The 44318-nt window shown below is 71.9% G+C and carries 32 protein-coding genes and 1 pseudogene; 12 read left to right on the forward strand and 21 right to left on the reverse strand.

Annotation, left to right across the window (positions count from 1 at the left end):
- Positions 1–95: 95 nt before the first annotated feature.
- The 4 genes from ABZ070_RS11545 to ABZ070_RS11560 are packed head-to-tail and all read right to left on the reverse strand — an operon-like array spanning position 96 to position 4456.
- The gene (locus ABZ070_RS11545) at positions 96–932 is read right to left on the reverse strand and encodes a carbohydrate ABC transporter permease (RefSeq protein ID WP_356632441.1); all 837 of its coding nucleotides are present in this window, start codon (positions 930–932) and stop codon (positions 96–98) included.
- Positions 929–1915: a sugar ABC transporter permease gene (locus tag ABZ070_RS11550; protein WP_356632443.1), complete on the reverse strand. Its 987-nt coding sequence runs from the start codon at positions 1913–1915 to the stop codon at positions 929–931. The genes ABZ070_RS11545 and ABZ070_RS11550 overlap by 4 nt, the downstream gene beginning before the upstream one ends.
- Before the next feature lies 1 nt (position 1916).
- Complete coding sequence (locus tag ABZ070_RS11555) at positions 1917–3221, reverse strand: sugar ABC transporter substrate-binding protein (protein WP_356632445.1); 1305 nt, start codon at positions 3219–3221, stop codon at positions 1917–1919.
- On the reverse strand, positions 3218–4456 hold the full coding sequence (locus ABZ070_RS11560; RefSeq protein WP_356632447.1) for an aminotransferase class V-fold PLP-dependent enzyme: 1239 nt from the start codon (positions 4454–4456) through the stop codon (positions 3218–3220). The genes ABZ070_RS11555 and ABZ070_RS11560 overlap by 4 nt, the downstream gene beginning before the upstream one ends.
- A gap of 203 nt (positions 4457–4659) precedes the next feature.
- On the opposite strand from ABZ070_RS11560, the gene ABZ070_RS11565 reads away from it, so the two are divergent.
- The 8 genes from ABZ070_RS11565 (at position 4660) to ABZ070_RS11600 (ending at position 12471) form a co-directional block, all read left to right on the forward strand.
- Entirely contained in the window at positions 4660–5379 is a 720-nt protein-coding gene (locus ABZ070_RS11565; RefSeq protein WP_356632449.1) for an FCD domain-containing protein, read from the forward strand.
- Positions 5380–5476: 97 nt separating this feature from the next.
- The gene (locus ABZ070_RS11570) at positions 5477–6085 is read left to right on the forward strand and encodes an XRE family transcriptional regulator (RefSeq protein ID WP_356632451.1); all 609 of its coding nucleotides are present in this window, start codon (positions 5477–5479) and stop codon (positions 6083–6085) included.
- Between the two features lie 110 nt (positions 6086–6195).
- A complete protein-coding gene (locus ABZ070_RS11575; protein WP_356632453.1) occupies positions 6196–7404 on the forward strand; it encodes an FAD-dependent oxidoreductase in 1209 nt (402 codons plus the stop codon).
- 108 nt (positions 7405–7512) lie between these two features.
- Complete coding sequence (locus ABZ070_RS11580; protein WP_356632502.1) at positions 7513–7992, forward strand: (2Fe-2S)-binding protein; 480 nt, start codon at positions 7513–7515, stop codon at positions 7990–7992.
- A complete protein-coding gene (locus ABZ070_RS11585; RefSeq protein WP_356632455.1) occupies positions 7989–9584 on the forward strand; it encodes an FAD/NAD(P)-binding oxidoreductase in 1596 nt (531 codons plus the stop codon). The genes ABZ070_RS11580 and ABZ070_RS11585 overlap by 4 nt, the downstream gene beginning before the upstream one ends.
- Positions 9581–10513: a dihydrodipicolinate synthase family protein gene (locus ABZ070_RS11590; protein ID WP_356632457.1), complete on the forward strand. Its 933-nt coding sequence runs from the start codon at positions 9581–9583 to the stop codon at positions 10511–10513. The genes ABZ070_RS11585 and ABZ070_RS11590 overlap by 4 nt, the downstream gene beginning before the upstream one ends.
- Entirely contained in the window at positions 10513–11514 is a 1002-nt protein-coding gene (locus ABZ070_RS11595; RefSeq protein ID WP_356632459.1) for a proline racemase family protein, read from the forward strand. The genes ABZ070_RS11590 and ABZ070_RS11595 overlap by 1 nt, the downstream gene beginning before the upstream one ends.
- A 495-nt stretch (positions 11515–12009) precedes the next feature.
- Positions 12010–12471, forward strand: a complete 462-nt coding sequence (locus ABZ070_RS11600) for an SPW repeat protein (protein ID WP_356632461.1) — start codon at positions 12010–12012, stop codon at positions 12469–12471.
- Between the two features lie 93 nt (positions 12472–12564).
- Here ABZ070_RS11600 and ABZ070_RS11605 read toward each other — a convergent pair whose 3' ends face one another.
- Together ABZ070_RS11605 and ABZ070_RS11610 are read right to left on the reverse strand one after the other, a co-directional pair.
- The gene (locus ABZ070_RS11605; protein WP_356632463.1) at positions 12565–12963 is read right to left on the reverse strand and encodes a RidA family protein; all 399 of its coding nucleotides are present in this window, start codon (positions 12961–12963) and stop codon (positions 12565–12567) included.
- Complete coding sequence (locus tag ABZ070_RS11610) at positions 12960–14084, reverse strand: acyl-CoA dehydrogenase family protein (RefSeq protein WP_356632465.1); 1125 nt, start codon at positions 14082–14084, stop codon at positions 12960–12962. Before ABZ070_RS11610 ends, ABZ070_RS11605 begins: the two co-directional genes overlap by 4 nt.
- A gap of 99 nt (positions 14085–14183) precedes the next feature.
- On the opposite strand from ABZ070_RS11610, the gene ABZ070_RS11615 reads away from it, so the two are divergent.
- The 3 genes and pseudogenes from ABZ070_RS11615 (at position 14184) to ABZ070_RS11625 (ending at position 17051) form a co-directional block, all read left to right on the forward strand.
- Positions 14184–15800: an AMP-binding protein gene (locus ABZ070_RS11615; RefSeq protein WP_356632467.1), complete on the forward strand. Its 1617-nt coding sequence runs from the start codon at positions 14184–14186 to the stop codon at positions 15798–15800.
- A 4-nt stretch (positions 15801–15804) separates the two neighbouring features.
- A complete protein-coding gene (locus tag ABZ070_RS11620) occupies positions 15805–16623 on the forward strand; it encodes a PaaX family transcriptional regulator C-terminal domain-containing protein (RefSeq protein ID WP_356632469.1) in 819 nt (272 codons plus the stop codon).
- Positions 16620–17051, forward strand: a pseudogene (locus ABZ070_RS11625) (hypothetical protein). Before ABZ070_RS11620 ends, ABZ070_RS11625 begins: the two are co-directional and overlap by 4 nt.
- On the opposite strand, the gene ABZ070_RS11630 reads toward ABZ070_RS11625, so the two are convergent.
- On the reverse strand, positions 17043–19472 hold the full coding sequence (locus ABZ070_RS11630; protein ID WP_356632471.1) for a bifunctional salicylyl-CoA 5-hydroxylase/oxidoreductase: 2430 nt from the start codon (positions 19470–19472) through the stop codon (positions 17043–17045). The pseudogene ABZ070_RS11625 and the gene ABZ070_RS11630 sit on opposite strands and share 9 nt — an antisense overlap.
- Position 19473: 1 nt before the next feature.
- Positions 19474–20301, reverse strand: a complete 828-nt coding sequence (locus tag ABZ070_RS11635; protein WP_356632473.1) for an enoyl-CoA hydratase family protein — start codon at positions 20299–20301, stop codon at positions 19474–19476.
- A gap of 264 nt (positions 20302–20565) precedes the next feature.
- On the opposite strand from ABZ070_RS11635, the gene ABZ070_RS11640 reads away from it, so the two are divergent.
- The gene (locus ABZ070_RS11640) at positions 20566–20991 is read left to right on the forward strand and encodes an ATP-binding protein (RefSeq protein WP_356632475.1); all 426 of its coding nucleotides are present in this window, start codon (positions 20566–20568) and stop codon (positions 20989–20991) included.
- Between the two features lie 76 nt (positions 20992–21067).
- Here ABZ070_RS11640 and ABZ070_RS11645 read toward each other — a convergent pair whose 3' ends face one another.
- The 13 genes from ABZ070_RS11645 to ABZ070_RS11705 all read right to left on the reverse strand — a co-directional run bounded on the left by ABZ070_RS11645 (position 21068) and on the right by ABZ070_RS11705 (position 43917).
- A complete protein-coding gene (locus tag ABZ070_RS11645) occupies positions 21068–22498 on the reverse strand; it encodes an amino acid permease (protein ID WP_356632477.1) in 1431 nt (476 codons plus the stop codon).
- Positions 22499–22619: 121 nt separating this feature from the next.
- Positions 22620–23651, reverse strand: coding sequence for an ornithine carbamoyltransferase (gene argF, locus ABZ070_RS11650; protein ID WP_356632479.1), 1032 nt, complete (start codon positions 23649–23651; stop codon positions 22620–22622).
- Between the two features lie 61 nt (positions 23652–23712).
- Positions 23713–24945: an arginine deiminase gene (locus ABZ070_RS11655; protein WP_356632481.1), complete on the reverse strand. Its 1233-nt coding sequence runs from the start codon at positions 24943–24945 to the stop codon at positions 23713–23715.
- Positions 24946–25012: 67 nt separating this feature from the next.
- Positions 25013–27259: a hypothetical protein gene (locus ABZ070_RS11660; RefSeq protein ID WP_356632483.1), complete on the reverse strand. Its 2247-nt coding sequence runs from the start codon at positions 27257–27259 to the stop codon at positions 25013–25015.
- A complete protein-coding gene (locus tag ABZ070_RS11665) occupies positions 27256–29370 on the reverse strand; it encodes a hypothetical protein (protein WP_356632485.1) in 2115 nt (704 codons plus the stop codon). Before ABZ070_RS11665 ends, ABZ070_RS11660 begins: the two co-directional genes overlap by 4 nt.
- Positions 29367–31928 (reverse strand): hypothetical protein, encoded by a 2562-nt coding sequence (locus tag ABZ070_RS11670; RefSeq protein WP_356632487.1) that lies wholly within the window; start codon positions 31926–31928, stop codon positions 29367–29369. The genes ABZ070_RS11665 and ABZ070_RS11670 overlap by 4 nt, the downstream gene beginning before the upstream one ends.
- Positions 31922–35716: a tubulin-like doman-containing protein gene (locus ABZ070_RS11675; RefSeq protein ID WP_356632488.1), complete on the reverse strand. Its 3795-nt coding sequence runs from the start codon at positions 35714–35716 to the stop codon at positions 31922–31924. Before ABZ070_RS11675 ends, ABZ070_RS11670 begins: the two co-directional genes overlap by 7 nt.
- 52 nt (positions 35717–35768) lie before the next feature.
- Positions 35769–38183 carry a vWA domain-containing protein gene (locus ABZ070_RS11680; protein WP_356632490.1) on the reverse strand — a complete coding sequence of 805 codons (2415 nt, stop codon included), beginning with the start codon at positions 38181–38183 and terminating at the stop codon, positions 35769–35771.
- Between the two features lie 6 nt (positions 38184–38189).
- On the reverse strand, positions 38190–38711 hold the full coding sequence (locus ABZ070_RS11685; RefSeq protein WP_356632492.1) for a Pycsar system effector family protein: 522 nt from the start codon (positions 38709–38711) through the stop codon (positions 38190–38192).
- Positions 38708–39958 carry a hypothetical protein gene (locus ABZ070_RS11690; RefSeq protein WP_356632494.1) on the reverse strand — a complete coding sequence of 417 codons (1251 nt, stop codon included), beginning with the start codon at positions 39956–39958 and terminating at the stop codon, positions 38708–38710. The genes ABZ070_RS11685 and ABZ070_RS11690 overlap by 4 nt, the downstream gene beginning before the upstream one ends.
- A complete protein-coding gene (locus tag ABZ070_RS11695; protein ID WP_356632496.1) occupies positions 39958–42270 on the reverse strand; it encodes a hypothetical protein in 2313 nt (770 codons plus the stop codon). Before ABZ070_RS11695 ends, ABZ070_RS11690 begins: the two co-directional genes overlap by 1 nt.
- Positions 42267–43118, reverse strand: coding sequence for a hypothetical protein (locus tag ABZ070_RS11700; protein WP_356632498.1), 852 nt, complete (start codon positions 43116–43118; stop codon positions 42267–42269). Before ABZ070_RS11700 ends, ABZ070_RS11695 begins: the two co-directional genes overlap by 4 nt.
- A 70-nt stretch (positions 43119–43188) precedes the next feature.
- Complete coding sequence (locus ABZ070_RS11705) at positions 43189–43917, reverse strand: Crp/Fnr family transcriptional regulator (RefSeq protein ID WP_356632500.1); 729 nt, start codon at positions 43915–43917, stop codon at positions 43189–43191.
- Positions 43918–44318: the final 401 nt, after the last annotated feature.

A 44318-nucleotide genomic window follows, 5' to 3' on the forward strand; every position in this document is an offset into this window, starting at 1 on the left:
GGTCGACCCGGACGCGTCGGGTGAGACCGCAGAGGCCCAGCCCGTGCCGGCCGGCAGACCGCCGGTCCGGGCCCTCGCGCGTGTGTGGCTCCCACTCACCCCTTGACCGCTCCGGCGGTGAGCCCTTGGACGATGTGCCTGCTGGCGAAGGCGAAGAGCACCATGGTGGGCAGGATCGTCAGGACGGCCGCGGCGGACATGGAACCCCAGTCGATGTTGAAGCTGGAGATGAAGCCGTTCAGCGCCGTGGGGACGGTCTTGTTGTCGTCGCTGTTCATCAGCGTGACGGAGAGGAAGAGCTCGTTCCAGCAGTTCACGAAGTTGAAGATGAACGCCGCGATGATGCCCGGCTTCATCACCGGCAGCAGCACCCGGAACAGAGCCCCGAACCGTGAGCAGCCGTCGATCATCGCGGCCTCTTCGAGAGTGTCGGGGATATTCTCGAAAAAGCCCCGGAGCATCACCGTGCAGAACGGGATGCAGACCGCGATGTAGACGAGGATCAGCCCGAAGCGGTTGTCGACCAGCTGCAGGTCGGTCATCAGCAGATAGAGCGGTCCGAGCGCGATGAAGGCGGGGATCATCTGGGTGACCAGGGCGGCCATGAGCAGGGCGGTCCTGCTGCGGAACTCGAACCGGGCCAGCACATAGGCCGACAGCATCGAAATGACGGTGGCAACCGTGCCGGCGACTGTGGCGACGATCAAACTGTTGGTGAGATAGGCGCCGAACTGGGACTTGTCGAACAACCCGGCGTAGTTCTCCAGGGAGAGGTCCTCGGGCCAGTACGCCAAGGGGAAGGTGAAGATGGCGCCGGCGGGTTTGAACGAGGTGATGGCGATCCAGTACAGCGGAAAGACGGTGAAGATCAGCCAGAGTGTGAGGAAGCCGATCCTGACGGCCTTCCCGGCCGAGGACTCCGTGCTGTTCACGACTTCGCTCCCTTCTCGCGGGTGGCCGTGAGGTAGAAGACCGAGAACAGCAGGAGCCCCGCGACCACCAGCAGGCCGAGGGCGGATGCCTTTCCGTAGTCGCCCTGCTGGGTGATGTTGATCATCCAGGTCGTCACGATGTGCGTCTCGTTGTTCGGGCCGCCGCCCGTCGTCCCGAAGATGATGTCCGGGAAGTTGAAGATCCAGATGACGCGCAGCAGCACCGTCAGGGCCAGCGTCGCCCGGATGTACGGGATCGTGATCTGGAACAGAGTGCGCGCCATGCCCGCCCCGTCCAGCGCTGCGGCCTCGTAGATCTCGTCCGGGATCGACTGCAGGGCGGCGAGGATCATGATGGCGAAGAAGGTCACGCCGTACCAGATGTTGGCGACGACGATGGCGACCATGGCCGTCTTCGGATCGGCCAGCCATGCCACCGGCTCGTCTATCAGACGCGCCTTCATCAGCAGGTCGTTGACCACCCCGAACTCGCTGTTGAACATCCAGCGGAACAGAATGCCGATCAGGAAGCCGGAGATTGCCCACGGGAAGAAGACCAGCGCCTGGTAGAGCCCGCGGAAGCGAAAACGACGTCGTAGCCACAGGGCCAGCGCAAACCCGATGACGAGTTGGGGCACGATCGAGGCGACCACCCACAGGGCGGTGTTGCTCAGCACGGTGCCCCAGAGCGGGTCGCCGAAGATCTCACGGAAGTTGCCGAGCCCGACGAACGACGTGTCCGTGAGGTCCGTCAGGTTCCAGTTCCGGAAGGCCATTTGGCTGCCGGCCACCATGGGGTAGTACGTGAACACTGCCACGAAGATCGCGGCCGGTGCCATGAAGGCGGCGATCATCAGACCGCGGCGGGTCGTGAACTCGCGCTTGCGCCGGCGGCCGCCTGCCGTCTTGACGGGACGGGCGCCCTCTTTCCGGGAGGGGAGCCGCGTCTGCTCGTGTACCGAAGAAGCCGTGCCCGCCTGCATGTCAGCTCTTCTCGTTCTTCCACTTGGCGGTCCAGTACGCGTCCCAGTCGGTGAGCAGCTGCTCCTGCGTCATCTTGCCCAGCAGGACCTTTTGGACGTCCGCGTCGGCCTTCTGCGTCCACTCGGTGAACCAGGGGGCATCACGGGGCTGGGTGACGGTGAGGTAGGTGTCCGGGTTCTGGTTCATCGTCACGTAGCTGGCCCACGGCCCCGTCTTGTAGAACGTGTCCTCGCCGGCCTGCTTCAGGATCGGGACGAGACTGTTCTTCTTGGCGAACGTCGTCGACGCCTCGCCCTCCGACAGGAATTCGACGAGCTTGACGGCCTCGGCCTTGTGCTTGCTGCCCTTGGCCACGCCCCAGCCGGCGGTGGCCAGCGGCTGGACGGCCTTTCCTCCGGGGCCGGCGAGCAGGGGCGCGGTGGTCCACTGGTCCTCCTTGATCGCCTGCGATTCCCGCAGGGTCGCGATCACCTCCGGGTCCTGGAGCAGGAAGGCGGTGGAGCCGTTGGAGAACCCTTCGACCATCTCCGGGTAGCCCCAGGCGATGGAGGACGGCGGCGAGCCCTGCTTGAACAGCTCGAAGTACGTCTTCAGGGCATCGCGCGCCTCCGGTGCGGAGAAGATGGTGCTGCCGTCGGCCAGCTTGTAGCCGTTGGCCGGGTCGATCCTCGCGGCGACGTACGCCTCGATGATCGCCGTGACGTTGCTGCTGGCGTTCGGCCCGCCGCGGAAGGCGTAGCCGTAGCGGCGTTTGCTCTCGTCCTGGATCGTGCTCGCCTGCTCGAGCAGGTCTGCCCAGGTGCCCGGCGGCTTGTCGTACCCGGCCTCCGCGGTGAGGTCGGTCCGGTAGAAGAGGCTCAGCCCGTAGAAGCCGTAGGGAACGAAATACGTCCTGCCCTCCGGGTCCTTGGCGGCCTCGGTGGCGTTGTCGGTCAGCTGCTGCCAGCCGGCCCAGCCCTCGAGATCTGTGCTCATGTCGTGGAGCCAGCCGTTGTTCGACCACGGGCCGACGGTGATGTCCCGGACCTCAAGCGTGTCGACGCCGCTGCCCGACTGCAGCATCTGCTGGAGCTTCTGGTCCGCCTGGCCGGTCGGCGGCGAGACCAGATTGACCTTGATCTTCGGGTTCTGCTTCTCGAAGTCCGCGATGAGCTGCTTCAGCACCTCCGTGCGGGCGGGGTTGGTCAGGCTCTCGACCATCTGCAGTGTGACGGTCCCGTCACTCGAGCCGCCCATGGCGGAGCAACCGGTCACGGTCAAGGTGAGGGCGAGGCCGAGAGCGGCGACTGCGTTCCTGCGTTTCATCGCTGTCCTCCATGGGACTGGTTGCGGGACCATGCGCCGAGCACGGGGACGCAGCGCTCGGCGAAGTACTCGAAATCGGCTGCCGTGTTGTACACATGCGTCGACAGGCGCAGATAGCCGACGCCGCCGAAACTGGTGAACGCCGTCGCAACCCCCAGTTCCCGCGCCACCCGGTCGCGCAGCGCGTCGGCCTCGGCGTGGGTGGCGGCCAGCGGGGCGGGGACCCGCACCAGCCGCAGGGCATTGACCGGCATGCCCACGTCCACGCGGCAGTCCTCGCCGGTCAGTTCGGAGAAGGCCGACGCGACGATCCGTTCCGCGTAGTCGGCCAGCTCGCGCATATAGGTGCGGGCGGTCGTCCACCCCCAGGTGTCCTCGATGAAGCCGAGGGCGGTGGGTGTGGCGAGATGGCTCGTGGCGTCCACGGTCCCCTGGGTGTCGAAGCGGTCGGGGAAGGGCTCGGGAGCGCCCCAGGAGTCGATCAGCGGGTAGAGGCTGTCACGCAGATCCGTGCGCGCCACCAGCGCTGCTGTGCCCCGCGGGGCACAGCCGAACTTGTGAAGGTTGCCGACCCAGACGTCGCAGTCGAGCCCGGAGAGGGGGTCTTCGGCCAGCCCGGGCACATGGGCGCCGTCCACGAGGATCGGGATGCCGCGTCTGCGGGCTTCGGCGGCGATCCGCTCCACCGGCATCCACCGTGCGGTCGCCGAGGTGATGTGGTCGAGGACGACAAGGCCGGTCGCTGCGCTCAGCTCCGCCACCACGGACGCGTAGGCGGTGTCGGCATCGGCGGCGAGCGGCACATGGACGGTGCGGAGCGTGCCGCCCCAGCGGCGGGCGAGGCGTTCGGCGCCCATGGTCACGGCGCCGTACCCGTGATCGGTCACCAGAATCTCGCCGCCGGGTCGTGCCGGCACGTTCGCGTAGACCACGCTCGCGCCGCCGCTGGCATTGGGAACGAGGGCCAGATCGTCGACCGCCACCCGGAGGAAGCCGGCGATGGCCGCCCGTACGGCCGCGATCTTCCCCGGCAGCGCGGGGAACCACTCCACGGGCGAGGCGTCCATCTGCCGGCGCAGCCGGTTCTGCTCCTCCTGGGCCGGGAGCGGAACCGCCCCGAACGACCCGTGGTTCAGGTGTTTCACCGCGGGATCGAGCGACCAGGCAGCGGCGGCGGGGCGACCGTCGGCGAGCACGAGGGGGCGGGGGGCAGTGGTGAGGTCTGTCGTGCTCACAAGGCTCCAAGCGGGCTGGACATCAGACATGCACCGAAAGAGGTGTGATGACTGGGCGAAATACTGCCTACATGGAGGGGCGGAAGCAAGGGTTCAGGACATAGTTATCTGATGACTTCGCCTCAGGCCCTGATGACGTATGACAACTGACGTAGACTGGCCCTTGCCCGGCGCCGCCGCGCGGGCCGATACGGGAGGAAGCGATGTCCGCAGTCGACAAGGCGTTCCACGGCCTGCGCCGCATGATTTCCAGCGGTCGCCTCGGCGCCGGTCAGCGGTTTCCGCCGGAGGGTGACCTGTGCGAGGAACTCGGGGTCTCCCGGGGGTCTCTTCGAGAGGCGGTGCGCATGCTCGCCGCCCTGGGCGCGGTCGAGGCGCGGCACGGCTCCGGCACCTTCGTCTCACAGCTGCGGCCGGAGGATCTTCTCGGCAGGCTGTCCCTGACGGTCGAACTGCTGCCGCTCGACGGTCTGCTGGAGCTCTTCGAGATCCGGCGCGTACTGGAAGCGCATGTGATGGCACAGGCCGCCGCCCGGATCACCTCCGCGTCGCTGGAGGTCCTCTACGGCTACCTCGAGACGATCGAGGCCAGTGACGACCCGGCGGAGTTCGCCGACTACGACCACCGCTTCCACGCCGAGATCGCCAGGATCGGCGGCAGCCCTTCCATGGAGGCCCTCCTCACCGTCTTCCGGTCCCGCTCCCGCCACTACCGGGTGTTCGCGTTGCCCGAAGGTCCGGAGTTCAAGCGCGCCGGCGACGAGGACCACCGTGCGATCGTCACGGCACTGGCGAACCGCGACCCTGCCGCCGCCGCGAGCGCCGCGGCCGCACACATCGCCCGCAGTGAACGTTGGCTCAACGCCTGCCGCCCGCCCGTGACCGAGGAGGCGGTGGACGAGCAGCCGAACGAGCTCGACTGACGGCGGCGGTTGCCGTCCCCTCCGACGAGCCGCGATGATCGGCGGACCGAACAGCAGATCGTTCGCTATACAGAACGATCGCGACGGAGGGGCGGACGTGAGCGACCACGGTGGTTCGATCCAGGAGATGCTGGCAACCAATCTCAGACGGGCGAGAACGCAGCGCGGACTCTCGATCTCCGAGCTGTCCCGGCGCTCCAGGATCGGCAAGGCGACGCTGTCGCAGCTGGAATCCGGAAACGGCAACCCGACCATCGAGACGGTGTTCAGCCTGTCCCGCGCCTTGGAGCTGCCGGTGTCGGACCTGCTGGACAGCCGGCCTCCGGGCGGGCCGACGGTGGTGCGCGCCGCCGACGTGGAGGTGCTCAGCGGCGAAGGTGTCGACCTGCGCACGCTTCGGCGGATCGAGACGGGCGACACCATATTCGAGGTCTACGACCAGCAGTTCCGCGCGGATCGCAGACAGGAGTCGCTCGGCCATGCCGGAACCGAACACACCGTCGTACAGTCCGGCAGGCTGAGCCTGGACGTCGGCGGGCAGGAGGTGGAACTGGGACCGGGCGACTACGTGTACTTCGACGCGTCCCTGCCGCACCGGTACCTGGCGATCGAGGGCACCGTCCGCTCCGTGCTGCTGCTGCAGTACCGGTCGGACCAGCGGCCGCACCCCCAGGCGCCGCACTCCACGCCCCGGCCCCCGTCCTGAGCCGCACGGCGCCCGTGGCCCCAGCCGCCGTGCTCCGCTTGGCCGTTGACACGGCCACAGGCCCGACCTAGCCTCGATTTCGTTCGGTAGAGCGAACGGTTGGGGGCTCGGTGAACGGGACGCGTGTGGCAGTGCTGGGCGCCGGGATCGTCGGTGCCGCCTGCGCCCGCGAACTCGCTCTGGCCGGCTTCGCCGTCACCGTCGTCGACCGCGGCGGGCCCGCCGCGGCGACCACCTCGCACGGCGAGGGCAATGTGCTGGTCTCCGACAAGGGTCCCGGTCCCGAACTGCGGCTCGCCCAACTGTCCCGCGCCCTGTGGCCCGAGGTGCTCGGGGCCGTCGCCGAACGGTCGGCGCGCGGCGCCGAGGCGGTCGCGGCCGTCGAGTGGGAGCCCAAGGGCGGCATCGTCGTCGCCACCACCGCCACCGGCGCCAGTGAGCTGTCCCGCTTCGCCGCCAGGCAGCGCGAGGCCGGTGTCCGGGCGGAAGTCCTCGACGCCCAGACGCTCGCAGAGGCCGAACCCCATGTCACTCGCGACCACACCGCGGCGCTGCACTATCCCGACGATGCGCAGGTCCAGCCGGCGGGAGCGGCCGTCGCCCTGCTGACGGACGCGCTCACGGCCGGCGCGGCGCTGCGGACCGGCTGCGAGGTGCTGGGTGCGGTCACCCGCGGAGGCCGCCTGACCGGGATCCGCACATCGGCGGGGCTCCTCGAAGCGGATCTGTTCGTCAACGCCGCGGGCCCGTGGTCCGGTGAGCTGGCCGCCCGCCTCGGAGCGCCGGTCGACGTCCGGCCCCGGCGCGGCGACATCCTCGTGACCACGCCGCTGCCGCCCATGGTCTTCCACAAGGTCTACGACGCCGACTACGTGGGCGCCGTGGGCAGCAGCGCGGAAGACCTGCAGACATCGGCGGTGGTGGAGTCGACTCGGGCGGGCAGCGTGCTGCTGGGTTCCTCGCGCCGCCGGGCCGGCTTCGACGACCGGCTGCGGCCCGAGGTGCTCTCCGCGATCGCGGTCAAGGCGCTGCGGCTGTTCCCGGGCCTGGCGGAAGTCCCGGTGATGCGTGCCTACGGAGGGTTCCGCCCCTACGTGCCTGACCACCTGCCGGTCATCGGCCCCGACCCCCGTCTCCCGGGACTGTGGCACGGAACGGGCCACGAGGGCGCCGGCATCGGGCTGTCGCTCGGCACCGCACTGCTCCTGCGGAACCTGATGCTGGGCCGCCCCACGGACATCGACGCCAGGGCCTTCCGGGTGGACCGGCCGGCGGTACTGGGTGCGGAGGCGTCCACCGCGAACGACGAGACGGCGTGAGGGAGAAGACATGAGGGAGACGGGATGAGCCCCCGGATCGTCCCCGCGGGATCCGATGCCGTCGGCCGGCGTGACCGGCCGCTGCGGATCACCGTCGACGGCGAGCCCATGGACGGTGTCGAGGGTCAGACCCTGGCGGGGGTGATGCTCGCTGCCGGCCGCCTGGCCTGGCGGCGCGGCCCCTCCGGCGCACCCCGCGGCGTGTTCTGCGGAATCGGCGTCTGCTTCGACTGCCTGGTGACGGTGGGGCAGGAGCGCGACGTGCGCGCCTGCCGCCGCCGTGCCCGGGAGGGTGATGTGGTCAGCACCCAGTCCCGCTTGCCGGACCCGCCTGTGGTGGCCGAGTCGGAGGCGTCGTCCGAGGCCCGGGGACGGACGCCGAAGGAAGGGTCGGGGGCGATGGACGCGTCCACGGCACCGACCACGGCGACCGGGACATCCGGCGGGCCCGGGCCGACCGGGAACCCAGCGACAGGGGCATCCGGCGCGACGGCGCCGACGGGGGTCTCCGGGCCGACCGGGGCTTCCGGGCCGACCGGGGCATCCGGGCCGACCAGGGCTTCCGGGCCGACGGGGGCGCAGAGTTGACGGGCCGCCATGTCGTTGTCGTCGGCGCGGGCCCCGCCGGCCTCGCCGCCGCCGAGGCGGCGCTCCGCGCGGGCGCCGAAGTGACGCTGATCGACTCGGCCGAGCAGCCCGGCGGCCAGTACCACCGCATGCTGCCCGACGCCTACGAGGCCGCCCACCCCGGTCGGCTCCAGCACGGGCGGCGCGCCTTCGACCGCCGACGCCGGCACGTGCTGACGCACCCTCACTGCACCTGGCTGCCGGAGACGTCGGTGTGGGCGCTGGAGCGGCCCGCTCCCGGCGAACCAGGGCCGCCGCAGGTACACGTTTTACGCGGACCGTGCGACGGCGCCGGGCGGCCCCGCCATGTGCTCGCCCCGGACGCGCTGGTGCTGGCCACCGGAGCACACGACCGAGTGCTCCCGTTCCCCGGCTGGGATCTTCCCGGTGTGTTCACGGCCGGCGCGGCGCAGGCACTGGCCAAGGGGGAAAGGGTCGTCGTCGGGGACCGTGTGGTCGTCGCCGGCACGGGACCGTTCCTGCTGCCGGTGGCCGCGTCGCTGTTGGAGGCCGGCTCCCGGGTGCTCGAGGTGCTCGAGGCCAACGTGCCCGGCACCGTGGCGCGCGGTTGGTCGCACCGGCCCTGGAACCTGCCCGCTCAGGCGGGGAAGGCCGGGCAACTCCTCCGTTACGCGGGAGTCCTGATCCGCCACCGGGTGCCCTGGAGACCGGGCCGGGCCGTCGTCGAGGCACGCGGTGACGGCCGGGTGGAGGAGGTCGTCACCGCACGGCTTCGCCCGGACTGGTCGGTGGTGCCGGGCACCTGCCGGACCACGGCGGTGGACGCGCTGTGCGTCACCCACGGCTTCACCCCGCAACTCGAACTGGCCCTTGCCGCCGGCTGCACGCTGCGCGCCGTCGCCGGGGCCGAGTTCGTCACGGTCGACGACGACCAGCGCACCAGCAGCACCGCCGTGTACGCCGCCGGCGAGATCACCGGTATCGCGGGCGCCCCGGCGGCGCGGGCCGAGGGGCTGCTCGCCGGGTGGATCGCCGGCGACGGCCGGGAAACCCCCGCCCTGCACCTGCTCCGCCGGCAGAGAGACCAGGGGCGGGCGTTCGCCGACCGGCTGGCCCGGGCGCATCCCGTCGGCGGCGCCTGGCCCGGATGGCTGCGGCCGGAGACGGTCGTCTGCCGCTGCGAGGAGACGGACTACGCCGCCCTGAGCCGGGCCGCCGCCGATGAGGCCGGCGGGGCGGCCCGGGTCGCCAAACTGACGACCCGGGCCGGCCTCGGCCCCTGTCAGGCCCGTATCTGCGGCCCCACCGTGGCCGAACTCGCCGGGCGGCTGCGCGCCGCGCCGCCCCCGCACGACCCCGTGGAAGGCCGGCCCCCGTTCGGCCCCGTCGACGGGCTGCCGCCCGCCTCCCCGCACCGCCGGCCGATCGCGCAACCCATCCGGCTCGGCGACCTGGCCCGATCACCCGGTCCGATCCCCGACGACCCGTTCCGCACGGCCCGGACAGCCCCCGCGGCCCCCACCCGTCCCGCCCGTCCCGCCCGTCCCGCCCGTCCCGCCCGTCCCGACTGTACGAAGGAGAACGATTCGTGAGCGTCAGCACGCAGCAGGTCGCAGGGGTCGGCGGTGTCATCGTGGCCACCGCCCTCCCCTATTACGAGCACGCGTCGGCGCCCGCCGGCCTGGCGGTGGATCTCGACCGGTACGCGGAGCACTGCAAGTGGCTGGTCGACAACGGCTGTCACGGCGTCGGACCGAACGGCTCCCTGGGCGAGTACTCGTCGCTGACCGACGAGGAACGGCGGGCCGTGGCCCGTACCGCGATCGAGGCGGTGGACGGCGCGGGCAAGGTCGTCGTGGGAGTGCACGGCGCCGGATCGCACCAGGCGAGACACTGGGCCGAACTCGCGGCCGAGGACGGCGCCGACGGGCTGCTGTGCCTGCCGCCGACGCTGTACCGGGCCAACCGGGCAGAGATTGTGGCCCACTTCGAGGCCGTGGCGTCCATCGGCCTGCCGGTGATGGTCTACAACAACCCCATCGACACCAAGGTCGACCTCACTCCTGGCCTGCTCGCCGAGATCGCCGGCATCGACAACGTCGTGGCGGTCAAGGAGTTCTCCGGCGACGTTCGACGGGTGCTGGAGATCAGGGAGCGCGCGCCGGGCCTGCAGGTGATCAGCGGCGCCGACGACGTGGTGCTGGAAAGTCTGCTGATGGGTGCCACCGGCTGGTTCGCCGGGTTTCCGAACGTCTTCCCGGCCGAGTCGGTGTGGCTGTTCGAGCTCGCCACGGCCGGTCGGCTGGAGCAGGCCCGCGCGCTGTACGAACCGCTGGTGGCGGCCTTCCGCTGGGACTCGCGCACCGAGTTCGTGCAGGCCATCAAACTCGGCATGGACCATGTGGGGCGGTTCGGCGGCGTCTGCCGCCCGCCCCGCGGTCCGCTGACGCCGGCTCAGCGCGAGCAGGTGGAGGCCGACATGGCCCGGGCGGTCGCGGCGCTCGGAAAGGGGTCGCTCTGATGCGCTCAGTCCGCATGATCAGTGCCGTCGACTCCCACACCGAGGGCATGCCCACACGGGTCGTCACCGGTGGTGTCGGTCCCGTCACCGGCGCCACCATGGCAGAGCGCCGCCGGCACGCCGTGGAGCACCTCGACCCGCTGCGCCGCTATCTCGTCGACGAGCCGCGCGGGCACTCGGCGATGAGCGGCGCGATCCTCCAGCCGCCGACCCGGCCGGACGCCGACTGGGGCGTGCTGTTCATCGAGGTCAGCGGATTCCTGCCGATGTGCGGCCACGGCACCATCGGGGTGGCGACCGTGCTGGTCGAGACGGGGATGGTGACGGTGACCGAGCCGGAGACCGTGGTACGCCTCGACACGCCCGCCGGCCTGATCGAGGCGCGCGTCACCGTACGCGACGGCGTCGCGGAACGGGTCACGCTGCGCAATGTGGAGTCGTTCGTCACCGAGCTGAACGCTGCCGTGGAGGTTCCGGGCCTCGGTGTCGTCCGCTACGACATGGCGTACGGGGGGAACTTCTACGCCGTCACCGAACTCGACCGGCTCGGGCTGCCGTTCGACCGTGCGCGCAAGGACGACATCCTGGCCGCAGGTCTGGCCGTCATGCGGGCGGTGAACGAGCAGAGGCGCCCGGTACATCCGGAGGATCCGCTCATCGGCGGCTGCAAACATGTGCAGTTCCTGGCCCCCGGCTCCGACGCCAAGCACTCCCGGAACGCCATGGCCATCCATCCCGGCTGGTTCGACCGTTCGCCGTGCGGCACGGGTACCTCGGCGCGGATGGCGCAGCTGCATGCGCGCGGGGAGCTGCCGCTGGACACCGAGTTCGTCAACGAGTCGTTCATCGGCACCCGCTTCACCGGCCGTCTGGTCGGCACCGCCCAAGTCGGCGGACTGCCCGCCGTCGTGCCCGAGTTCTCCGGCCGGGCGTGGATCACCGGCACGGCGAACTACCTCCTCGATCCGGACGATCCGTTCCCGAACGGATTCGTGCTCTAGGGGTTGGGCGCCGGCAACGTGCCGGCGCCCGTCATCGGCCGATGCGAGGGGACGTCACTCGCCGGCCCAGTCGACGTTCGCTCCGCAGATCACCAGGCATGGCCTGTCACCCGGCACTTCTCCAGCCAGCCACGCGGCGGGCGGGGCCGCCACTGCCGGTTCCGCGGCGATCCGGAACTCGTAGGGGCGGATCCTGTCGGTGGCCTGGCGAACGTCGGTGCCGAGAGCGTCTGCATGAGGCTGTCCATGCGTCCATCCTCGGTATCCGGCGCGTGAAGCACCCGCAACGATCAGTGGCCCGGCGGCCCTCCCACGCTTAGCGCGCGACCTGCGGCCCACGCCGCCCGCCCCCGTGGAGGACGGCTCCGAGTCACCCGCGGCCACCGTTCACTTGACACAGCCGAGAAGCCGTGATTCACGGGTTGACCGGCCGCTCGGACAGGCGTTCCATGGACATAAAGGACACATAAGGCTGCTGACAGGAGGCGGCCCACCATGACCACCCACGCAGACATCGAGCAACACCCGGACCTGGCCGAGATGCGATCCCGCTTCGAGCGGGCGACCACTACGCCGCGCGCCCAGGCCGTCGAAACACTGGCCCTTCTCACGGGCCTCTACCTGGCGGCCTCGCCATGGATCGCCGGCTTCAGCGGGCTGACCAACCTGGCCGTGTGCAATCTGATCACAGGAATCGCCTTTGCCCTGTGCATGGGCGGCTTCAGCTCCGCATACGAGCGCACCCACGCCATGGCGTGGACAGCGTGCGCCCTCGGTGCATGGACGATCATTTCCCCGTGGGTCGTCTCCGGCAACATGGCCACCACCCGTAGCGTCGTCAGCAACATCATCGTCGGCGTGGTCGCGCTGCTCTGTGGCCTGGCGATGGCCTCTGCGGCGGGCAGGCGGGGCGGAGGCGGCCGTAATCGGTCGGCCGGCCCCGGACCGCTCAGGTGACCGCCCCATAACCGATCGCACCGAAGGCCTCGGCGACAGGAGCGCCGGGGCCTTCTCCGTGCCTGCGGACGGGTGCTCGGGTCGGGCACGGGCTCAGGGCAGCACGGCCACTCCGTCCACCTCCACCAGGCACTGCTCGTCCCAGAGCCGGACCACTCCGATGACCGCCATGGCCGGATAGTCCCGCCCCGCGAGCCGGCGCCAGATGCGGCCGAGTTCGCCGGCACGGACGCGGTAGTCGGCGACATCGGTGGCGTAGATCGTGACGCGCGCCAGGTCCTGCGGGGTGCCGTCGGCCGCCGAGAGGGCGGCGAGCAGGTTCGTCAGCGCGGTCTCGAACTGCTCGGCGAGCGTCTCCCCCACGACTTTGCCGTCGCCGTCGAGCGCCGTCTGGCCGGCGAGGAACACCAGCCGGGTTCCTGAAGCGGTGACGGCGTGGGAGAAGCCGGTCGGCGGGGAGAGCTCGGCCGGATTGTGGCGGGACAGGCTCATGCGGGGGTCTCCTCGGCGTAGAGCTCCTTGGCGATGATCGTGCGCTGGACTTCGGTGGCGCCCTCGTAGATCCGGGGTGCGCGGACCTCTCGGTAGAGGTGTTCAAGGAGATGGCCGCGCTGGAGGGCGCGGGCGCCGTGCAATTGGACGGCCGAGTCGACCACGTACTGGGCGGTCTCGGTGGCCAGCAGCTTGGCCATCGCCGAACGCTTCGGCACGTCGGCGGCGCCGGCGTCGTACGCGGACGCCGCGGCGTACACGAGCAGCCGGGCGGCTTCGGTACGGGTGGCCATCTCGGCGACCCGGTGCGCCACCGCCTGGAGGTCCTGGAGATGGCCGCCGAAGGCGCGGCGGCGCGCGGTGTGGGTGATCGTCGCGTCCAGGGCGGCCTGGGCCATGCCGACGGCGAAGGCGCCGACACTGGGGCGGAAGAGGTTGAGAGTGCTCATGGCGACACGGAAGCCCTGGTCGTTCTCGCCGAGCACGTCGTCCGCCGTGACCGGCACGTCGTCGAAGCAGAGCGAGCCGATCGGGTGCGGGGACAGCATTTCCAGCGCGTTGCCGGTGAGGCCCGGACGGTCGGCCGGGACGAGGAAGGCGGTCACGCCGCGTGCTCCCGCTCCTTGTGTCGTACGGGCGAAGACGGTGTAGAAGTCGGCTTCCGGGGCGTTGGAGATCCAGCGTTTCTCACCGCTCAGCCGCCAGCCGCGGCCGTCCGGCACCGCCTTGAGCGCGAGGGCGGCGGCGTCCGAGCCCGCATCGGGCTCGGAGAGCGCGAACGCGGCGACGGCTCGGCCCGAGACGACTTCGGGGAGCCAGCGCTCCCGCTGCGCGTCGGTACCCGCCTGGACCAGCGGCGAGGTACCGAGGCCCTGGAGCGCGAGGGCGGTCTCGGCCTCGGTGCAGCCGTAGGCCAGGGACTCGCGAAGCAGGCACAGTTCGAGCGCACCAGCCGTGAAGAGGCGCTTGAGCAGGCCCAGTTCGCCGAGCGCTGTCAGCAAGGACCGGTTGACGCGGCCCGGTTCGCCCTTCTCGGCGAGGGGCCGGAGCCGTTCCTCAGCCAGGGTGCGCAGCTGGGCACACCAGGCGGTCTGTGCCGGATCGAGCGAAAATACGGGCATTCGTGCCCCCAGTTCAGACGCATCTATCGCGGACCGTTGACTGTCGTCACCATCACGATACGCTCGTTTCGCGACCCCAACACGAGAAGGGGGCGAACCATGGAGCTGTCACCCTCGGCCCACCTCGACACATTCGCGCGCGACCACCTGCCGCCCATCGGGCAGTGGCCGGAACTCCTCTTCGACCTGCCCTCGCTGCGGTATCCGCAGCGGCTCAACTGCGGCGTCGAACTGCTGGACCGCACCATCGAGCGCTTCGGCCCCGACCGCCCCGTCTTCCGTTCCGGCGACGGCGAGATCTGGTCGTACGGCGAGCTGCGCGAACAGGTCGACCGGATCGCGCACGTCCTCACCTCGGAGCTCGGGGTCGTCCCCGGCAACCGGGTGCTGCTGCGCGGGCCCACGACCCCGTCCCTCGCGGCCTGCTGGCTCGCCGTGATGAAGGCGGGCGCCGTGGCGGTGACGGTCCTCGCCCAGCACCGTGCCAAGGAGCTGGCGACGGTCTGCGAGATCGCCGCGGTCTCCCACGCCCTGTGCGACATCCGCTCGGCCGACGACCTGGTCAAGGCGGAGGTGCCGGGGCTGCGGGTCACCTCGTTCGGCGGCGACGCGCCCGACGATCTGCTGCGCCTGGCCGCTGCCGGCACGGCGGAGCCGTACGAGGCGGTGCGCACCGCCGCCGACGACGTCGCGCTGATCGCGTTCACCTCAGGCACCACGGGCCGCCCGAAGGGATGCATGCACTTCCACCGGGACGTACTGGCGATCGCCGACACGTTCTCCGAGCATGTGCTGCGACCGGAGCCGGACGACGTGTTCGCCGGCAGCCCGCCGCTCGGCTTCACCTTCGGACTGGGCGGTCTGGTCGTCTTCCCGATGCGCGCGGGAGCCTGCGCACTCCTGCTGGAACAGGCGGGCCCCGGGCAGTTGCTCCCCGCGATCGCCGAGCACCGGGTCTCCGTCCTGTTCACGGCGCCGACCGCGTACCGGGTGATGCTCGACCGGCTCGACGGACACGACACCGGCTCGCTCCGGCGCTGTGTCTCGGCCGGGGAGAACCTGCCCGCCGCGACCTGGCAGGCCTGGCACGAGCGGACCGGGCTGCGCATCATCAACGGCATCGGCGCGACCGAGCTGTTGCACATCTTCATCTCCGCCGCGGACGAGTCGATCCGGCCGGGCACGACAGGCCTTCCGGTGCCCGGCTGGCAGGCGTGCGTCGTCGACGCCGAGGGCGTGCCGGTGCCCGACGGCGAGCCGGGGCTGCTCGCGGTCCGCGGCCCCGTCGGCTGCCGCTACCTCGCCGACCCGCGGCAGGCGGAGTACGTCCGAGGCGGCTGGAATCTCACCGGCGACAGCTACGTACGCGAACCGGACGGCTGGTTCCGCTACGTCGCCCGCGCCGACGACATGATCATTTCCGCCGGCTACAACATCGCGGGCCCCGAGGTCGAGGACGCACTGCTGCACCATCCGCAGGTCGCGGAGGCGGCGGTCGTCGGGCGGCCCGACGAACTGAGGGGCCAGATCGTCGTCGCCTACGTGGTGCTGCGCGCCGGCGCCGCGACCGGGGACGACATGGCGGAGACGCTGCGGGACTTCGTCAAGACGCGGCTGACTCCTTTCAAGTGCCCGCGCGAGATCGTCTTCCTCGACGCACTGCCCCGCACACCGACCGGCAAGCTGCAACGGTTCCGGCTGCGCGCTCTAGAGTGATCGCGTGGCCGAGCAGCACACCCCCAGATCCCTGATCGTCACCCTGTACGGCGCGTACGGACGCGAACGGCCGGGCCCCCTGGCCGTGGCCGAACTGATCCGGCTGCTGGGCGCACTCGGCGTGGACGCGCCGTCGGTGCGTTCCTCCGTCTCCCGGCTCAAACGGCGCGGCCTGCTGGTCCCCGAGCGCACACCGGTGGGCACGGCGGGCTACGCGCTGTCCGCGGACGCCCGCCAGCTCCTCGACGACGGCGACCGCCGCATCTACGCCCCCTCGTCCGCCGACCTGGCCGACGGCTGGGTCATCGCGGTCTTCTCCGTACCGGAGTCCGAGCGCCACAAGCGCCATCTGCTGCGCTCCCGCCTGGTCAGGCTCGGGTTCGGGGCGGCGGCGCCCGGGGTGTGGATCGCACCTGCAAGGCTTCGCGAGGAGACCGAGCACACGCTGCGGCGCCTGCAACTCGACACGTACGTGGACCTCTTCCGCGGCGAGCACCTCGGCTTCGCGGCGACGGCCGACTCGGTCGCCCGCTGGTGGGACCTGGCAGCGATCGCCAAGCAGCACGAGGAGTTCCTGGATCTGCACGAGCCCGTACTGCGGTCGTGGGAGGGCCGTGACGGAACACCCGCCGAGGACGCCTACCGGGACTACCTGCCGGCCCTGGACTCGTGGCGACGCCTGCCGTACGCCGACCCCGGGCTGCCCGCCGAGCTGCTGCCCCAGGGCTGGCCGGGCGGCCGTTCCGCCGAGGTCTTCGGCCGGCTGCACGTGCGGCTGCGGGACGCGGGGGCCACGTTCGTCACCGGAGAGCCGCAGCAGTGAGCGAGGAACCGGAGCCCCGCTGGGCAGTGGCCGCGAACGTGGTCCTGTGGCGGCGGTACGGGGACCTCGGGCAGAGCTGCGGCCGGGAACGAAGGCGTACCGGGGCGGGGCGAAGGTGTTCGTCGCGGCCACGTACCCCGGCACGGGACACGAACAACTGACCACGATCGGGCGCGGGCGGCACACCGGGCGGTGGATCACCCTCGACACGGCCACCCGCCATCTGCACAGCTTCCGCGCCAAGCTGGTGTACACACAGGCGGTGCTGCGGCGGTACGAACTGATCGGCCACCGGCCGGTGTCGAACGAGGCGGAGGCCGTGGAAAACGCGGCGTTGCTGGAGCGGATCGCCGCCGAGCAGCGTGCTTCGTACCACGGCGGACCGCACCGATCCGTGCCGTTGCCACGAGTGCCTCGGCTCAGGGTGAGCCGCTGTCACGGGTGTCTCGGCGCAGAGTGAGTCGCGGCCTCGGGGCGTCGGTGCGGCCCGTGGGCGGCTTGCGGCTGCCCGCGCGGTACGGGAGGGGCCAGGGCGCGGCCTCGCCCGTGTAGTCCTGGTCGGCCGCCGCGTGGAGCGTCCAGTGCGGGTCGTAGAGGTGGGGCCTGGCCAGCGCGCACAGGTCGGCCCGGCCGGCCAGCAGGATCGAATTGACGTCGTCCCACGAGGAGATGGCTCCGACGGCGATCACCGGGATGTGCGCCTCGTTGCGGACGCGGTCGGCGAACGGGGTCTGGTACGAGCGGCCGTACTCGGGGCGTTCCTCGGCGACCACCTGGCCGGTGGAGACGTCGATGGCGTCGGCGCCGTGGGCGGCGAAGGCACGGGCGAGCGCGACGGCGTCCCTTGCGGTGGTACCGCCGTCGGCCCAGTCGGTGGCGGAGATACGGACCGTCATGGGCCGGTCGTCCGGCCAGATGTCGCGCATCGCGTCGAACACCTCGAGCGGGAAACGCAGCCGGTTGTCGCGGGAACCTCCGTACGCGTCGGTCCGTTGGTTGGTCAGCGGGGAGAGGAAGCCGGACAGCAGGTAGCCGTGGGCGCAGTGGAGTTCGAGGAGGTCGAAGCCGCTGTGGGCGGCGCGGCGCGTGGCCGCGGCGAACTGCTCCCGGATCTCGGTGAGTCCGGTGCGGTCGAGGGCGTGGGGGATCTGGTTGGTCCCTGGGCGGTACGGAAGCGGGGAGGCTGCGGACACGGGCCAGTTGCCGGTGTCGAGCGGCTGGTCGATGCCTTCCCACATGAGTTTGGTGGAGCCCTTGCGGCCGGAGTGGCCGAGTTGGACACCGATGGCGGTGCCGGGCGAGTTGTGGTGGACGAAGTCGGTGACGCGACGCCAGGCGGCGGCCTGCTCGGGGGTGTAGAGGCCGGTGCAGCCGGGGGTGATGCGGCCCTCGGGGCTCACGCACACCATCTCGGTCATGACCAGGCCCGCTCCGCCGAGGGCGCGGGCGCCGAGGTGGACGAGATGGAAGTCGCCGGGCAGGCCGTCCTCGGCGACGTACATGTCCATGGGCGAGACGACGACGCGGTTGCGCAGGGTCAGCCCGCGCAGCCGGAAGGGGGTGAACATCGGCGGTGTGCCCGGCGGACAGCCGAAGTCCTGCTCGACTGCGCCGGTGAAGGCGGGGTCGCGCAGCCGCAGGTTGTCGTGGGTGACGCGTCGGCTGCGGGTGAGCAGGTTGAAGGCGAACTGGCGGGGCGGCTGGTCCGTGTAGGTGGCGACCTCCTCGAACCATCGCAGGCTGGCGGCGGCCGCGCGCTGGGTGGACTCCACGACCGGGCGGCGCTCGGCCTCGTAGGCGGCGAGGGCGGCGGGCAGGTCGGGCTGCTCCTCGATGCAGGCGGCGAGCGCGAGGGCGTCCTCGACGGCGAGCTTGGTGCCCGAGCCGATGGAGAAGTGCGCGGTGTGGGCGGCATCGCCCAGCAGCACGGTGTTGCCGTGCGACCAGTGGTCGTTGACGACGGTGCGGAACGCGGTCCAAGTCGAGGAGTTGCCGCGCAGGGGGCGGCCGCCGAGGACGTCCGCGAAGACCTTCGCGCAGCGCTCGGTCGACTGCTGCTCGTCGCAGGCGTCCAGGCCGGCTGCGAGCCAGACCTCCTCGCGCATCTCGACGATGACGGTGGAGGCGTCGGACGAGTAGGGGTAGCCGTGCAGTTGCATGACGCCGTGTTCGGTCTCGGCGATCTCGAACCGGAAGGAGTCGAAGGCGAAGTCGGCGGCGAGCCAGATGTACCGGCAGCGGTGAGTGGTGACCCGCGGAGCGAAGACGTCGGCGTGGGCGTCGCGGGTGGCGCTGTGGACGCCGTCCGCGGCGATGACCAGGTCATGGCCGGCTGCGAGTTCCGATGCGGGCGGGGCGGGGGTGCGGAAACGGAGGTCCACGCCAAGGCCGCGGCAGCGTTCGTGCAGGATCTCCAGCAGCCTGCGCCGCCCGAGCGCCGCGAAGCCGTGGCCGCCGGAGCTGAGGGTCTGCCCGCGGTGGGTGACGTCGATGTCGTCCCACCGCACGAACTCGTCCTTCAGGGCCTGGTGGACGACAGGATCGGCGTGCTCGATCCCGCCGAGGGTCTCGTCGGACAGGACGACGCCGAAGCCGAAGGTGTCGTCAGGAGCGTTCCGTTCCCAGACGGTGATCTCGCGAGCCGGATCCAGCCGCTTGAGCAGAGCGGCGGCGTAGAGCCCACCCGGCCCGCCCCCGATGACGGCGATGCGCAGGGGGCGGACGGGGCCGGTGCGAGCGGGGCCCGCCACGGTGGCGGGCGCCGCCACCGACGCCGGCCCGCTCAGGCCCGCCTCGCGTCGGGCCGCCGGAGCCGGGGCGGACCGGGCCGCAGGGCCGGTCGCGGGCATGTCAGCGGCCCTGCCATTTGGGTGTGCGCTTCTCGGTGAAGGCCGCGTGGAACTCCGTGTAGTCCGCGCCGTTCATCAGCAGCGCCTGCGTCGCCGCGTCCATCTCGACCGCCGCGGCGAGCGGCATGTCGAGCTCGGCGGTCAGCAGCGCCTTGGTCTGCGCGTACGCCAACGCTGGGCCGTCCGCCAGATGCCGGGCGAGTTCGGCGGCCCGGGCGCCCGCCTGCCCTTCTTCCACCAGCTCGCTGATCAGGCCGATCCGCTCGGCCTCCGGCGCCCGGACCGCGTCGCCCAGCATGAGGAGACGGGTCGCATGACCGAGCCCGACGACCCGGGGCAGCAGATAGGCCGCGCCCATGTCGCCGCCGGAAAGCCCCACCCTGGTGAACAGGAAGGCGAAGCGGGCGGACGGGTCTGCGATCCGGAAGTCGGCGGCCAGCGCGAGCACCGCCCCCGCCCCCGCCGCGACGCCGTGCACCGCGGCGATCACGGGGAACGGACACTCGCGGATCGCCCGTACGACCTGGCCCGTCATCCGGTTGAAGTCGAGCAGCTGGGCGGTGTCCATCGACAGGGTGGCCCCGATGATCTCGTCGACGTCCCCGCCGGAGCAGAAACCGCGACCTTGGCCGCCGAGGACGAGCGCACGCACCGAGCGCTCCCGGGCCAGTTCCGCGAGCAGGTCACGCAGATCCGCGTAGGCGCCGAAGGTGAGCGCGTTCAGCTTGTCCGGCCGGGCGAGGGTGACGGTGGCCACACCGTCCTGTCTCGTCAGTCGCAGATGGCGCCATTCCTCCGTGCGGGGCGCGGAACCGGTAAAGGGGCTCATGGAGTGGGGCCTCCTTCGGAGCGGGCGGCCTGCTGCTCCGCCTCTGCGCTCGTACGGCACTTCTACGGCACTCGTTCTGCAGACGACGCTATCACTCGTTCGTGACTTCCGTCACGAGTGCGCGATACGAGTGTTCCGACTCCGCAAAGGTCCCGTCCCGGTTGTGGCACAGGTCCCCTGCGGCACGGGCACTCGCCTCTGGTCCGGCGTCCTGGGGTTCGTAGGGTGGGGAACTGCCCACCGCCGTCGAACGGACATCCAGCCTTGCCCCCAGCCACCGGCCCCGCCTCCTGGCGCATCGCGCTGCCGCACACCACGGCGGCCGTGCCCATCGCCCGCGCGTTGGTGCGCGCGGCGCTGGCCGACGGCGATCACGCGGCGCCGCCCGACCGCGACACGGCGGAGTTGCTCACCGCCGAGCTGGTCGCCAACGCCGTCGAGCACACCGACGGCACGACGCCCATAGAGCTTGTGGTGGAGCTGCGGCCGACGGGCTGCCAGGTCGAGGTCCACGACGCCGACCCGGCGCCACCCGGCGGCCTCTCACCGGCGGCCCCTATGCCGGACCCTGATCCGTGGCAGGAGCACGGCCGTGGCCTGCTGCTGATCAGGGCGCTGAGTTCCGCCTGCGGTCACCGGCCGACGCCTCGCGGCAAGGCGGTCTGGTTCACGCTCCCCGCGGAGGCCTGAGCAGGCTCGGTCACCCCTGGTCGCCCGACCAGGGGTGACGAGAGCGCGTCGGCCGCCGCGAGGGGCCGGCTCCGCGTCACGCGTCGACGAGCTCCTGCGCGTCGGCCGGCGGGGTCCGGTCCGCCGTGGCCAGCCGGGAATGCCGGCGCCCGTAGAGGGCGTAGACGAGGGCTCCGACGAGCAGGAACGCAGCGAACTGCACCCAGGTCGGCCAGCCGGTCCCCCACATCAGGTAGAGGCAGCAGGCGACGCCGAGAGCGGGGGTGAGCGGGTACAGGGGCACCCGGAACTTCGTCTCCGTCCGCGGGTACCGGCGGCGCAGCGCGATCACGGCCACGTTGACGGCGGCCATGACGGCGAGGGTGCCGATGGTCGTCAGGTTCATCACCACGTCGAGCGGCACGACGGCGGCCGGGACGGCGAACGTCGCGGCGACGATCCATGTGTTGGCGACCGGGGTGGCCGTCTTCGGGGAGACCCGCTCGAAGACCCGCGGAATCAGGCCGTCGCGGGACATGGACAGCAGGATCCGGGTCTGCCCGTACATCACGGCCAGGACGACGGAGGCGATGGCGACGACCGCGCCGAAGGCGATCACTCCGCCGCCCACGCCGGAGCCGGTGACGTCCCCCACGATCAGCGAGAGCGCGGCGGGCTTGTCGGCGACGTCGTCCGCCGACATCGCGCCGATGGCGGCGAGCGCCACGAGGCAGTAGAGCAGCGTGACGACGCCGATGCAGATCATGATCGCGAGCGGGATGTTGCGCCTGGGATTCTTGACCTCCTCACCCGCCGTGGTGATCGCGTCGAAGCCGATGTACGAGAAGAAGGCGAGCGACGCGCCGGAGGTGATGCCCGCCAGGTGGTGCGGCGAGAACGGCGAGAGGTTGTCCGAGGTGTAGGCGGTGAACGCGATGGCGCAGAAGAGGACCAGGATCGCGATCTTGACCACGGCCATGACGGCGGTGGCGCGGGCGCTCTCACGGATACCGCGGACCAGGAGCAGCGCGGCGAGGATCATCACCACGACGGCCGGGACGTTGACGATGCCTCCCTCGCCCGGCGGGCTGGAGAGCGCGGTGGGCAGCGAGAGGCCGGTGAGGCTGTTCAGCAGCTCGTCGAGGTACTGACCCCATCCGACGGCGACCGCGGAGGCGGAGACGCCGTACTCGAGGAGCAGGCACCAGCCGACGAGGAAGGCCACGCGTTCGCCGAGGGTGGCGTAGGCGAACGAGTAGGAGCTGCCGGACACCGGGATGGCGCTGCCCAGCTCGGCGAAGGAGAACGCGGTGAAGATGCAGGTGATCGCCGCGAGGACGAAGGACACGACGACCGCGGGGCCGGCCTCGGCGACGGAGTCGGAGAGGCCGACGAATATGCCGGTGCCGACGATCGCGCCGACGCCGAAACACACGAGCTGGAAGAGGCCCATGGTGCGTTTGAGGCCGTGGCCCTCGATGTCCGCGCCGGATTCGGCGACAAGCTGGGCTGGGCTCTTGATGCGCATGGGGCCGTTCTCTTCTGCAGTCGTGGAAAAACACAACGGGGCCCGGGCGTGCGAGCCCGGACCCCACTGACGGCGGACATACTAGCCCGCTATACGCATGATCACCCAATCGGGCGCATTGCTATACGGAGACCCCGTTCTCGCCCTCGCCGGCGCCGGCGAGGGTGGCGACCATGACCGCCTTGATGGTGTGCATCCGGTTCTCCGCCTGGTCGAAGACCACCGAGCACTCCGACTCGAAAACCTCGTCGGCGACCTCCAGCTCGGTCAGCCCGTGCCGCTCGTGGATCTCCCGGGCGACCGTGGTGCCGAGGTCGTGGAAGGCGGGCAGGCAGTGCAGGAACTTCACCTCCGCGTTGCCGGTGGCGCGCAGCACGTCCATGGTCACCGCATACGGCGCGAGTGCCTTGACCCGCTCGTCCCAGACCTCCTTGGGCTCCCCCATCGACACCCATACGTCGGTGGCGACGAAGTCGGCCCCGCGCACGCCCTCGGCGATGTCCTCGGTGAGGGTGACCGTGGCTCCGCTTTCGGCCGCGGCCCTGCGCGCCTCCGCGACGACCTCCTCCGCCGGCCAGTAGGCCCTGGGGGCGACGATCCGGACGTCCATGCCGAGCAGAGCGCCGGTGACCAGGTAGGAGTTGCCCATGTTGAGGCGGGCGTCGCCGAGGTAGGCGAACGAGATCCGCTCCAGGGGCTTGTCGCTGTGCTCGGTCATGGTGAGCACGTCGGCGAGCATCTGCGTGGGGTGCCATGTGTCGGTGAGGCCGTTGTAGACGGGCACCCCGGCGTGCGCGGCGAGCTCCTCGACGGTGCCCTGGGCGTCTCCGCGGAACTCGATGGCATCGAACATCCGGCCGAGTACCCGCGCGGTGTCCTTGGCGGACTCCTTGGTGCCGATGTGGGAGCCTGCGGGGTCGATGTACGTGGTCGAGGCACCCTGGTCGGCGGCGGCCACCTCGAAGGCGCAGCGGGTACGGGTCGACGACTTCTCGAAGATCAGCGCGATGTTCCTGCCGCGCAGCCGCTGGACCTCGCTGCCGGCGCGCTTGGCGGCCTTGAGCTCGGCGGCAAGGCCGACGAGGCCGCGGAACTCCTCGGCGGTGAAGTCGAGCTCCTTGAGGAAGTGGCGGCCCTCGAGATGTATCGCCATGGTGGCTGCTCCTGCGTGGCGGATGCGATGACAATGGAACTCTATACGATTGCCTGCATCGCTATACAGCGTCTCTTTCCACGGGACAGCTCATACAGCGGGGCCCGCCGCGGCCCCGGCCCAGTTCGCTGCCCGGGATTTCGATGACCTCGATGCCCTGCTTGCGCAAATGGGTGTTGGTGGTCACATTGCGCTCGTACGCGACGACGACGCCCGGCTCGACGGCCAGGACGTTGCACCCGTCGTCCCACTGCTCGCGCTCCGCCGCGTGCACGTCCTGCGTCGCGGTCAGCACCCGGATGTCCTTGAGCCCGAGCGCCGCCGCGATCGCGTCGTGCATCTGCTCCGGCGGGTGGTCGCTGACCCTCAGACTGCCGGTGCCCTCGGCCGGCTCGATGGTGTAGGAGCGGAGCATGCCGAGCCCCGCGTACTGGGTGAAGGTGTCGGCGTCGACCATCGTCATGACAGTGTCCAGATGCATGAGCGCGCGCCGCTTGGGCATGTCGAGGGCCACGATCGTGCGGGCGGAACCGGCCGCGAAGAGCCCGCGGGCCAGCATCTCCACGGCCTGCGGTGTGGTGCGCTCGCTCATCCCGATCAGGACCGCGCCGTTGCCGATCACCAGCACATCACCGCCCTCGATGGTGGAGGGGTAGTCGTCCTGCCCCTCCGACCAGTGATGGAACGGCTCCACCTCGGGCCCGACGAACAGCGGGTGGTGCTTGTAGATCGCCTCGAAGTGCACGGTCTCGCGCCGCCGGGCCGGCCAGCGCATGGCGTTGATCGAGACGCCGTCGTAGATCCAGGCCGAAGTGTCGCGGGTGAAGAGGTGGTTGGGCAGCGGATGGAGCAGGAAATCGTCCAGATCCATCACGTGGAAGCGCACCGACGTCGGCTCCGAATGGCCGGCGAGGAACTCCCGCTTGGTCATCCCGCCGATCAGCGCCTCGACCAGGTCCGCGGTGGGCAGTTCGTCGAAGGCCGACCGCAGATGGCCGGTGGCGAGCGGACCGTACTCCTTCTCGTCGAAGACGCGGTCCAGCACGAGCTTTCTGGCCTCGGGGATCTCCATCGACTCCCGCAGCAGATCACCGAAGAGATGCACCGCCACCCCCCGGTCGCGCAGCACATCCGCGAACCCGTCGTGCTCATGCCGGGCGCGGCGCACCCAGAGCACGTCGTCGAAGAGCAGTGCGTCCTTGTTGCTCGGAGTGAGCCGTTTCAGCTCGAGATCGGGCCGGTGCAGTATGACCCGGCGCAGCCGCCCGGTCTCGGAGTCGACATGGAATCCCATGCCCCCATCCTGGCCGGGCGGGCCGTCGGGCACACGCCGTACGCGGATCTTCGGCCATGAGCGGCCGTCAGTACCTCGCGACGATCCATATGAGCAGGGTGACCACCAGTACGCCGAAGCCGCCCAGGGCGAAGAGGAAGGTCCTGCCGTGACCGGCCGCCCCCTGCGATGCGTGGCCCGGTCCGTCCGCGGCCTGTCGCGGGCGCCGCTGGGACCGCTCGGGATCGGTCGGCGCATAGTGGGTAATTGTCTGCGGCTGCGCGGTGGGGGTGGGCGGCGGATCGGGGGCGCGGTGCACCGGCCTGCCGTATTCGGGCCCATGGCGGCGCGGACCGGGGGCGCTGCGTGGCGGGTCGTGGCGCTCGAAGCCGTGCCGCTCGGGCTCATGGCGTTGCGGCTCGGGGCGGCGGAGGTCCTGCCGTCCGGGCATGTGGGAGGCGGACTGCGTGGGCGGCAGCTGCTCGGGGGGCTCAGGCAGCCGGCCGGAAGGTGCCGGGGCACGGCGCAGCAGTTCCTGCCACACCTGGAACGTGATCCCCGGATCGTCACCGCCCGTCAAGATCTGTTCGGCCGCCGCCCGCTTGACCCGGTCGTCCCCGCGGTACATGCGGGGCAGCAGTTCGGCCAGCTGCTCGCCGACGTCCGGTTCCGCCGCGAAGGGCCGCACCGCCCAGCGGTACAGCGCGGCCGCGTTGGCGGCGCGCACCGGCTCGTCCGGGTCGCCCGGGGCCTCCCGGGTCCGGCGCGCCAGAAAGAGGTCCTGCCGCAGGACGGCCCGGCACAGTTGCTTGCGCTCGGCGGGCGGCCAGTCCGGCCAGCGGTCGGCGATACGGCGCACGATCAGTGTCAGGGCGGTGTACGAGGGCTCGCTCACGAGCACCCGAAGCAGATCGGTGTCGCCGGCGTCCCGGAGCACGTCGGCCTCTTCCCGCTCGTCACGGCAGGCCTGCAGCCGTGCCGAGAGCAAGTCGGCGCCCAGCGGGGCGGGCTTGCGGCCGAGGACCGGCAGTCGGCGCCGACCGCCGCCGGGCTCCGGCCAGGTGGGCCGTACCACCGGCAGTGCCTCGGCGCGCGCCGCACGAGTCGGCGGTGGCGGTGGCGGTGGCGGTGGCGGTGGCGGTGGCGGTGGCGGTGGCGGTGGCGGTGGCGGTGGCGACATGGTGGCAGGCGCGGGCGTTTCCGCACGGGCTGCCGGGACGGGCGGCGGATCGAAGGAGGAGCGCCGACTGCCGCCGTACGAGGAGAGCGAGGAGGAGGCGGACGGCCCGCCGAGGGACTCGTCCGACGGCGGCCGTTCCGCTACGACTCGGCCCGGCTCCTGCCGCTCCGCCACCGGCCGGCCTGGCTCGTACCGCTCCCGCTCGTGCGGAACCGAGTGCGCTCTCCGCTCACGCGCGCGGCGCTCCAGCGACGCGAGCGCGTCCTCGGCGGCGGCCACCAGCTTCCGGGCGTCCCGCGCCGCACCGGGGTGGGGCAGCGCCGCGATCAGTGCGTCCGCGAGCTCGAACTCGTGCGCGTCGCCGCGTTCGACGGCGCGCAGATAGCCGCGCACCAACTGCTCGGCCACCTCGCGAGGCCGGTCGTCCGGCGGCTCCCAGGGGTCGGTGCGGACCCGCGGCCCGTCCTGGTCCGGCGAACTGGGCCAGCGGCTCACGAACATGAACCCGAGTTGGCGGCTCTCCGCGGTGTCGTGCGTCGCGAAGGTCCATGCCCGGGGCAGAGCCCTGCTGAAGATCCCGTACAGACCCCACAGCAGACAGCACGGCCCGTCGTCGCCCATGCGGTCCAGCACGGTGTAGAGCCCGCCTGGATTCCGCAGCACCTCCGCCGCCACCGCCGCGAGCTCCGGCGCGGCATGCGCAAGGCGGCCGGCCAGCTGTCGCCCGCCCGCGAGGGCGGACTCCCCGAGGGCCGCGAGCGGAACGGGATCGAGCGCGCCGCGCACCTCACCGACCGGTATCCCGCTGCCCTCCCAGCTCCAGTCGTACAGACCCAGACAGGTCTCGGCGTCGAGGCTCTCCTCCGGCCCGTACAGCGCGTGACACAAGGTGTCCTGGCGTCCTCCGTGGCCGCGCCACGGTCTGCGGTGCACCAGCATCGCCGTCGGCGAGTCGTCGCTCACCAGGCGCACGAGGGCCGGGGAGGTGTCCCGGCCCGCCGGCCGCAGCAGGTGGGAGATCGGCCTGAACAGCCGGGCCACCTCGCTGCGTTCGCCGGACCAGGCGACCGGTCCGAAGCCGGTGTTCCCCAGCGGGTTGGCGCCGTCCCAGCGGAAGACGATCTGGTCCACCGTCCCTGCCCGACGTGCCGTCATACCCCTGTCTCCCTCAACTCGGCCCCGGGCAGCAGCCCGCACATCGCGAACACGGACAGCAGCGGGGCCAGGACCCGACGCGGCCGTACGCCGTGCGGGAAGGTCTCCCCCTGCTCCTGGCCGCCGGTCGCCGCCACGAAGTGCAGCGTGCAGCGGGCGCAGTCGTCGAACGGTTTCAACCACGCCTTGCTGCCGTGGTGGCGGACGAAGGCGTGGACGTCGCGGCTCTCCTCACGCAGTTGCCTGTCGTCCAGCAGGGACGGCAGGCCGCGGGCCAGCCAGCGGTCGACCGAGGGGTCGAAGCGGATCAGGTCGCTCTTGTTCAGCGCCACGGCCGCAGGGGCGTCGATGTACGGGCCGCTGCGCGGGATCCTGCCGAGCACGGTGGCGAACGCCTCGTCACCCAGGTCGCGCCGGGTCAGACCGGTGCGCTCGCGGACCGGGTCGAGCTCCGGGATGCGCAGGGCACGCAGTGGGTCGAGCACGAAGATGAACGCGCCCACGCCCATGAGGAACCGTGTCACATCACTGTTCTGTGCGAGGTCCTCACCGGCCAGGTCGAAGAAGACCACCGGGCGCGTCCCCCCGGGGCCGGAGACCAGCAGGCCGTCGGCGAACTCGGCGAACCGCACCTGACCGGTCCGCCGCAGTACCTCTCCCCGGTGCAGCGGATGCACCATCTCGTCGAGGTATTCACGATGCTCGTCCGGGTTGAGGGGCAGGCACTTGAGCCCGTACGGCTCGAGGCCGCCCTGCTCGATCTCGCCGAGCATCGCGGCCAGCAGATGGGTCTTGCCCGCCGCGGAACTGCCGACCATGGCGACGGTGAGCGGCTCGCCGCTGGTGAGGTAGGGGACGGGCAGCCGGTGAGGCTGGTTCTCGTCCGCGTGCGGGCACATCTGGAACGCCTGGCGCAGTGCGTCCTGACGGTGCATCGGGCGGCGTTCCGTACTCAGGTCCAGCTTCTTCTGCTCCCGTCTGCTGTCGAGGGTGAACAACTGCGTCTCGTCGTACGCCACGGGCAGCAGGCAGTGCGGGCACAACGGCGGCGTCCCCGGCAGGGACGCGGCCGCCGGAACCTCCGGCCGGACGACGGCGGGCCGGCCGCCGCCCAAAAGCCACCGCAGTGAGCGGCGCGCCGGGACCTCCGCCGGCTCGTCGAACGTCTCCTCGTCCCGGTCCAGCCCGAGTCGGGAGCGCTTCTCGGCGAGCCTTTCGTCGAACTCGGTGCGTGCCCCGGCGAGCGGATCCGCGGCGGAGGAGACGGCGGCGAGCGGGTCGCTCACATTGAGCAGGCGCAGGAGTTCGGCCGGCCGCGCCCGCGCTTCCGCCCGGGGAGCGAACGCGCCGGCCTCCCCGAGCGCGGCGAGTCTGCGGAACTCGTCGAGGTCGTCCGGAGCCCCGTCGGCGCGGCCCTGCCGTCCCGAGAGCAGGAAGTACATGAGCTGCGCCACCGACCACAGGTCGTCGCGGGGGTCGGCGGTGCCCTGACCGTCGCGCTGCTCCGGCGACGCCCAGGGAGCCTCGCCGAACGATGCGCGCGGCTCACCCACCCGCTGGGTGCGGTACGGCTCGCACAGCCGTACGTGGGACCCGTCCCAGCGGACCGTGTACGGGCTGATCGCCCGGTGCACCAGCCCGGCCTCCTCCAGCAGACGCACCGCGAGCGTGAGCTGACTGAGCACCTTGAACTGGTCCGCGACGGTCAGCGCGCCCTGCCAGGCGGCGACGGGCCGGCCGGCCGGAGCCTTGTAGAGGACGAAGGGCTCCGGCGCGTCGAGATGGAAGCCGGCCATGCGGGTGAACAGCTCGCAGTAGCGCTCGGTACCGAAGCCGCGCTCCACCGCCATCGCCGCGCTCACCTCCCTCTCGAGCGCGCTGTATGCGCCGGCGACTTTGCTCGCCGAACGCGGCAGCCGGTACTGGAGCAGCCGCCAGCCCTTTCCGAGCACCACTTGGCGGGCGGCGAACGGCGCCCACTCGGTCCGGTGGACGTCGTCGGCGAACCGGGCGGTGAAGCGGACGAGGTCCTGCCGGGGTGTGTAGAACTCCAGCTCCTCCATGGCCTCCGCCGACGTCACCGCGTCGCCCGAGTTGTGCGGCAGGGTCATGGCGCCCCGCCCTCCTCTCCCCTGACGGACCTGACCGTCTCCGGGCGCATCGGCACCAGCTTCAACACCCCCGCATGCCGGCCGCCCGCCGTCCAGACCACGTCCTCGGCGGCCGGCCAGGCGTCCTGACCGGTGTCCGGCTCGGCGCCCCTGCGCATGGCCTCCGGGGCGAAGCGGAACAGACGTGCTGCCTGCGGGTCCTTGGACAGCAGCCGCCTGTGCTCGGCACCGCACAGCGGGACCAGGTGCTCGGCGCCGCCCTCGCCGAGGAGACGGCCCACCCGGTCGGCGGAGACGCCCAGCAGACTGGCGATGCCCGGCCGGTTCGCGGGATCGGGCGCGTACGGCGGCGCGGCAGCGGCTCCGTCCCTGCCGAGTCGGCGGTGCTCCTCGTCGAGGAGTTCGTCCATCCGGGGGCGCAACGACACCCCGCCCGCGGTCGCCGGTTCACGCTCCACGGCGGCCCAGCGGGTGGCGAGGATCGTCACGGCTCCCTGAGTGAGGTCGCCGACCAGGGTGTCGACCAGTTCCGGTCCGCCGTCGCCGGTCTCCCGCTCGAGCCAGGGCAGCGCGTCGTCGCCCGATCCGGACGGCCACAGATCACGCAGGGCGTGCTGCTGATCGTCGGCAGGCGGTGTTGCGTCGTCGACGCCGTCCGGGGCCCAGGCCGGTTCCGGCCAGGGCGCGGGCCGCGGCACCGCACTGTCGGTGCCGAAGTCCGGACCGGAGGGCGGGCCGGCGTCCGGCGCGAGCGGTTCGGACCACGGGTCGTCGGACCAGTCGTCCGCGCCACTTCCCCAGCTGTCCCAGTCGAAGCCACCCGTGGCGCCGGACGACGGACCGCCCGGTTCGTCCACCGGCAGCGGCCGGCCGACGGCCGGGCCGGCGCGCAGTCTGGCCTCCACCGTGTCCGCCAGACCGCGCACGAGCAGCGCGACGGCACGGGCCGCGTCGGAGCAGTGGTAACGGGCGTCGGCGAGCAGCCAGTCGTGCACGACGGTGTCGGCCAGCAGTTCGTCGACCTCCGAGACCGCGCGGGAGGCGAAGGTCCAGTCGGTCTGCGACCACCAGTCGTCGACCGCCGCCGTCCAGTCGCGTACCGCCAGCAGCACCAAGGCGGCCAGGGCGGCGACCAGGGCGACCGGGCCCACCCACGGCGGCGGCGACAGCGCCAGGCCGGCGGCGGCACCGATCACGCCGCCGGCGACGCCGGCAAGGAGACGGGTGAGGGCGCGGGTGTCGCCACCGCCGTCGAGGCCGCCGTCACGCGAACGGCCGGGCCGCCGCCGCAGCATCAGCACGGCCAGCCCCGCGGCCACCAGCCCGGTGAGCGGGCCGGTGACCCAGCCGGTCACCGGCCACAGCCCGGCGACGCAGCAGATCAGGAATGCGAGGCCGGCGTCGCGACCCCAAGGGCCGGGCGTCGTGAACCGTGGCGGCAGGGAAAGTTCCGCGACCCGCTCCGGCGGACAGGCTTCGTCGAGCCGCCGCAGCCGGGCCGTGCTGCCGGCCGGCGCCGACCGGTCGGCGAGCGCGCTGAGCCGTGCGGCGACCGATCGCAGCGGAAGCCGGTCACCGAGCAGACGCTCCGTATGCCCGCGCAACGCCGGGCCGACGCCGGCACGGGTTACTTCCGGCACCTCGGTCAGTTCGATGCCGCGCTCCATCAGGCGACTGCGCTGCTCGGGAAGGACACGGTCGCCGCCGCCGTCGCCGAGCGCACCCGCGACCTCGGCCCGGAAGGCAGCCAGCGCGTCGGCGAGACGCTCGAACCGTGCGGGCAGGTCGGCCTCCTTGCCTGCCCTGCCGAACAGACCCGCCGCGCCACGGATTCCTTCGCAGACCTCCCTGGTCTCGTCCAGGGCGTCCAGGCACTCCTCGTGCCGGTCGTGCATCCGCCCGCCGGGGATCAGCCACGGGCGGTCGGCGAGACTGCGCGGCACCGACTGGCCGAGCAGAAGGGACAGTCCCGGCGCGAGACCGTCCTGCGCCCCCGCGCCGGAGCGCGCCCCACCGGTCGGCTGCACGTGAGCCGGTACGTCCTGACCGGCGAGATGCTCCAGGGCCTGCCGCCAGGACCGGGAGCGCGCGTCGTCGGTCAGGTCGTGTTCGAGCACACGGACAGCGGGCACGGCGACGCCCTGCGGCACGTCGGCCAGTTCCCGCAGCACCGAGTCGAACACCGCTGTTTCCAGGAGGAGTTCGAGCAACGGACGCAGCGAGGCGTCGAACCTCTCGGTCCCCGGAGCGGCACCCGCGAGAGTGTCCGGCAGCCACAGCACGCCCGCCTCCGGCGGGCCGAGCGGCAGGGGCCTGCGGAGCTGCCGCTGCTCCGGCGCGCCCACCGCGAGGCACAACAGGCGGGCGGGGCCGTGGGAGTAGAGCCGTTCGTGCAGAAGTTGGTGACCGACGAGATCCGCTGCGCCGTCGATGACCAGGAACCGCCGGGTGAGGTCGTGTTCCGTCTGCTTGAGCGCCTCCTCCACGGATGCCGAGGCGCCGTCGCGGAGGTCCACGACGACGACCCGGCCCGCGGGGCTCTCAGTCCGGTTCACCATCGGTCGCCGTCCCGGTGCTGGTCGTGTTGCTGGTCCTGGTCCTGCCGTCCCCATTCGCCGTCGTCCCACGGGTCGGCGCCGCCGGGCGGCCCGGAGTGGGCCGAGGTGTCATCGGGGTCACGGCGGGGCGGGGGCCAGTGGTCGTAGGCGTCACGGTCCGGGGCGGGTTCGCGGTCGTACCCAGCGTGACGGTCACGGCCGGAGGCCGCCTCACGGTCGTACGCATCACGATCGCGCCCCGAAGCCGCCTCACGGTCGTACGCATCACGATCGCGCCCCGAGGCAGGCTCACGGTCGTACCCACCGTCACGGGCCCGACCTGGAGCGCGCTCCCGGTCCCGCCCGTCGTCACCGCCCGAAGCGGGTGCGCGATCCCACCCGTCGTCACCGCCCGAAGCCGGCGCGCGATCCCACCCGTCGTCACCGCCCGAAGCCGGCGCGCGATCCCACCCGTCGTCACCGTCCGAAGCCCGCTCCCGGTCGTACACACCGTCTCGCTCACGACCCGAAGCCGGCGTGCGCCCGTGCCCGTCCCGATCGCGGGCGTGCCCCGGCTCCCAGGCGTGATCCTCGTCCTGGCCGCCGCCGTGCCGGCGTTCTCCGCGGGCGTCCGGTGCCTGCTCCGGGCGCGGCGGTGGGACCGGCCCGGTCTCACGGCGTCGGGCGCCGCCCTGGGCGTGGCGTTGGTCCAGCGCGCGCAGGGACGGGCGGGTGGGGCGGGTCGCACCGGGGAAACGCATCTCCAGCGCGCCGGGGAAGGTCTGCTCCCAGAAGTCGCGCAGCGGGACCAGCCACTCCTCGTCCCCCGCGCCGAACTGCCCGGTCAGCTCCTTGATCAGCGCGACCTGGCGGGGTGCCACCTCGTGCACCAGCCGCAGGAAGAGCGGCGACGGCGCAGTGGGCGTGGTGGCGAGGCCGCCCGGCTGGGCGCTCATCAGACGCTCGCAGACCTCCTCGACGATCGGGCCCTCGTCGAGCAGGGCCCACTCCTCGTAGGCCCGCAGCAGCCCGGCCCAGCTGGAGACGTCGTCGTCGAACGCCTCCAGGCGCAGCGTCATGGTGGCGGCGCCGCCCTCCTGGAGGCGGATGCGGATCTGCTCGGGCGAGTCGGGCGATCCCTTGACGTCGACCAGGCCGTTCCACACCGCGCACAGGATGCGGTGCAGGATCCGGCGGCGGTCCTCCTCGGTGCTGGCCAGCCAGTCGTCGCGGTAGCCGAGGCGCTGGCGCCAGTGCAGGAAGTCGTCCACACCCGCGGCGTCCCGCGCTTCGGCCCACAGCCGCAGCACGTGCCGCACCTCGGAGACATCGGTGAGGCTCATGCCGCTCCGGAACAGCACGACCGTGATCGACTCGGTGTCCACGGCCCTGAACTCGGGCACCGCCCCATAGGGCAGGCGCAGTTCACGCCGCAGGAACGCCGCGGCGCCGGACCCGGCCTCGCTCTGCGGGTGCACGATGAGCACCTTCAGCGGGCCGCTGCCGTCCGGCTCGAAGCCGACGGGGAGGAGTCCGACGAGCTGGGAGCGGAACTGCTCCAGCCATCTGGCGTCCACCTTCGCGGCGGCGTCCTCGTCACCGGCCGCGGCCTGCAGCAGCACTCCGAGGGAGGGCAGCAGCGGGCGGTCGCCGAGCACGCTCGACTCCACGAACAGTCCCTTGACGCGCCGTTCGATGACCTGCTTGATCTCCTTGACCGCGGCCTGCGGCGAGCGGCGCACCGACTCCAGGGCGCGCATCCAGTCGTCCGGCCGGATCAGCTTGGCCACCAGGCGCGCGGCGCCCGGGTTCTCCGGCAGGTCCTCGTGCTGGTAGAGCCGGCGGATCACGTCGTCATAGAAGGCGGCCAGCGTGTTCTGCGGGGGCAGCAGGTACAGCACACCCTTGCGGTCCTTGCGGTAGAGCTCCTTGCGCCGCTCCGCGAAGAACTTGCGCTCGTCCTCCTCGTGCCCGCGCAGCGCCTTGACCAGCTCGCCGATCTCCTTGGTCGTGCGCAGCAGTGGCGGCCGCCAGCGCGACTCCTGGTCCTTCCAGCCTCGGTGCCACTTCTGCCGGGCCCGCCACTCGTACCAGGCGTTCTGTTCCTCGAGGGCATGCTGCACGTCGGGGTCGCCCCAGCGGGCCGGGACGAGTCCGCCGACCGCCCGCTTGATCAACGGGATCTGGGGCGGATGGACATCCACCCCCTCGTCGCGCTCCGGGTCGTTCCTGCGGTTGTCCAGCATGCCGACGAAGCCGGCTTCCGCGACCCGCTGGGGGTGGCCGGGCAGTCCAATGAGCAGCTTCTCCAGCTTGAACGGGTCCACGATGCCCAGCAGTTCACGGGCGCCCGGGCCGGGCCGGAACTCCTCGACCAGTCGCGGGATCTCGGCGTCCAGTTCGCGCTGGAGCCGGCCCAGCGCGTCGTCCATGTCGCCGAGCCGGTTCCGCAGGGCCTGCATGATGGCCCTGGTGCCCTTGGGCAGCGGATCGGGCGGCGTCACGACGGGTGCCTCGCGGGACCACAGCCGACCGATGGCGGAGCGGTCGAACATGTCGCGGACCCGGTCGGTGCCGTCGTCGGCGGCCTTGCGCGCCTCCTCGTCCATCGCCCGCACGGCCTGCGCCAACAGCCGGCCCGCCACTATCTCGGCGAGGTCGTCGACAGGAACGGTCAGCGAGGCGGCGAGGCTCGTCGACATGGACCGGTGGCCGATGCCCGACCTGGACGGCTTGGACCGCTCCACGCTCTTGTTGACGAAGCTGGCCGCGAACGACTGGTAGTCGCCTTCCGTGCGGCCCTGGTTGTTGTCGTCGCCGAGTTCCGTGCCGATGAGGGACATCACCATGGCGGTGATGGAGCGGCGGAGGTCCTCCCGCTTGATGCCCGCGGTGCGACTGAACAGGAAAGCGGTCTGCACCGTCGAGGGGCGCAGCGCGACCAGGCCTTCTCCCGGGTAGCGCACGCCGAGCGTGCCGTGCTCCTCCACGTCACCGAAGTCGGACCGGGCACTGGGCACGTTCTGGTCGTCGACCAGCCGGGAGAGGTCCACCAGGGCGCGGGACGAGTTCAGTTCGGCCTCGCGTCCACCGCCGGCCTCGGGCGGGAACGCCGAGGGCATGACGACCAGCGGATAGATCTTCACTCCCTTGACCTTGGACTTGCGGAATTCGTGTCCGATGAGGTGAATGAAGTCGTAGAAGATGCCGGCGCCGGTTCCGCCGGCCACGGAGAACGCCACGAACACGTCGCAGCCGCGGATCTGCCCCCCGCCCATCTCCCGCAGGTCGCCCTGTGAGGCGCTGATCGCGCCGATGGCCTCCCGCAGTTGGCGCAGCACCGGCTCGAGTCCGCTGCGCAGCGTCGCGAAGAGCGCCGACCTGCCCACGGTCGGCAGCTGCCCGGCCCCGGTGTGCAGGGGTGCGACCCTTGGCTGCCGCTCCTGCGGCGGCAGCCAGTCGTGCGTCTCGTCGTGCAGCGCGACCCGCAGCATCCTGGCCACCTCGGGCGAGCTGTCGTAGTCGGTCGGGAGCAGGTCGTGGATGATCCGTGAGGTGCGGGCATGGGCGGCGGCCTCGCCCGCTTTGAGACCGGCGGGCTGCAGCTGGTCCAGTTCGGACTCACTGAAGTCCGCGTAGACGAACTGCAGGCAGTCCGGCAGTTGGAACGGCAGCCGGCGGCCGTCGGTGACCAGCTTGTTGCCGTCGGGGCCGCACAGCTCCCGGCGCAGTCCGCGCTCCAGGTCCGCGCCGATCTGGGCGCCGGTGCCGCCCAGGCCGACGTAGAGCATGGGCTGGTAGATCTTCATGTCGTCTTCTCCTTGCGCCGTCGTCGACGGCCTCTCATGGCCGAGAGGAGCTTCAGAAGTTGGGGTCGGTACGCCGGGTGGTGCCGCTTCGGCCCGGTGCGACGGAGGCGTCGCCGCGGCTCCGGCCGCCGCGTGCGCCGCTCCCGTTCGAGGAGCCCGTGGGAGCGCCGCCTCGGGGGCGCGGCATCCGCCACCGGCCGCCCAGGCCGCCTCCGTCGCCCGGTCCGCCGCTGCCGTCGCGTCCGGTGCGGCTGCCTCTGCCGGTGCGGCCGGGGCCGGAGGCGGTGCTGCCGTCGCCGACGACGAGTTCCAGCCCGTCGCCGAGCGCGGTCGGCTCGCCCGGCCCGACGGTCCGTTCCCGGCCGCTCGGGGGCTTGAGCAGCAGCTGTCCGGCCGTCGTGCGCCGCAGGCGGTACGTCTGGGTGCCGCCTCGGCGGAGTGCGGGCGCCCCTCCCCCGGAGCGGTCGACGCTGAACAGGAACTCTCCGCCGGGGCACTGACCGGACCTGACGGTCAACGTGTCCGGCCGCTGTCCCTGCGCCCGCAGTTCGAGCCGGACGCCGGCGAGGTCCCGCCGCTTGGCTCCCGCCTTGAGGCGTACGGCGGCGACCGCTGCCAGTCCGAGCAGCAGCACCGCGGCCGCGGAGAACGCCCACCACCACTCGTCCCACAGCGTGGGCCTTTTCGTGACATGCACCCCGAGGAAGACGTTGTCCAGCACCCGGTCCCGGTCGCCGAGGTCGGTCACCGTGATGCGTCCCGACAGCTCCCCCAGCGGGGCGTCCGCGCCGAGGGTGACGGTGAACGGGGTGGCGCTGCCGCCGGGCGCGGCGTTCACCGTGGCGGGGGTGATGCGCAGGCCGGACCCGGGCGGCTGGTCGGCGAGGGCGAGGCGCAGGGTGTGCGGCCCGGAGTCGTTGTTCGTGACGTCGAGGGTTCCCGTGAACGTCCCGCCGGGGTGGAGCTCGGCACGGTCGACGGTCAGTCCGGCGGTGAGCACCGGCGTGCCCTCGGAGGTCCGTGCGTGCAGGGGACGGCGGTCGCTGGTGACGCCGGGTGCGGCCATCTCCGTGACGAGTTCGATCTCTCCGGTCGCGGTGGCGGGTACGGTGACGCGTCCGGTGTAGCGCACGTCGTCCGCCTGTGCGTCCGGTTGCTTGCCGTTGTCGGCCAGCGGCACCACGACCGGGTCGAACCCGGCTCCGGACATCCGCGCCGAGACCCGTACCCCCTTCAGCAGCTCGGGGTCGGTGATCACCACGCCGCGGCGGGTCTGCATGCGGACCTCGACGACCGCTTCCTCACCCGGTCGCGGGGAGGCCGGGCCGAGGGTGACGGCGGACCGAAGCTTGCCCTGCCAGATGGCGCGCACGGCGACCTCACGGTCGCGGTGGCCCTCCGGTGCCTCGATGTGCACCCGCCATTTGCCCGGCAGCGGGTTCTTCACCCGGAGCGCCTCCACCGGGCCGTCCTGTCCGCTGGTCTCGAAGGAGGAGCCGGCGAACTCGCCCTGGGTGGGCACGCGTCGGCCGTCGGGGTCGTAGTAGGTGACGGTGACCTTGGGGTCGTGCTTGCCGACGGTGATGGAGCCGTCGGTGGCGATGGGCGGGATCGTGACGTGCAGGTCGGCGGGCGGCTTGCCCGCGGTGCCGTGGGCGACGCGTGCGCAGCGCGCGGCGGCGAAGGTCTCCTGGAGGGCCTTGTCGATCTGCGCCGAGCTGCCGACCACGCGCATCTTGGGGGCCGAGCCGGGCAGGTCGGTGCAGCCGTTGCGGAATCCGCCCTCGGCCATCCTGGTCAGCGCGGCGCGGTCGATCTTGTCACCGAAGCCGAGCGGCCAGATCTGCACGGACTCCTTCCGTGCGCGGGCCAGTTCCTCCGCGAGGCGTTTGGAGCCGTTGGCCTGGCGGCTGGTCTCGTCGGTGCCGTACTCCGGACTGTCGGAGACGTCGAGCCGGCCGTCGGTGAGCAGGAAGACGACCTTGGGGATGTTCTCGGCGTCGTCCTCGGTGAGCCGGTCGACGGCCTGCCGCACGGCGGCGGGGAAGTCGGTTCCCGGGCCCATCGTCTTCTCGTCCCGCTCGCCCAGCTGCTGGACGCAGTCGCTCAGCCGCTGGCGCCCGGCGGTGTCGGCCGTCGTGAGCGCACACACCTCGCGGACCGGTGTCTGGCCTTCCTTCTCCGAGCTGCCGAAGCCGATCACAGCGGCGCGGGACCGCTCGGAGATCTCGCCCTGTGTGATCAGCGAGGCGGCTTCCACCTCACGGGCGAGATCGTCGTCGGACAAGCTGTCCGACTGGTCGACCACGACGGCGAAGTCGATCGGGTCGGGGCCGTCGGCCGCCGGGGCGGCCGCCGTACGCTGCGGGCCGCCCGGCCCGGCGGACACCTGCGCCGGTGCCGCCGCCACCAGCGTCAGGAGCAGGCAGGCCAGCACCGGCGCGTTCGTCTTGCGGATCAGTCTCATCGTCTCTCACCACAGCTCGCCGAAGAGGACCAGCAGCGCGCCGAGGGTCAGCGAGCAGACCCCCATGCGCAGCCACCGGTATTTGGCGGCCAGGACCGCCCCGTGCACCCGTGCCTGGCCGATCAGCCAGCGCACGACGTCCTCGCCCGACTCGGAGAGCCTGGCGAGCAGTTCATCGGCCGGTGTGCCGACCGAGAGATCCCGCAGGAACGTGCTGTCCGCTCCGGTCCGGGTGCGCGGCAGTATCACGCCGACGAGCATCAGCACGCCCGCCGCGCACAGCACCAGCCCGGCCGTCACGACGACTGCCGCCGGGCGGGAGGCCGGCAGCGGGAGTTCGCCCCGCGAGAAGGCGACGGCCAGCGCGGCGACCGCGCCGGAGAGCAGGATCGCCGCCTTGGCGTCGGCGCGGCCGATGTCCTCGCGCACGGAGGTGAGCAGCCGCTCCGCCACGAACCGCACATCGGGCCCGGCGCCCGGGCCGGACGGCGGTGCGGGGTCGGGGCCGGGCGGCGGTGCAGCGCTCATTCGTCGCCCCAGTCGTCGAAGTCGGCGCTGGGGCGGGTGTCCCTCGACCCGGCCGTGCGCGGGCTCTCGCGGTCCCGGTCCCGGTCCCCGTCACGGGCACGGTCGCGGTCGCGGTCGCGTTCCGCGGACGACTGCACCCGCGTGGGTTCGTAGATGTGCCCGTCGTCCTCGGGACCGCCGGCCGGACCGGCGGCATCGGCGTCCTCCGGTTCGTCGTCCCAGAAAGGCCTTCTGGGCTCCGGGGTTTCGTCCGCACCGGCGGACAGGGCCGGCCTGCCTGACGCCCCGCCGGACGTCAGGACCCGGTCGGTGACCCCGCCGATGACACGGCTGTTGTTGTCGCGCAGATAGCGAAGCACCTCGTACATCTGCTCGCCGACGTCGTGACGCTCGAGCATGCCCGCGTCGAGCAGCCGGTTGAAGAGGTTCAGGTAGTCGGCCTGGCCCTCCCGCTTCTCCTGCCGGATCGCCTGGCGGATCTCCCACACCTTCTCGGGGTTGCTCGCCATCAGATGGATGATCTCGGCCTCCTCGCCGCGCCGCAGGACCTGTTCCAGCTCGGCGGCCCGGGCCGCGACCCGTTCCCGTTCGTACCTGTCCCTGTGGCGTTCCGCCTCGGCCTGCGCCCGGTCCTTCTGCATCTCGAAGCTGACGTTCTCGACCTCGACCACCCGGTCCCTGACCTGCTCGCTCAGGTCGATGAAGACGTGCACTCGGGTGCGCAGACCGAGGTCGCGGCCGAGGTCCATCCGCCCGGCCCGCAGTTCCGCCTGGACGGCCTCGTCCGCGCGCTGCGCCTCGGTCAGCCGGAACCGGCGCGACACCTGGCGCAGCCCGTACAGCAGGTCGCCCCGCAGCATCTCGCGGACGTCCCAGACGGCCTTCTCGACGATCAGGTGGGGGTCGTCGACCTCCCACTGCACCTCTGCCGTCGCCTGGAAGGACTGGGCGTCGCCGGCGGCGGGCAGGGCCAGTTCGAAGGTCGTCACATGGCGTCCGAGGAGCACTTCGAAGACGCTGAACGGCTGCCCGAACCACGGCTTGTTGTGGTCCTCCCGGCGGCTCGGCCAGAGCACGCTGTGGCCGCCGTTGGAATACAGGCACACCGCCGCCACCTGGCCGCTGCGCCGCTGGTACGGCAACGTGCACTCGCGCAGCAGGGGGCCCTTCCGCGGTCCGTCGGGTATCTGCGGCGCGTGGGGGCTTTCCTGCTGCGCGGGATGCTCTCCGGCGCCTGACGGGGTCATCACATCGCTCCTTCCGCCACCGCGTCCCACATCAGGCGGGCGGCGTTCTTGTCCAGCGGGTCGTCCTCGTCCCGCACCAGCCGGGCCAGCAGGTGCCGCACCCGGTCGCGGTCCCTGCGCTCCTCGGTGATCAACGGGAGGAAGGCGCACATCAGGTCCAGCTGGGCGGGGTCGTCGGCGCACTGCCGCAGCACGCGTCCGAGGGCGTCGAGCGCCACCTCGCCCGACCGGGCGGTCTCGAGGGTGAGAAGCACGAGGTCGGCGAGCTTGCGCATCAGGGGCCGGTGGGTCGCGACGAGCGCCACGAGCAGCGGACGCCTGGCGTGCGCCTCGAGCGCGTCGGTCTCCTCCTCCAGGCCCCACAGGTAGGTGGTGCGCGTGGTGAGCGTGCCGAGCACACTCAGCAGCACCAGGTCGGCCAGTTCCCGCCGGCCGCCGCGCAGCCAGTCGCCGAGCCTGACCACGACCGTCTCCGGTTCCACACCGGCGAGCAGGCGGGTGACGCCGAACGCCGCGTGGGACAGCACCGTCACGTCCCCGGTGCGGACGGTCTTCGCCAGCGCGTCGAGGGAGGCACGGACGGAGCCGGCCGCCATGCCGTAGCCGTGGGTCAGCAGGGCCGTGGTGACCAGCGTGTCCTGGTCGGACGCCGCCCACTCCTTCAGCAGCGCGCCGACCGCGGGCCGCACCGACGGGTCCCTGGACGCCTCGGCGAGCGCCGTGGCGGCGGACATCTGCTGTACGGGGCTGTCCACCGCCGCCATCGGGCCGATCAACTCGCCCGCCCCGTACACCCAGTCCCAGGAGCACAGCACCCCGGCGGCCACGGAGGCGCGCACCCACACATGGGGACGCGGGTCGTCGCACAGTGCGCGCAGCCACCGCACCATCGGTCCGCGCACGTTGTGGTAGCCGTGCCAGACCTCGCGCAGAACGGCGGTGGCGAGTGCTTCGCCCTGGAAGCGGATGGAGCGCACCGGGATCTGGGCGTCGCCCAGATCGAGCTCCGCGTCCTCGACCACGGAGCGGGCCAGGACCGGCCGTTCGTCGGCATGCGTACCGAACAGCCTTCTGCCGACGGCCTGTTCGGGGTCGAGGGTGACCGACATCTCCCAGGCCAGCTGCTCCGCGGCTTCCGCCGCCAGGCCGTACGGCGACCCGTTGAACACGGCCACCGCGATACGGAAGGCGGCGGCATTGATCGCGGGAGCGGCTTCGGGGAGGGTGCCGGGGCGGTCGGCGCCCGCGAACCAGGAGCGTGCCTGCGCCCGTACGAAGGTCGCGCAGCCGTCGAGGAGCTCGTCCCTGCCGAGCTCGCCGCGGTGGTGCCGGGCGAGCAGATCGGCGAGGCGGGCCGCCTCCCGGGGCCGCAGCTCGTCGAGTCCCAGTGCGCCCCGGACGTCGTCGTGGCCGGCCAGTTCCCGGCAGCCGTCGAGGGCTTCCTGCGGCTCGCCGACGAGCCGGATGCGCAGATGGCGGTGGAGTACGTCCTCGGTTCCGGGGGGCCGGCAGTGCATGCCGTAGCGGCCACGCAGCAGCCGGTCGGCCAGATCTCCCGGCTCGACGAGAACGACACCGAAGGCCTTGGCGGCCAGCAGCAGCCGGCTGAAGCGGTCCAGATGCAGTTCGGAGAGCCGGCCGGGGCCTCCTGCGGCCTCCCGGCCGTCGGCGCCCGCGCTGCGGCCGCCGTCGCGGTGCAGTTCGTCGGAGGGGAGCTCCAGCAGGTGCCCGTGCTGTTCCTTGAGCATCTCGCCGGTGAAGGTGTGCACGGCCTGGCTGGGGTCGAGCCGGGTGACCTGGTTCTCGGTGAGTTCGGCGAGCAGCGCGAGGGCCGTGGCCTTGCGACCGCTGCCCCGCTCGCCGCAGAGGACCAGCAGACCGCACTCGCGCAGCCGCCCCCTCATCCGGCCGTACCCGGGCGACTCGCAGTAGACGCGGGCGAGCGTTCGCAGCTCCTCTGCGGGGACCGGCCCGTCGAGCAGGGCGGGGCCGGCGCCCGCGCCGAACTGGCTGATGAAGTAGTTGCCGTGGAAATACTGGCCGTCGTCACCGAAGTTGACGACGCGTTCCGCCTGCCGGGGCGCGAAGGTCCGGCGTGCGGCATGGGCGGTGCCGGATCCGCCGGTGCCGCCTGCCGAACCGATCGGGTTGCGGCCTGCCGTCGCGAAGGGGTTGGGCGCCTCCGGCGTCGGCTCTCCGCCGTCCGGCGCGCCGACGCCGGCCTCGGCGTCTGCGGGGGCCCTGGCGTCGGCCACGGGCGGCTTCTCGTCCGCGGGGGCATCGGCGGGCAATGCCTGGTCCTGGTCGCTCATGCCGCGTCCCCCGGGTCGGGTGCGCCGGTTCCGCGGTCCTTGCGGATACCGGTCACCGGGGCGTGGAACACGTTGTTCTCGAACGCCGCCACGTCACCCCGCGCATTGATCCGCGTCCCGATGCGTGGCGGGGCGGAAGGCGGTGGGCCGTCCCCCTGTACCGGCCCACCGCCGGTCGGTGCGCCCGGTGCGTCGGCCGCACGGGCTGTCCCCGCGCCACTCCCCTGTCCGGCACCCGGCAGGCCGTCCGGCCGGTCCTCGGGCAGCGGCGGCGCGGGTAACCGCGGGATGTGGAACCAGGCTTTCTCGTCGGTCTCCTTGAACCGGACCCGGGCGCTGCGGTACGTCTCCGGTTCCACGTAACGGCCGCCTTCCGCGACCACGTTGGTGTAGAGCCAGTCGGACACGACCAGCAGCAGGTCACAGCCGGGGGCCAGCTCCATCGTCCGCTTGGCGGTCGGGCTGTCGCAGAGCCGGGCCGCCAGGTCCACGGCCCGGCCGACCAGCCCTCTGCCGTCGTCGAGCACCGGTCCGGCGTTCATCCCGATGCGCAGCCGCAGGCGGTGGGCGCTGCCCGCGTTGTGTTCGCGCAGGCTCTGGAACAGGGTGTCGATCCAGGTGCCGACCATGAGCGTCGGCGGTACGCCGGGATCGAGCGCCGCGAGGATGCCGTCTCCGCGGTCCTCCTGGTGGACGCGGCGCATGTCGACGCCGACGGCGCCGTACGCCTCGGAGAACGCCCCGTACATGGCGTCCCGCATTCGCCGCTTCGCTTCGAGGCCCATGGTTCCCGAGCCGCAGACGTCCCCGAATACCACCAGCCTGTTGACGGCTGCCGCGTTGTTCACTGGGACCCCCTGGGTTGCTGTCGTCTCGGAGAAAAGACTGGGCGCATCGGGCGACGGACGATGTAGCCGTTTACACAAGTGGCGGCATTTTTTTCGTCGTTCTTCGCTGCGGCGGTTGTTCGCGGCCATCGGCCAGCAGCCGCAGCAGGTCCATGTCGGTGACGATCAGGCGGCGGTGCGCGGTGCGTACCACGCCCTGCTCACGCAGCAGGCGCAGCGCCTTCGCCACCGCCTCCCGGGTCGCGCCTATGGCCGCCGCGAGATCGTGCTGCGGCAGCGGCAGGTCGATGACGGTGCCTTCCTCGCAGAGGCGGCCCACTCGTCGGCCGAGCTCGACCAGGCGCGCGGCGAGCCGCTGCAGCACCGAAACGGAGGCCAGTGACCGGCGTTCGACGTCCGAGCTGCGCAGCCGGCCGCTGAGCTGGCGCATGATCAGCGCCGTGGCCTGGGGCCGGGCAGCGAGAAAGCCGCGGAAGCGCTCGCCGGACACGGCCACGGTGCGCACGTCGCCGAGCGCGGTCACTGTGGCGCTGCGCGGGCCCCGGTCCACGGCGGCGAGGTCGCCGACGACCTCGCCGGCGCCCCTCAGGGCGAGGATGAGGCGCCCTCCGCGGTCCGTGTCGACGGACACCACGGCCCATCCTGAGAGCAGCAGCAGGACGAAGGTGCTGGTGTCGCGCTCCCGGATCATGACCGCGCCGGATTCGTGGACGCGGGGGGCGCCGAGGGCGATGAGCGTGGCACGGTCCTGCGGAGTGAGGGCGTCGAGAAACGAACTGCCCCCTCCGAACAGACTCATCGTTCGCCCCCCGCAGCGGATGTGCTGGCCCGTCGGGGGACCACTTCCTACGCCGGTGTGTCTTCCCGCGCAGTGGGCTCACGAGGCACGCGGTGCCTCAGAGGTGATCAACCGTCACTCTACGTCGGGCCAACGACGCTATGGTCCGGCCACCGGTCGGTCAATATGACCTGAAAGGGTCTCGGGGGCACAGGGGGGCGCACTGGGAAATGCGCGGGCGCATGCCCTCCTTCAATACCTCCCGGATGTGCCCCCGGCCGCCGGTGAGGCGCCCCCGCCGGCACGACGCCCCGGCCGCCGGTGAGGCACCACTTTCCTCCAGTTTGCCGGGAACCCATGGGAACAGCAGTCCGACTGCCTCTCCGTGGAACTGGTCGAGCGCGCCCGCTCCCGGGTTCCCG

The sequence above is a fragment of the Streptomyces sp. NPDC006283 genome (genome assembly GCF_040613325.1).
Lineage (GTDB): Bacteria > Actinomycetota > Actinomycetes > Streptomycetales > Streptomycetaceae > Streptomyces.

What these genes read in the sequence shown, in the direction of transcription:
- ABZ070_RS11595 (WP_356632459.1), top strand. Translation starts at nt 10,513, where the DNA reads ATGCGCTCAGTCCGCATGATCAGTGCCGTCGACTCCCACACCGAGGGC.
- ABZ070_RS11670 (WP_356632487.1), bottom strand. Translation starts at nt 31,928, where the DNA reads ATGGTGAACCGGACTGAGAGCCCCGCGGGCCGGGTCGTCGTCGTGGAC.
- ABZ070_RS11675 (WP_356632488.1), bottom strand. Translation starts at nt 35,716, where the DNA reads ATGAAGATCTACCAGCCCATGCTCTACGTCGGCCTGGGCGGCACCGGC.
- ABZ070_RS11635 (WP_356632473.1), bottom strand. Translation starts at nt 20,301, where the DNA reads ATGAGCCCCTTTACCGGTTCCGCGCCCCGCACGGAGGAATGGCGCCAT.
- ABZ070_RS11685 (WP_356632492.1), bottom strand. Translation starts at nt 38,711, where the DNA reads ATGAGCGCTGCACCGCCGCCCGGCCCCGACCCCGCACCGCCGTCCGGC.
- ABZ070_RS11580 (WP_356632502.1), top strand. Translation starts at nt 7,513, where the DNA reads ATGGACGGTGTCGAGGGTCAGACCCTGGCGGGGGTGATGCTCGCTGCC.
- ABZ070_RS11555 (WP_356632445.1), bottom strand. Translation starts at nt 3,221, where the DNA reads ATGAAACGCAGGAACGCAGTCGCCGCTCTCGGCCTCGCCCTCACCTTG.
- ABZ070_RS11690 (WP_356632494.1), bottom strand. Translation starts at nt 39,958, where the DNA reads ATGACCCCGTCAGGCGCCGGAGAGCATCCCGCGCAGCAGGAAAGCCCC.
- ABZ070_RS11600 (WP_356632461.1), top strand. Translation starts at nt 12,010, where the DNA reads ATGACCACCCACGCAGACATCGAGCAACACCCGGACCTGGCCGAGATG.
- ABZ070_RS11610 (WP_356632465.1), bottom strand. Translation starts at nt 14,084, where the DNA reads ATGCCCGTATTTTCGCTCGATCCGGCACAGACCGCCTGGTGTGCCCAG.
- argF (WP_356632479.1), bottom strand. Translation starts at nt 23,651, where the DNA reads ATGGCGATACATCTCGAGGGCCGCCACTTCCTCAAGGAGCTCGACTTC.
- ABZ070_RS11665 (WP_356632485.1), bottom strand. Translation starts at nt 29,370, where the DNA reads ATGACCCTGCCGCACAACTCGGGCGACGCGGTGACGTCGGCGGAGGCC.
- ABZ070_RS11660 (WP_356632483.1), bottom strand. Translation starts at nt 27,259, where the DNA reads ATGACGGCACGTCGGGCAGGGACGGTGGACCAGATCGTCTTCCGCTGG.
- ABZ070_RS11550 (WP_356632443.1), bottom strand. Translation starts at nt 1,915, where the DNA reads ATGCAGGCGGGCACGGCTTCTTCGGTACACGAGCAGACGCGGCTCCCC.
- ABZ070_RS11655 (WP_356632481.1), bottom strand. Translation starts at nt 24,945, where the DNA reads ATGGGATTCCATGTCGACTCCGAGACCGGGCGGCTGCGCCGGGTCATA.
- ABZ070_RS11565 (WP_356632449.1), top strand. Translation starts at nt 4,660, where the DNA reads ATGTCCGCAGTCGACAAGGCGTTCCACGGCCTGCGCCGCATGATTTCC.
- ABZ070_RS11615 (WP_356632467.1), top strand. Translation starts at nt 14,184, where the DNA reads ATGGAGCTGTCACCCTCGGCCCACCTCGACACATTCGCGCGCGACCAC.
- ABZ070_RS11705 (WP_356632500.1), bottom strand. Translation starts at nt 43,917, where the DNA reads ATGAGTCTGTTCGGAGGGGGCAGTTCGTTTCTCGACGCCCTCACTCCG.
- ABZ070_RS11630 (WP_356632471.1), bottom strand. Translation starts at nt 19,472, where the DNA reads ATGCCCGCGACCGGCCCTGCGGCCCGGTCCGCCCCGGCTCCGGCGGCC.
- ABZ070_RS11605 (WP_356632463.1), bottom strand. Translation starts at nt 12,963, where the DNA reads ATGAGCCTGTCCCGCCACAATCCGGCCGAGCTCTCCCCGCCGACCGGC.
- ABZ070_RS11645 (WP_356632477.1), bottom strand. Translation starts at nt 22,498, where the DNA reads ATGCGCATCAAGAGCCCAGCCCAGCTTGTCGCCGAATCCGGCGCGGAC.
- ABZ070_RS11695 (WP_356632496.1), bottom strand. Translation starts at nt 42,270, where the DNA reads ATGAGCGACCAGGACCAGGCATTGCCCGCCGATGCCCCCGCGGACGAG.
- ABZ070_RS11680 (WP_356632490.1), bottom strand. Translation starts at nt 38,183, where the DNA reads ATGAGACTGATCCGCAAGACGAACGCGCCGGTGCTGGCCTGCCTGCTC.